At 72.0% G+C, this 57281-nt stretch carries 45 protein-coding genes, 1 other RNA gene and 2 pseudogenes; 22 read left to right on the forward strand and 26 right to left on the reverse strand.

Annotated elements, in window-relative coordinates; translation table 11 throughout:
* Positions 1-746: 746 nt before the first annotated feature.
* Entirely contained in the window at positions 747-4658 is a 3912-nt protein-coding gene (locus tag LQ326_RS36430) for an nSTAND1 domain-containing NTPase (RefSeq protein ID WP_234543353.1), read from the reverse strand.
* A gap of 263 nt (positions 4659-4921) precedes the next feature.
* Between LQ326_RS36430 and LQ326_RS36435 the strand changes: the two genes are divergently transcribed.
* From LQ326_RS36435 to LQ326_RS36455, 5 genes and pseudogenes are all read left to right on the forward strand, one after another.
* On the forward strand, positions 4922-5983 hold the full coding sequence (locus tag LQ326_RS36435; RefSeq protein WP_234543354.1) for a macro domain-containing protein: 1062 nt from the start codon (positions 4922-4924) through the stop codon (positions 5981-5983).
* Between the two features lie 107 nt (positions 5984-6090).
* Positions 6091-7641 (forward strand): hypothetical protein, encoded by a 1551-nt coding sequence (locus LQ326_RS36440; RefSeq protein ID WP_234543355.1) that lies wholly within the window; start codon positions 6091-6093, stop codon positions 7639-7641.
* A gap of 27 nt (positions 7642-7668) precedes the next feature.
* Positions 7669-9624, forward strand: coding sequence for an SIR2 family protein (locus LQ326_RS36445; protein ID WP_234543356.1), 1956 nt, complete (start codon positions 7669-7671; stop codon positions 9622-9624).
* A 487-nt stretch (positions 9625-10111) separates the two neighbouring features.
* Positions 10112-10228, forward strand: a pseudogene (locus tag LQ326_RS36450) (IS630 family transposase); the annotation flags it as partial.
* Between the two features lie 24 nt (positions 10229-10252).
* Positions 10253-12238 (forward strand): RICIN domain-containing protein, encoded by a 1986-nt coding sequence (locus LQ326_RS36455; protein ID WP_234543357.1) that lies wholly within the window; start codon positions 10253-10255, stop codon positions 12236-12238.
* Positions 12239-12594: 356 nt separating this feature from the next.
* Here the strand turns inward: LQ326_RS36455 and LQ326_RS36460 are convergent, their stop codons facing one another.
* The 3 genes from LQ326_RS36460 to LQ326_RS36470 are packed head-to-tail and all read right to left on the reverse strand — an operon-like array spanning position 12595 to position 14338.
* Complete coding sequence (locus LQ326_RS36460) at positions 12595-13029, reverse strand: non-reducing end alpha-L-arabinofuranosidase family hydrolase (protein WP_308402086.1); 435 nt, start codon at positions 13027-13029, stop codon at positions 12595-12597.
* On the reverse strand, positions 13026-13811 hold the full coding sequence (locus tag LQ326_RS36465; protein ID WP_234543359.1) for a hypothetical protein: 786 nt from the start codon (positions 13809-13811) through the stop codon (positions 13026-13028). Before LQ326_RS36465 ends, LQ326_RS36460 begins: the two co-directional genes overlap by 4 nt.
* Complete coding sequence (locus LQ326_RS36470) at positions 13808-14338, reverse strand: SigE family RNA polymerase sigma factor (protein ID WP_234543360.1); 531 nt, start codon at positions 14336-14338, stop codon at positions 13808-13810. Before LQ326_RS36470 ends, LQ326_RS36465 begins: the two co-directional genes overlap by 4 nt.
* A gap of 597 nt (positions 14339-14935) precedes the next feature.
* Here LQ326_RS36470 and LQ326_RS36475 point away from each other — a divergent pair.
* Both LQ326_RS36475 and LQ326_RS36480 read left to right on the forward strand, forming a co-directional pair.
* Entirely contained in the window at positions 14936-16873 is a 1938-nt protein-coding gene (locus LQ326_RS36475; RefSeq protein WP_234543361.1) for an autotransporter, read from the forward strand.
* Positions 16874-17048: 175 nt separating this feature from the next.
* Positions 17049-18830: a sigma-70 family RNA polymerase sigma factor gene (locus LQ326_RS36480; RefSeq protein WP_234543362.1), complete on the forward strand. Its 1782-nt coding sequence runs from the start codon at positions 17049-17051 to the stop codon at positions 18828-18830.
* Between the two features lie 345 nt (positions 18831-19175).
* Here the strand turns inward: LQ326_RS36480 and rnpB are convergent.
* The 4 genes and pseudogenes from rnpB to LQ326_RS36505 form a co-directional block, all read right to left on the reverse strand.
* Positions 19176-19590, reverse strand: an RNA gene (gene rnpB, locus LQ326_RS36485) — RNase P RNA component class A.
* 115 nt (positions 19591-19705) lie between these two features.
* Positions 19706-20491 (reverse strand): annotated as a pseudogene (locus LQ326_RS48895) (DMT family transporter); the annotation flags it as partial.
* A gap of 16 nt (positions 20492-20507) precedes the next feature.
* Entirely contained in the window at positions 20508-21275 is a 768-nt protein-coding gene (locus LQ326_RS36500) for a helix-turn-helix domain-containing protein (RefSeq protein WP_268208016.1), read from the reverse strand.
* Positions 21276-21417: 142 nt separating this feature from the next.
* The gene (locus LQ326_RS36505) at positions 21418-22038 is read right to left on the reverse strand and encodes a TetR/AcrR family transcriptional regulator (protein ID WP_234543366.1); all 621 of its coding nucleotides are present in this window, start codon (positions 22036-22038) and stop codon (positions 21418-21420) included.
* An 83-nt stretch (positions 22039-22121) separates the two neighbouring features.
* Here LQ326_RS36505 and LQ326_RS36510 point away from each other — a divergent pair, with 83 nt between their 5' ends.
* Positions 22122-23819: an FAD-dependent monooxygenase gene (locus LQ326_RS36510; RefSeq protein WP_234543419.1), complete on the forward strand. Its 1698-nt coding sequence runs from the start codon at positions 22122-22124 to the stop codon at positions 23817-23819.
* A gap of 39 nt (positions 23820-23858) precedes the next feature.
* On the opposite strand, the gene LQ326_RS36515 is transcribed toward LQ326_RS36510, so the two are convergent.
* Positions 23859-25295: an RNB domain-containing ribonuclease gene (locus LQ326_RS36515; protein WP_234543367.1), complete on the reverse strand. Its 1437-nt coding sequence runs from the start codon at positions 25293-25295 to the stop codon at positions 23859-23861.
* Between the two features lie 89 nt (positions 25296-25384).
* On the opposite strand from LQ326_RS36515, the gene yaaA reads away from it, so the two are divergent.
* Entirely contained in the window at positions 25385-26167 is a 783-nt protein-coding gene (gene yaaA / locus LQ326_RS36520) for a peroxide stress protein YaaA (protein WP_234543368.1), read from the forward strand.
* Positions 26168-26301: 134 nt separating this feature from the next.
* Complete coding sequence (locus LQ326_RS36525; protein WP_234543369.1) at positions 26302-26940, forward strand: bifunctional 4-hydroxy-2-oxoglutarate aldolase/2-dehydro-3-deoxy-phosphogluconate aldolase; 639 nt, start codon at positions 26302-26304, stop codon at positions 26938-26940.
* Here the strand turns inward: LQ326_RS36525 and LQ326_RS36530 are convergent.
* Genes LQ326_RS36530 through LQ326_RS36540 form a run of 3 tightly spaced genes read right to left on the reverse strand, consistent with a single transcriptional unit; the run spans position 26912 to position 29863 of the window.
* Positions 26912-28264 (reverse strand): bifunctional RNase H/acid phosphatase, encoded by a 1353-nt coding sequence (locus LQ326_RS36530; RefSeq protein ID WP_234543370.1) that lies wholly within the window; start codon positions 28262-28264, stop codon positions 26912-26914. The genes LQ326_RS36525 and LQ326_RS36530 overlap by 29 nt on opposite strands.
* A 19-nt stretch (positions 28265-28283) precedes the next feature.
* Positions 28284-29027, reverse strand: a complete 744-nt coding sequence (locus LQ326_RS36535; RefSeq protein ID WP_234543420.1) for a zinc ribbon domain-containing protein — start codon at positions 29025-29027, stop codon at positions 28284-28286.
* Positions 29024-29863, reverse strand: a complete 840-nt coding sequence (locus tag LQ326_RS36540) for a Nif3-like dinuclear metal center hexameric protein (RefSeq protein WP_234543371.1) — start codon at positions 29861-29863, stop codon at positions 29024-29026. Before LQ326_RS36540 ends, LQ326_RS36535 begins: the two co-directional genes overlap by 4 nt.
* A 187-nt stretch (positions 29864-30050) precedes the next feature.
* Between LQ326_RS36540 and LQ326_RS36545 the strand changes: the two genes are divergently transcribed.
* Together LQ326_RS36545 and LQ326_RS36550 are read left to right on the forward strand one after the other, a co-directional pair.
* A complete protein-coding gene (locus tag LQ326_RS36545; protein ID WP_234543372.1) occupies positions 30051-31364 on the forward strand; it encodes a hypothetical protein in 1314 nt (437 codons plus the stop codon).
* Between the two features lie 104 nt (positions 31365-31468).
* Complete coding sequence (locus tag LQ326_RS36550; RefSeq protein ID WP_234543373.1) at positions 31469-31621, forward strand: hypothetical protein; 153 nt, start codon at positions 31469-31471, stop codon at positions 31619-31621.
* Positions 31622-31681: 60 nt separating this feature from the next.
* Here the strand turns inward: LQ326_RS36550 and LQ326_RS36555 are convergent, their stop codons facing one another.
* The 3 genes from LQ326_RS36555 to LQ326_RS36565 are packed head-to-tail and all read right to left on the reverse strand — an operon-like array spanning position 31682 to position 34610.
* Positions 31682-32632, reverse strand: a complete 951-nt coding sequence (locus LQ326_RS36555; protein WP_234543374.1) for a 3-oxoacyl-ACP reductase — start codon at positions 32630-32632, stop codon at positions 31682-31684.
* Positions 32633-32646: 14 nt separating this feature from the next.
* On the reverse strand, positions 32647-33723 hold the full coding sequence (locus LQ326_RS36560; RefSeq protein WP_234543375.1) for a Zn-dependent alcohol dehydrogenase: 1077 nt from the start codon (positions 33721-33723) through the stop codon (positions 32647-32649).
* A 29-nt stretch (positions 33724-33752) separates the two neighbouring features.
* A complete protein-coding gene (locus LQ326_RS36565) occupies positions 33753-34610 on the reverse strand; it encodes a MaoC/PaaZ C-terminal domain-containing protein (protein ID WP_234543376.1) in 858 nt (285 codons plus the stop codon).
* Positions 34611-35057: 447 nt separating this feature from the next.
* On the opposite strand from LQ326_RS36565, the gene LQ326_RS36570 reads away from it, so the two are divergent.
* The gene (locus LQ326_RS36570; RefSeq protein ID WP_234543377.1) at positions 35058-36326 is read left to right on the forward strand and encodes a sensor histidine kinase; all 1269 of its coding nucleotides are present in this window, start codon (positions 35058-35060) and stop codon (positions 36324-36326) included.
* On the opposite strand, the gene LQ326_RS36575 is transcribed toward LQ326_RS36570, so the two are convergent.
* On the reverse strand, positions 36304-37875 hold the full coding sequence (locus tag LQ326_RS36575) for an alpha-L-arabinofuranosidase B (protein WP_234543378.1): 1572 nt from the start codon (positions 37873-37875) through the stop codon (positions 36304-36306). The genes LQ326_RS36570 and LQ326_RS36575 overlap by 23 nt on opposite strands.
* Positions 37876-38116: 241 nt before the next feature.
* On the opposite strand from LQ326_RS36575, the gene LQ326_RS36580 reads away from it, so the two are divergent.
* Positions 38117-38770, forward strand: a complete 654-nt coding sequence (locus LQ326_RS36580; RefSeq protein ID WP_308402088.1) for a response regulator transcription factor — start codon at positions 38117-38119, stop codon at positions 38768-38770.
* A gap of 21 nt (positions 38771-38791) precedes the next feature.
* On the opposite strand, the gene LQ326_RS36585 is transcribed toward LQ326_RS36580, so the two are convergent.
* The 3 genes from LQ326_RS36585 to LQ326_RS36595 all read right to left on the reverse strand — a co-directional run bounded on the left by LQ326_RS36585 (position 38792) and on the right by LQ326_RS36595 (position 41605).
* Positions 38792-39550, reverse strand: a complete 759-nt coding sequence (locus LQ326_RS36585; protein WP_234543379.1) for a hypothetical protein — start codon at positions 39548-39550, stop codon at positions 38792-38794.
* Positions 39547-40089 carry a SigE family RNA polymerase sigma factor gene (locus LQ326_RS36590; protein ID WP_234543380.1) on the reverse strand — a complete coding sequence of 181 codons (543 nt, stop codon included), beginning with the start codon at positions 40087-40089 and terminating at the stop codon, positions 39547-39549. The genes LQ326_RS36585 and LQ326_RS36590 overlap by 4 nt, the downstream gene beginning before the upstream one ends.
* Before the next feature lie 307 nt (positions 40090-40396).
* A complete protein-coding gene (locus tag LQ326_RS36595; protein ID WP_234543381.1) occupies positions 40397-41605 on the reverse strand; it encodes a lipid-transfer protein in 1209 nt (402 codons plus the stop codon).
* A gap of 216 nt (positions 41606-41821) precedes the next feature.
* Here LQ326_RS36595 and LQ326_RS36600 point away from each other — a divergent pair, with 216 nt between their 5' ends.
* Entirely contained in the window at positions 41822-43564 is a 1743-nt protein-coding gene (locus LQ326_RS36600) for an MFS transporter (protein WP_234543382.1), read from the forward strand.
* Between the two features lie 71 nt (positions 43565-43635).
* On the opposite strand, the gene LQ326_RS36605 is transcribed toward LQ326_RS36600, so the two are convergent.
* A complete protein-coding gene (locus LQ326_RS36605) occupies positions 43636-44688 on the reverse strand; it encodes an aldo/keto reductase (protein WP_234543383.1) in 1053 nt (350 codons plus the stop codon).
* A 610-nt stretch (positions 44689-45298) separates the two neighbouring features.
* Between LQ326_RS36605 and LQ326_RS36610 the strand changes: the two genes are divergently transcribed.
* The 4 genes from LQ326_RS36610 to LQ326_RS36625 all read left to right on the forward strand — a co-directional run bounded on the left by LQ326_RS36610 (position 45299) and on the right by LQ326_RS36625 (position 48966).
* Positions 45299-45958 carry a class I SAM-dependent methyltransferase gene (locus LQ326_RS36610; protein ID WP_234543384.1) on the forward strand — a complete coding sequence of 220 codons (660 nt, stop codon included), beginning with the start codon at positions 45299-45301 and terminating at the stop codon, positions 45956-45958.
* Between the two features lie 22 nt (positions 45959-45980).
* Complete coding sequence (locus tag LQ326_RS36615; protein WP_234543385.1) at positions 45981-46907, forward strand: N-acetylmuramoyl-L-alanine amidase; 927 nt, start codon at positions 45981-45983, stop codon at positions 46905-46907.
* Between the two features lie 142 nt (positions 46908-47049).
* Positions 47050-47859, forward strand: a complete 810-nt coding sequence (locus LQ326_RS36620) for a hypothetical protein (RefSeq protein WP_234543386.1) — start codon at positions 47050-47052, stop codon at positions 47857-47859.
* Positions 47860-47955: 96 nt separating this feature from the next.
* A complete protein-coding gene (locus tag LQ326_RS36625; protein WP_234543387.1) occupies positions 47956-48966 on the forward strand; it encodes an LLM class F420-dependent oxidoreductase in 1011 nt (336 codons plus the stop codon).
* Here LQ326_RS36625 and LQ326_RS36630 read toward each other — a convergent pair.
* On the reverse strand, positions 48963-49529 hold the full coding sequence (locus LQ326_RS36630; RefSeq protein WP_234543388.1) for a hypothetical protein: 567 nt from the start codon (positions 49527-49529) through the stop codon (positions 48963-48965). The two genes, LQ326_RS36625 and LQ326_RS36630, sit on opposite strands and share 4 nt — an antisense overlap.
* A gap of 138 nt (positions 49530-49667) precedes the next feature.
* Between LQ326_RS36630 and LQ326_RS36635 the strand changes: the two genes are divergently transcribed.
* The gene (locus LQ326_RS36635) at positions 49668-49955 is read left to right on the forward strand and encodes a hypothetical protein (protein WP_234543389.1); all 288 of its coding nucleotides are present in this window, start codon (positions 49668-49670) and stop codon (positions 49953-49955) included.
* A 121-nt stretch (positions 49956-50076) separates the two neighbouring features.
* Here LQ326_RS36635 and LQ326_RS36640 read toward each other — a convergent pair whose 3' ends face one another.
* From LQ326_RS36640 to LQ326_RS36650, 3 genes are read right to left on the reverse strand one after another with little or no spacing between them, the layout of a single operon-like run.
* Entirely contained in the window at positions 50077-51147 is a 1071-nt protein-coding gene (locus tag LQ326_RS36640; protein WP_234543390.1) for a prenyltransferase/squalene oxidase repeat-containing protein, read from the reverse strand.
* On the reverse strand, positions 51144-51914 hold the full coding sequence (locus LQ326_RS36645; RefSeq protein ID WP_234543391.1) for a class I SAM-dependent methyltransferase: 771 nt from the start codon (positions 51912-51914) through the stop codon (positions 51144-51146). Before LQ326_RS36645 ends, LQ326_RS36640 begins: the two co-directional genes overlap by 4 nt.
* Entirely contained in the window at positions 51908-53308 is a 1401-nt protein-coding gene (locus LQ326_RS36650; RefSeq protein WP_234543392.1) for a glycosyltransferase family 4 protein, read from the reverse strand. The genes LQ326_RS36645 and LQ326_RS36650 overlap by 7 nt, the downstream gene beginning before the upstream one ends.
* A 220-nt stretch (positions 53309-53528) precedes the next feature.
* Here LQ326_RS36650 and LQ326_RS36655 point away from each other — a divergent pair, with 220 nt between their 5' ends.
* Entirely contained in the window at positions 53529-54158 is a 630-nt protein-coding gene (locus tag LQ326_RS36655; RefSeq protein WP_234543393.1) for a TetR family transcriptional regulator, read from the forward strand.
* Between the two features lie 399 nt (positions 54159-54557).
* Positions 54558-55211 (forward strand): maltokinase N-terminal cap-like domain-containing protein, encoded by a 654-nt coding sequence (locus LQ326_RS36660; RefSeq protein WP_234543394.1) that lies wholly within the window; start codon positions 54558-54560, stop codon positions 55209-55211.
* Between the two features lie 241 nt (positions 55212-55452).
* Here the strand turns inward: LQ326_RS36660 and LQ326_RS36665 are convergent, their stop codons facing one another.
* Entirely contained in the window at positions 55453-55686 is a 234-nt protein-coding gene (locus LQ326_RS36665; RefSeq protein WP_181805771.1) for a ferredoxin, read from the reverse strand.
* Positions 55687-55695: 9 nt separating this feature from the next.
* Entirely contained in the window at positions 55696-57153 is a 1458-nt protein-coding gene (locus tag LQ326_RS36670) for an aldehyde dehydrogenase (protein ID WP_234543395.1), read from the reverse strand.
* Positions 57154-57281: the final 128 nt, after the last annotated feature.

The raw sequence follows: 57281 nt of genomic DNA on the forward strand, positions 1-57281 counted from the left end.
GACCGTAGCCCGCCGAGAACCCGCCTCACGCAGGCGGGTTCGGGCCCGGCTGCTCACCGCCCGTCGGCACGACCGGCGGACATTCCCGCACGCCGTGGCCAGAGACAGCAGCCCTCCACGGGGCTCTCGCGGAACCGCCCACTCACGAATCAGGAGCCCCCGTCGAGCGACTCGGCCCCCGCCGCGGAGCCGGGAGAGGAGAACTCCTCCGGCGTCGCTGCGCCGGCGCGGCTGTCGCTGCCGGTATGCGAGTGTCGCGAGCCTGCTGGGCGTCCTTGAGCTCGCGGACCTCGAGCCGGTAGCTGAGCGGCTCGCGCCAGAACTCCAGCCGCGCCGGGGCGGTCTGGGGCAGGGTACGGACGACGGCGCGCGCCACCCCTGGTGCGTCCCCGTTGACCCGTGCCCTCCCCGGGGCGGAGGTCCTTGCACAGCCGTGAGGCCGGAAAGTCCCGCGACCGGCCCACCACGGTGACATGGCTCCGGCTGCCCCGTCGCCCCCTGTCCTCGTCGCGTCGGTGTGCTCGGCACCGTCATCGACTCGGTGCGGGAGCCCGACGCCCTGCCAGGGCCTCGCCATTGCCTCTGCGGTCACTAGAGGTGGATCGCGCGTGCCCTCTTCGAAGCCGCAGCCTGAGCACCTGGCGCGAGCCGCCGCGGCCTCTGATTCCTGTGCGGTGCCAACGGAGCCGCCGCAGAACGCCTCTGCCGCCGCCGGCCGTCGGTGTGTTCTTGTGGAAGTCCTTCGTTCAGGCGGCGCAGGGTGGGGCGTAGGAGCGGTCCGGCAGGTACTGCCGCCATTCGGTCCGGGTGATGGCCGCGCCCGCGACGGCGCAGATGCGGGCGGCGACGGCCCTGGGGTCGGTGTCCCACAGCCGTACGGTGTGGTCCGCGCTGCCGGCGGCGAGGGTGTGGCCCCTGGGGCTGAAGGAGACCACGTAGACGTGGTCGGTGGGGCCGGTCAGTGTCGCCGCGACGGTGGGTGACGCCGGTCGCGAGACGTCCCACAGCCAGACCGTGTGGTCGGTACTGCCGGCGGCCAGCGTGCGGCCGTCCGGGCTGAAGGCCACCGAGTAGACGTAGTTGGTCGGGCCGGTCAGCGGCCGGCCGAGGAGGCGCGGGGCCGCCGGCCGGCTCATGTCCCACAGCCGGACCGTGTGGTCCGCGCTGCCAGCGGCCAGCGTGCGCCCGTCAGGGCTGAACGCGACCGAGTAGACGGTGTCACCGCTCTCCGTCAGCGGGCGGCCGAGCGGCCGGGGCGTCTTCGGCCGGGTCATGTCCCAGAGCCGGACCGTGTGGTCCGCGCTGCCGGCGGCCAGCGTGTGCCCGTCGGGGCTGAACGCGACCGAGAAGACGTAGCTCCTGAATCCGGACAGCTTCGGCAGCGGGGCCGGGTGGGCTGGGCTCGTGACGTCCCACAGCCGGAGGGTCTGGTCGTCGTTGCCGGTGACCAGGGTGTGCCCGTCGGGGCTGAACGCGACCACCTCGGCGTACCCGGTCGTCGACCCGGTGAATGCAGGCCCGAGCGGAACGGGGTGGGCCGCGTCGGCGATGTCCCACAGCCGCACGGTGCCGGTGGTGCCGGCGATCGCGAGGGTCCGGCCGTCGGGGCTGAAGGCCACCGCCGTGACTGCGCCGCCGGGAACGACGAGTCCCTGGCCCAGCGGTTCACCGGTGGCGACCGTCCACAGTTGGAGCCGGTCGGTACCGATCGCGAGGAGCCGGCCGTCCGGGCTGAAGGCGATGCCGTTGACCACGTCATCGGTGATCAGCACCGGGCTGGGCAGGTGCCACAGCCGGGTCACCCGGTCGGCGTCACCGCTGACCAGCGTCGACCGGTCGCGCCAGAGCAGCGCGGTGACCGGCCCGGTGTGCCGGAATCCGGCCGTGACCCGGCGCGTGCGCAGGTCCCACACCCGGACCAGGTCGTCGCTGCCCCCGACCGCCAGCGTCCTGCCGTCGGGGCTGTACGCCAGCGCGTTGATCCAGCTGGTCGCGCCCGTGAGGGGCTTTCCTTCCTGCCGGGGAGCGGCCGGGTCGGCGACGTTCCACAGCTCGACCTGCTGATCCCGGCCGCCGACGGCGAGGCTCCCGCCGTCCGGACTGAACGCCAGTGCGTAGACGTCCTTGTGCGAGGCGGCGAATCCCGCCCCCGCCGCCGCGGGCCTGCCGGAGGCACCGACCCGCCAGAGGCGGACCTTCCCGTCGCCGCTGCCCGCGGCCAGGACCCGGCCGTCCGGGCTGAAGGCCACCTCGTGCACATATCCCGCGGGCCCGGTGAGTGCGGGCCCCGACGTCTTCGCGTGACCAGGAACCGTGACGTCCCAGAGACGGACGGAGTTGTCCGCGCCACCTGCCGCGAGCGTGTGCCCGTCGGGGCTGAACGCGACGCTGTAGACGGTGTCGGACGGGCCGGTGAGCGGTCTGCCGAGCGGGCGGGGCCGACTGGGCGCGCTGACATCCCACAGCCGTACGGTCCGGTGTGCGCCGGCCACCGCGAGCACCTTCTCGTCCGGGCTGAGAGCGACGGTGTACACCGCGTCGGGGAACGCGGCCAGTGGGTGCCCTAACGCCACCGGGTGGCGGGTGTCGGTGGTGTTCCAGAGCCGTACCGTGCCGTCGGCACCGCCCTGGGCCAGCAGGTGGCTGCGGCTGCCGAGGGCGAGGGCCTGCACCGCGCCGCCCGGGGCGAGCAGGCGGGTGACCGCGGGCGAGGCGGAGGAGTTCAGCAGGCTGGAGACGGCCTCGGGGGTGTCGGCGATCCGGTAGGCGGTCAGCGACAGCTGGGCGCCCAGGCCCACTTCGTCGGTACGGACCCGGTCCGCTGCGACGGCGGTCAGGCGCGAGGCGGCAGCGGTCTCCTGTTTCTCGGCCGTTCTGCTGCGCTGGATGCCGTACCAGGCACCGGCGACGACCAGGACGAAGACCACGCCCAGTGCGGTGCTCAGTTGGTACGACCGACGGGTGCGGCGGCGGGCGGCCAGTCGCTCCAGGCGCTCGTTCTCGATACCGGCGTCCAGGAACTCCCGTTCGAGCGGCGTGGGATCGAGGCGGTGTGCGGCGTCCTCCGCCCAGCCACGGGCGAGCGCGAGACCGGTCCCCCTCAGGAGCATCTGGTGATCGCGTCCGCTGTCGTGCCATGCCTCAGCCGCCTCGGTGAGCCGGTGATGAGTGCGGATCCCGTCGCGGTCGGACTCGATCCACTCCTGGAGGCGCGGCCAGGCGGACAGCAGCGCCTCATGGGTGATCGTCAGCGTCTCCGCGTCGGCGGTGATCAGCCGCTGCTCGATGAACAGGTCCGCCACCAGGCTCAGTTCGCCGGCTCCCGCGCTGCTCCCGGCACGCAGGAGTTCGCTGTGCCAGATGCGGCGCCGGACATCGGCCGTCGTGCTCGACAGCCGGACCAGCCGCAGGAAGAGCGTGCGGGCCAGGACCTGCTGCTCCGGGGTGAGCCCGTTGTAGACGTTGTCGGCGGTGTGCGCCACGGCGCCGGCGATGCCCCCGCTGGCCTGGTAGTCGGCCACGGTGAGCTGCCGGTTCTGGCCGCGCTCGGCGGTGGCGAACAGCGCGTGGGACAGCAGCGGAAGCGCGCCGTCCTCGTGCCCCTGGTCCGTGTCGCCCCTGGCCGCGGGCGCGAGGTCCCGCAGCAGCAACTCGACCAGCCCGTCGTCGAGTCTGAGGCCCGCGCTGCGGGCGGGCTCGACGATCGCCCGGCGCAGCTGCGCCGAGTTCATCGGGCGGACGATCTCCTGGGCCTCCTCCAGCGCGGTCGCCAGCAGCGGCCTGCGCAGCGCCGCCGGGTAGAAGTCGGCCCGCAGTCCCAGCACGGCCGAGACGACGGGGCCGGGTGCGGATCCGGGGGTGCCCTCGGCCGCGGCGCCCGGGCCGGTGCCCGTGCCCGTGCCCGTGAGCGCACCCAGCACCTCAATGAACGCCTGCCGCTCCGCCTCGTCCCGGCACGTCGTGAACGTCTCCTCGAACTGGTCCACCACCAGCACCAGCGGCTCGGGAACGAAGCGCGCACAGCCGGCCGGATCCGACCGCAGCGCCTCCACGATCTCGGGGACCGGCCGTCCCGCCCCCGGGGCGAGGTGTGCGGCGAGCTCGGTCAGCGGATGGGCCCGCGGGGTGAAGAGCGCCACCCGGGCACCTCCCTCGGCCCTCAGCAGGGGCACCAGTCCCGCCCGTAACAAAGAGGACTTGCCGGAGCCCGACGGGCCCACCACGAAGACCAGCGGCCGTCCGGCCGCGTGCCGCTCGGCCAGCCGGCGGCGCAGGCGCGCGGTCGGCTCCTCACGGCCGAAGAACAGATCAGCCTGCTCGGGCTCGAAGCTGGCCAGCCCGCGGTACGGGGAGACGGCGCTGCTCCGCCCGTATGACATCTGCCGGAGACGGATGAGGTCGTCCGTCAGCTCCTCGACGGTCGTCGCGTCGGTGATGCCGCAGGCGTTCAGCAGCGCAGGCAGCAGACGGATGGGCGGCAGGTGACGGCCCCCGAAGTACCCGCCGAGCGTGCTGGACCTCTGGTCGAGGATCTTCGCGATCTCCCGGACGGACAGTCCCGCGTGTTCCCTGAACGACGTCAGCTCCTGGGCGAACTCGGCCCGGTCGGCAATGGGTCTGCGTGCCCTGCCGGCCGGACGTGCTGGGTCCTGAGACACCGATCCCCCACTCCCCGCCGCCCCCGGTGTCCCGACCTGCGGCGCTCCCCTTTTTTTCGGCACGAATCCTCGGCCGAACTGCCTGTACGGACCTGTACGGACCTGTACGGACCCCCCTACGGGTTCGTACGACTTCGTACGGAGACTGTCCGGCCTTGTACGGGCTTGCGGCAACCGCTTCACGAATATTCACGATGCCGATTGGCTAACGGCATGTCCCGTTTTATATAGGCGCTTCCGCCCCGGCTCCCGGAGACGACACCATGACCAACGTCCCCGCCCTGTCCGCCGCAGCACTCCTTCTCACGCTGGGCATCGGCATGGTGCTGCGCCGTGTGGCGAGCGCCCCCGAGCAGCGTCCCGTGGTTCTGGTCGTGGCGTGGCTGTGCGTCGCCCTCGGTGTCGACCTGGTCCTCTTCGGCTTCTTCCCCGGGGAGACGATCAGCGGTAAGGCCCTCGGCTTCCGGGTGGGCGGTGCGGCCGCGCTCTTCCTCGTCGTGTGGCAGGGCTGCTTCCGGGTGCACAAGCAGGCACTGGCGCTGGACCGGCCGGGCGAACTGCTGCGGCAGAGCAGAGCCGAGACGGTACGGCTGCGCGATCAGCTCGCCGCCGCGACGGCCGTGCGGCAGCCCGAGCAGCTGAGGACGACCCGGGTGCACCGCCACCCTGTGGCCGGGCGTCCCGGCCGCGAACTGGGCATCATCACCGGCGATCTGAAGAACGTCGATTTCGTCGACGTCTGGGTCAACTCGGAGAACACCGACATGCAGATGTCGCGTTTCCACGAGCGTTCGGTGTCCGGCCTCATCCGCTACGAGGGCGCCCGGCACGATGCCTCCGGCCGCGTCGTGGAGGACTGCGTCGCCGACGAGCTGACCCACCGGGTGGCGGGGCAGACCCCCGTCATGCCGGGTACGGCGATCAGCACCGGGCCCGGGAAACTGGCCACCCGCAACAAGGTGCGCCGGATCGTGCACGTCGCCTCGGTGATCGGCGAGCCCGGCAACGGCTACCGGCAGGCACGCGCGCTGGCCCGGTGCGTGACCAACGCGCTGCGGGAGGCGGAGCGCCCGGGGCTGCCCGACGCCGGATCGCTGTGCGAACCGCCCGTCTCGATCGTGTTCCCGCTGCTGGGGGCGGGGGAGGCCGGCGCCGATCCGGTCGAGACCGCCGGAGCACTCCTGACGGCGGCCTACGAGTACCTCTCCTCCGACCGTCCCATGTCGCTCCGCGCCGTCTACGTCCTCGCCTACACCGACGCCGAACTGGCCGCCTGCCGGAGCGCGCTGGAGCGGTTGTCCGGCGGCGGCCGCACCGGGCGCTGAGCCACCGAACAGTCGCCGCCCGCCTCCTGCGCAGCAGGTGCCGGGAGGTCCGTCCGCGCTGCCCGCCGGAAGCACCGGCCGCAACGCCCGCCAGGAAGGGAAACACCGTGCAATCCATCTACTCGACCGAACCCCTGGCCCCCGACCGGGCCTACGTCCGTGCCCCCGATCGCCGTCCCTGGTACCTCCGGCTCGGCGAGGAGCAGCCGATCGTGGCCTCCGGTTGCCCCGAGAGCGACTGCGCACCCGGGGCGATCGAGGCCCACGACGTGTACTGCCGTACCCACGAGCGCTTGCTGCCGTTCTCGACGTCCGCGCCGACCCGGGCCCGGTGGCTGGTGGTCAATCTGCTGCGCGCACTGGTGTGCGGGGTGTTCTCCGTGTCCGCGCAGACCGCGAGCCCGGCGCCGGTGACGGTGCTGGCCGTGCTGACGGGGGCGGCGGCGCTCGGACTGCCCCTGCGGCACTACACGGTCGGCCGGACGGCCGCCATCGTCCTGTGGGCGCTGGCCTGCACGGTGAGCGTGCTGACCGCCGTGACGGGGACGCACGGCCACCGGATCATCGGCACGGTGTCGCTGGCGCTGGTCGCACTGGCCTGGCTGGGCTGGACCGGCGCCAAGCTCACCGACCGGGCGGACAACGGCCGGGCCCGGGCCCGTCGGGCCCGTCGGCCGAACCCGGGCGACCACTCCGGCGGCCGGGCGGTGGGAATGATCGGCTCGGGCATGGCCGCCGTGCCGGCCGCGCTCCTGCTGAGCCTGCTGCTTGCCCGGGGGCCCTCGGGCTGGCTGCTTCGGCTGCCCGCGGTGCGCGGCTGGCTGCTGGTGACCGCGGTCGGCGGCCTCGCCGGCGCGCTGCTGGCCGCGCTGCTGGTGGGCACGCTGGACGGCTGGGGGCTGGTCGACCTCCGGACCCGCCAGGCCAGGCTCCCGGCCAGGCCCGCCCTGCTGCGGTGGACAACGGTCGACAGGCGCTGGCACGGGGCACCACCGCGATCCTTCGCCGGCCGCGTCCAGGTCCTGGTGCTCGAACTGCGCCGCCAGTTGGTCACGGCGGCCCTGCGCTGCGCCGCCTTCGCCGCCAACGTCCTGCGGCTGACCGGCCACCACGCCGCCAAGGCCGTCGTCCGGCTGGCGAACTTCCTGTTCCGGCAGTCCGTGATCCTGCTGCGCCGGGCCCGCATGTCGATGTTCTGCGCGGGACATGTCCTGGGCAGGGCGGTACGGGTGCTGGTCACCACGGTCCCGCGCAGCCTCCGCATCGTCCTGCTGCCGCCCGCCGTACTGGTCCTCGCGGCGGCCCTCGTACCGGTGGTGGCCGGGGAGACCACGACGTACCTGACCCACGGCGGCCCCGGCCGGCTCGGCCTGGCACTCCTCGGCGCCCTGGCGTGCGTGCTGCTGTGGACGGTGGCGTGGGCGGCGTTCACGGGCGAACCGCTCGCCCGCACGCGGGACTCGGCGCTGCGTACCGCCGGACTCGCCCTGCCCCACGTGGTGCTGCTGACCACCGTCGGCGGATGGGTGCTGGGGCTGCCCGGCACCTTCGGCCACGGACGCATCCACGTGGGCTGGCTGACGCTCACCCTCACCGCCCTGGTCCTGGTCTTCCTGGTGCGCGCCAGGCCGGACCGCAAGCTCGCATCGGGCCAGTGACATGGCATGCCGCACCGGAGGGACGACATGACCATCCGAACCCGGGACCTGTTCCTGTTCGTCGGGGCCGGTGCCTCCCGGTCCGTGCCCGCCGGGCTACCGATGTTCGACGGACTGCGCCGAAGGATCCTCCTGGAGTTGGGACTGGTCGGCGACCGTCCGGACGACCCGCGGGCGAGCGCCTACGCGGAGCTCGCCCCCGAGGTCTTCATGCTCGCCCTGTCACGCGGCGGCGTGGCGGTCGTGCCGTGGCTGAACGACGTGCTCGGGGCGGGGGAGCCCAACGCGGCCCACTACGCGGTCGCCCGGCTGGCGGCTGCCGGGGCCACGGTGTGGACCGTCAACTTCGACCACCTGATAGAAAGGGCGGGCGGCCCCGGCCTCGTTCCGTGCGCCTGGCCCGCCGCCCCCGTCGACGGCGTGAAGCTGTTCAAGCCGCACGGCACCCTCGGCGGCGAACTCATCGTCGACGCCGAGGCGGTGCTCCGTGGCCTGCCTCCCGCCTGGGAGGAACGGCTGCGGGCCGACGTGGCGGGCCGCACGGTGGTCTTCCTCGGCTATCGCGGCTTCGACCTGGACTTCCAGCCGATCTGGGACGACGTGCTCGCGGCGGCGGAGGACGTGCTCTGGTTCGACCTGCCGGACCCGGCCGCGGACCGGCACAAGAGGCAGTTGCTGACCGGTAGGGAGACGGCCGGCCGTCTGTACCTGCGACCGCCGGTGCCCAGACCTGCCGAGGCGCCGCCCGGCGGGCCCAACCCGTCCTGGGACTTCGTCCATTGGTGCCGGACCGAAGGGCTCACCGATGTCGACCAGGCCCTGGTGCTACGGCTGTTCGAGCAGCCCGAACCGGCGTTTCCCCCGCTGCCGGGAAAGCCCTACGAGCGGGCGAAACCCGTGTTGCAGGGGCTGCTGGGCGAGATCGGAGCGGCCCGCAAAAGCTACCGGGCCCTCCTCGGACGTCCCGCCCATGTCCGGCACGCCGTCCGCGGGCTGCTCGAACTCCGGCTCAACCACGGTGGCCGTTCGGTCGCGTGGGTGCTGAGCGGCGCCCGGCTGCTGCCTCCGGTGGGACGGCTGGCCACGGTACGGCGACTGGCCGCTGTCAAGCGGCTCACCGTGCTGTCCAAGACCGGCAGCTACCGGGCGGTGCTGAACGGCACCGGAAACCTGACCGCCGACAGCCTCTCCACCCTGTGGATCCTGCGGTCCGCCGCGCTGCGCAGCTCCGCGTCGCTCGATGCCGCGGCGGAAGCGGCGGCCACCGCCTGGGACAGTGCGCGTGCCGAGCACCACCCCGTCCGGATCGCCCACGCCGCCTTCCAACGGACCCTCGCCCTGATGTGGGCGGACCGTCTGGACGAAGCCCGCACCTGCCTGGAGCAGCAGCTGGATCCCTACGCCGCTCTCGCAGCCAACAGATGGGTCGCCTGGGCGGACTTCATACGGGGCGGGCTGGCCGTCCGTGACGGGGACGGCCAGGCCGCGACCGCCCACTTCCAGCGCAGCGAGGACCGCTTCCAGGCCGAAGCACTCGACGACGGGGTGGCCAGCGTCCTCATCGCGCGGCTGGCCGTACTGCGGTTGCAGGGTCTGGACGGCGGCTTTGAGGAGTCGCTGGCAGAGGTCGAACGCTTCCAGCGCACCAAGGGCAGGCAGCGCCTGCGCTACGCACGGAATCACCGTTTCATGCGCCATGCGGTACTGCTCGAACGCGCCGAGTTCGCCCGCGTGCACACACGGGACACCGACGCGGCCCTGCGCCTGTACCGGAAGGTGGCCGGCTCTCCCTACCCGCTGCACGCCGCGCAGGCCCATCTCGGCCTCGCGATGCTGGAGGCCGAACGCCACCACCCGCCCGACCACGCTCGCGTGGCGCTGGCCACTGCGACGCGGATAGGCGCCCGCCGACACGCCCGCCACGCACAAGCCCTCCTGGCGGCGCCAGGCCCGGCCCGGGCACCCGAGTTCTTCTTCTGCTGAGCCCAGTGGCCCATAAACGATCCGACGCACCCCATGGGGTGCCTGTCCGGAAACTTCGTGGCCCCTCACTCCCGTGAAGGTGGAGGAGAGCGCTGACGGGCTCGCTGAACGAAGAGTTGGACGCACGAGGCGACCGCCTGGGTACGGGTCAGCGGGTACAGCCGCAGAGGGCGGCAGACGAGTCGGGCTGTACGCCGGGTATTCCTGGAGCACCCTTCTGACCTGCGCCTTTGCGAGCCGTATCCGTTGTGACCTGCTAGGACGGGTTGCAGAGGCGATCGGAGGCAGTCAGAGGAAATCGCTCTGATTCGACCCCGGTTCGCCCCGGGTCGCTCAGTGGCAGTCGGAGGCGGTCATCTCCGAAAGTGCCGTCTGGGCGGCCCGGGTGGGCCGGGCTGGATCGAGAGTGATGCCTTTGGCGGGCCTCTGGTTCGTCTCTGGTCGAGCCGTGATGGGGACGCCTGCCTCCGTCCGGTGTCAGAAACGCGACCGGCTCGAAGCACTCGTACGCAACCGTCTCAAGCGCCTTCAGTACCGGCCCGGCACCCTCGACGGCTTCATAACCGGCACCGGCCTGACCCTCGACGAACCAGCATCACCTTGACGAGCCGAAGTCAGTAGCCGTGCCGTGGTCCGCGGCGGGCGGGAAGCGGTCAAGGCGAAAAAGACTCTGTGGCTCTTCGCGGCAACCTTTTCGGCCTCTGGGACCACTCAGTGTTGTCCGGCCAAGTGGTCCGGTCAGATTCAACAGTTGAAAGAGAGCACAGGCGTGTCCCTGGAACGAGAGCACAGACATGTCCCCGGCCCACCCACGTCATCGGTGGCGTCCCGCGGCGGCCACCGTGCCGACGACGGCGCGCGCGGTGGCCGCCCGAAGCATCGTGGCCGTCGGTTGCTCGCGCGTCGGGGTCTCTGGGCGGGTCTCGCCATGGTGGTCGTGGCCGGCTCGGCTGTCGTGGTCAGCCAGGCTTCAGCGCAGCAAACCCTGGATCTGAAGAAGTGGTACGTGCTGGTCAACCGCAACAGCGGCAAGGTGCTGGACGACCGCGGCTTCGCCAGGAACGACGGCGCAGCGGTGGTGCAGTGGGCGCGCCACGGCGGGGCCAACCAGCAGTGGCGGTTCATCGACGCGGGTGACGGTTACTACCGGCTGCAGAACCGGAACTCCGGCAAGGTGCTGGACGACCACGGCTGGTCGAAGACCGCCGGCTCCGCCATCGTGCAGTGGAAAGACCTGAACGGCACCAACCAGCAGTTCAAACTGGCCAAGTCGCCGGACGGCTACGTGCGTTTGGTCAATCGCTTCAGTGGCATGGCTGTCGATGTCCACAACGCCGCCAAGGCCGACGGGAGCGGTGTTGTCCAGAACCGCGACCGGGGCGGTGCCGATCAGCAGTGGCAACTCGTCCCGGCCGGGAGTGTCGGCGGCTCCGGTACGCCCACCGCGCCGAGCGGCAGCGTTCCCACCAGCCAGGCTCCGAGCGGCGGCTCGCAGCCGTCGTCGGCGCCGTCTCCCGTGGCCGGTGGCGGCAGCTCGACGACACGTTTCATGGGCAGCAGCACGGTGCTCATCGGCGGCTCGATGTCCGACGCCTCGGCGGCCGCCGCTCCGTTCGACGTGCGGTACGCCTATGTGCACAGCCAGCCCGCGCCCTCGTCGGACTACTACTCGGCAGCGCGCTGCCACGACGGTTGGTCGGGTTGGTGGGGCTGCTGGAACGGCAGCACCACGGCGCCCGGCACTTACGTGACCTGGCGGGACAGCGTGGCGGCCCAGGCGACGTACAAGGGCAGCCCGCGTCCGCAGAAGATGCTCTGGACCTGGTACTCGTTGCGCGACCTCGGTGATGCGGCAGGCCAGGGCGACGGTCCGGGCGAGGTCAAGGCCATCAACCGGCTTGACCTGCTCACCCGGTACCTGAACGACTACCGTTTCTTCCTCCAGAAGATCGGCACGTCGCACGACGCGATCGACCTTGAGCCCGACTTCTGGGGCTACGTCCGGTCGCTCGGCGATCCGCACCAGGTTCCCGCACAGGTCTCGGGCGCGAATCCGACGGATTGCGGATCGCAGGAGAACAGCGCCGCCGGACTCTCCCGCTGCCTGATCTCGATGGCGCACAAGTACGCGCCGAACACCGCCGTGGGCCTGCACCTTTCCTGCTTCGACTGGCAGAACAACACCCAGGCATGCGTCAAGGACTACGCGAACCTCGGGGCGCAGAACGCCGACTTCCTGGTCACCGACGTGTCGGACCGCGACGCGGGCTGGTACGCACAGCCGGCCCACGGCGGCAGTGACCACTTCTGGACCGACCAGAAGGCCGCCGCCGCGCTGCAGTTCTACAAGACGATGGCCGAGTCCGTGGGCAAGCCGGTGGTCCTGTGGCAGATCCCCCTGGGCAACATGGCGCAGAACAACACCCTCAACCATTACAAGGACGACAAGGTGGACTGGTTCTTCGCACACATGGACCAGGTGGCAAACGCCCATGTCGCCGGGCTGCTCTTCGGTGCAGGGCAGCAGGAACAGACCACGGTCGAGTCCGACGGCGGAAACCTGATCCGCAAGACGATCGCCTATCACAACTCGGGCGCTACAGCGCTCAAGTAGGTGAGGCTGACGAATGCGCCCCCATCGCTTCGATGGGGGCGCATTCGTCATCTCCGTCGGGCTGAGGACTTCTCCGGGCGGCGCCGGCCATGCCGCCGTCGGTGCGGGCGCCGATCGAGGCGTCCTCGGCGAAGGGGATGATCGTGCTGACGCAGAACCAGGAGCCCACCCATCAGCCCGACAAGCCTCGCCGAGCCCCCGTCTGGTCTCCAAACGACGGGAACCCCAGCCGGCTCACGGCTGGGGTTCCTCGATGTGGTGAGTAGCGGAAAGCGGGTGAAGGTGCCCACGCCGTAGACCGCTCGTCTACGCGCCGGCGGACCGCACCCGATCGCGATCACTGTGGATCAGGCGGGTCAGCGCTGCAGGGTGAGGACGCCCGGCCGCCACGGCAGCTGGTCGTGGGGGCCGCTCGCGGAGGGGGACTTGCCCTGGTAGAGGAACTGCAGGTTGCAGGGGTCGACGGTCATGGTCTGGTCGGGGTTGGTGCGGACCAGGTCGCCGTGGCTGATGTCGTTGGTCCAGGTGGCACCGCTGTTGGCCTTGCCGGCGAAGGGGTTGTCCTCGCTGGCGGCCTGCCGGGTCCACGCTCCGTTCAGGCTGGTGGCGGTGAAGGAGCGGAAGTAGCGCTGCTCGTTCGCGCCCCGAGCTTCGACGATCATGAGGTACTGGTTCTGGCCCTGGACCTTGTAGACCTGTGGCGCCTCGAACAGGTTCTTCGTGGCGTCGCTCATGACCGTCGTGTACGTGCGGCAAGGAGGCTCGTCCCCTTGCCGCACAGCGGCGTTCACCGGGTCGGGACGAACCCTCCCCGGACCGACGCGGAGCCGCCCGAACCCTGCCCGTCGACGCGGTAGCCGTCGCCCGCGGCACTGCGGACACTGGTGCCGTTGTTGAACTGCGCGGCGAACTCATGGCTCCCGGCCGGCACGGTCAGGCCCGGCTTGAGGACCCAGCGGTAGACCAGCGTGCCGCCGGCCTCCTGAACGGTGACGGTGAAGTCACCACTCGGCAGGGTCTGCCAGGTGCCGGTGTTCTTCACCCCGCCGGTCTGCACGATCCGCATCTCGACCGTGAGTGAGGTGAGCGGCTGGGGCGTTTTGAGGGCGAGGTTGCTCTGCGTCCAGTAGACGGTGCTGCGCGGGTCCACCGAGCCGGCCGCCCACAGCGGCCCGTGCTGGCTCTCGCCGGCGGCCGGCGATGGACTGGGGGCCGGCGGAGTCGGGCGCGCGCTGCCCGGGGTGGTGGCCGGGGCCGGCGCGACAGGGGTGGGGCGGGCCGATGTCGGGTGCGGGGAGCCGGCGGTCGGGGACGGGGTGGCAGGCACGGTCACGGTGGCCGACGGCGACGGGGTCGCGACGATGGCGGCGACGGCAAGGCCGCCGGTCGTCAGGATGCCGGCGGCGGCGAGCCCGGCGAGCGCGACCCTGGTCCCGGACCTCGCGAACGGTCGCGCGCGGTGACGGACGGCGGGGCCGGCCATGCCGCGTTGCACCCGGGCCAGCATCCTCGCGCGGTCGGGCCGGTGGGCCTCGGTGGCCTCCCGCAGCTGACGGGCGATCTCCTCGTTCACCGGTTCCTCCTCCCTGCCACCAGGTCCCCGGCCGCTCGTGCGCCCAGTGTCCTTTCCAGCTCGGCCATTCCCTTCGAGGTCTGGCTCTTCACCGTGCCGACCGAGATGCCCAGCGCCACCGCGGTGTCCTTCTCCGACAGGTCGAAGGCGTGCCGCAGCACCACGCAGGCGCGTTTGCGGAACGGCAGCCGGGCGAGCGCCGCGCGGACGTCCAGCACGGCCGCCATGTCCGGCCCCTCCACCTTCTCGGGGCTGCGGGACCAGAAGAGCGTGATCCGACGTCGCTCCCGCACCGTGCTGCGGATCCGTCCCCGCGCCAGGTTGGCCACCACACCGCGGGCGTAGGCGAGCGGGTGGTCGGCCTGCCGCAACCGGTCCCAGCGCTGCCACAGGGCGACCAGGGCATCCGCCGCGAGGTCGTCCGCCGCGTCGGTCTCGCCGGTCAGCAGGTAGGCCAGACGGGCGAGTTCGGCATAGTGGCGTTCGAAGAATTCGTGGAACTCCGCGGACGCGTCATCGAGGACCATCCCTCGGTCGCCCTCTCCTGGCAATGATGTGCGCGTTGGTTGTGCGTTCAACAACGGGGAGCGCAGCCTAACAGTGCCCAGCCCTGGATTCGAACGGCGGTCGTGCTCGGTTGCGGGGCGGTGAAGGCTGACCGGCTGGCTGCCGGGCGAACCGGACGCCGGTCGGCTGGGCGACGTCGGGCTGCACGGCGGTGCCGTCGACGGCCAGCCGCTCCCCGTGGATGTCGGTGATCCTTACACCGGTTCCGCTCCCGGTGGGACGGCACGCCGGCACGCCGACGACCAGCAGCGCCGAGGGAACGCCCGTGACCAGTCCGCGCCTGCGCCACGGTTGCGGCGCGGCCTGCTTCGTTTCCCTCATGCCCGTCCATCCGGTAGTTCGACTCGGCCTTCCGGCTCCCGGTTGCCGCAGAGGACGAGAAGGTTGCCGCCCCGACGCTGTTTTCTCGGCGACCGGTGCACGGCACGAAAGGGAACCGTTCCCCAGAACGTAGGCGGAATGGAGAACTTCTCCGGGTTTTTTTGAGATCCCGGTGGCCGGCCACCGGTCTTCACGTCCGTAAGGATCACCAGCACTTCAGGAAGCACCCTGACTCGATGAAGCGATCTTGGCACCTTGTCCTGGCGTCAGCCCTCGTCGCGGGAGCCGTCACACCGGTGGTTGCGGTGGGCAGCGCGGTCGCCGCGGACGGCGACATCACCTCGGCCGTCCTGGCGAACCGCGATGTCGTCCTGACCGGCGACGCGGTCGTGCGCGTCCCGCAGGGAACCCACACGTACACCGGCGTGATCAGCGGTGAAGGGGCCCTTCGCGTGTCCGGCACCGGCACGCTGGTCCTCGCCAAGGACAGCACCTTCACCCTGCCGCACTCCCGGCAGCACCAGAGGGTCCGGATCCCGGGCGGCAACCACCCGTACGTGGTGGTCGGCAGTCCCGACGAGCCCGCGGTCACCGTGGACGCGGGGGCAACCCTCCAGTACGGCACCGGCGGTACGACCGGCCTGATCGGGTCCTTCCCGTACAACACGCCCGGCTACCAGCAGAACCAGGACAACATCCGGGTGGACGGCACTCTGCGTCTGTCGCTGACCCGGCTGTTCAACCTGGGCGTCATCAGCGGCTCCGGCCTGGTCACCCAGCCCCGGAACATGTGGGGAACGCTCCAGATCTGTGGCACCAACCCGTTCTCCGGCATCTTCGACAACGGCACGGGCGTCAACTTCGCGAGCACCACCTGTGCCGCCGAACTGCCCAACGCCCGCGCCGTCGTCAACCGCGGTTCATGGATCATCGACACCCCGCTCAACCACACTGTCGTACAGCGGCAGAACTTCTACAGCCACGAGTACGGCAACGACGTCAACGTGCACTCCCGCCCGGGCAGCAAGGTGATCCTCACCGGCGTCTACAGCTGGAGTGACAGCGGCGACGGGGCGGCGCCGTCGCTGAGCGACCCCGGACTGAACTGGCGGCCCGTGGCCCACAAACTGAACAAGCGCGGCACCAACATCGAGGGCGCCGACGTCCAGTGGGGCGACGGGACCACGCACCAGATCTTCATGCCCGGCACGGCGCAGACGGTCTACATCAACCTGCACGCCAGACGGCAGCGTTCCCGGCTCACCTTCGACTACAACGGACCGGTGACCCTGGGCGCGCCCGTCGGCGGCGGCATGTATCACGACACCCTCGGCGCTCCCGGCGCCGGGGACGTCGTCATCGCCGGCACCAGCGGCAACGACGTGACCTTCGCAGCAGCGCAGTACTACGACGGATCCACCACCATCGAGAGGAACGCGACCCTCCGTCTCGGCTCCGGGACCGCGGACGGCGACGGGAGCCTCCACACCGGCGGAGCCCTCGACAAAGTGATCGACAATGGTTCACTCGTGCTCCGCAACACCGGGACACCCACCGTCCTCCCGGCGGTGACCGGTGCCGGATCGGTGACGCAGAGCGGAGCCGCCGCCGCCACCGTCACCAGCGCCGCCTACACCGGCGCCACCACCGTGGCCAAAGGCAGCCTGATCGTCTCCGGGACCTCTCTGCGGACATCCAGCGCGGTCGCTCTGACCGGTTCCTCGGCCGTCCTGGATCTCAGCAAGGCACGCGACACGACCCTGCGCAGGCTGCGGGTCGTCACAGGTGCGAAGATCCTTCTTCCCCGGGACTCCCCTGAGCTGACCGTCGGTTCGACGACCGCAACAGTCTCCGGTAACGGTCTCGTCATCGGCGGGGCGCGCTTCTCCGTCAGCCGGGGCGACGCCCACACCGTGCTCACCGCTCTCCCGTCCACCACGACCGCACACCCGTCCTCCGCCGCGAGCGGACCGGCACCCTCCCCCGCCCGGACCGGCCGAGCGGCCACGTCCCTGGGCGCCTCCACCGGCACCATGGCGGACACCGGCAGCCACTTCGGTGCTCTGTGGGCCGTCACAGGACTGGCGGGCGTCGTTCTCGCCGGCGTCGCCGCAGTCTTCGTCTTCGTGCGCGGCCGCTCGCGTCCGCGCACGTCCCCGCGTCACTCCCGCTGATCCCCGGTCGCCACGGATTCCACCGGCCCGCCCATGGCTGTCGGCGCTCACCCCTTACGATGACTTCGCTGCCACGGTGTGTGACACCGACGGCGATCGCCCGAGGGCCCCCGCAACCCGGCTCGGTCGGCGCGAGCGGGGGCTTCGTACCCGCGTCAGGTCGAAGGGAGACCCGATGCCAAGGCATGCCGCGCCCGCGGCCGACGTGATAGCCGCGGCTCGGGCCGGCGATCGCGGCGCCCTGGAAGAGCTCAGCTCCCGGACGCTTCCGCTGGTCTACAGCGTCGCGGCGCGTGCACACCCGTACCGCGACGACGTCGACGACATCGTCCAGGAGACGATGATGCGCATCCTGCGCGGCATCGGGGGACTGGAGCGCCCGGAGGCGTTCCGGTCCTGGGTGATCACCATCACCGTGAACGAGGTCCGCGACCACATCCGCAGGCGCGGCAGGGGGGAGACGACGGGAGCGGCGTTCGACGCGGCTGAGCACCGGCCCGACCCGGCCGCCGACTTCGCCGAGGGGGTCATCCTCGACCTGCGGCTGTCCGGGCAGCGCGAGGAGTCCGTGCGCGCGACCCGTTGGCTCGACGAGGACGACCGGGAGCTGCTGTCGCTGTGGTGGCTGGAGACGGCCGGCCGGCTCGCCCGGGCCGAGCTCGCCTCCGCTCTGGACATGACCGGCCATCAAGCGGCTGTGCGGGTGCAACGCATGAAGGAGCGCCTGCACACCTCCCGCGTCATCGTCCGAGCCCTCGCGGCCAGGCCCGCATGCGGGGAACTGACCCGGCTCACCCTGGACTGGAACGGGGCCCCCAGCGGCCTGTGGCGCAAACGCCTCGGCCGCCATGTGCGGCAGTGCCCGCGGTGCGTGCGCCACGAGGAAGGCATGCTGGCCCCGGAAGGACTGCTGGCGCCCCTGGCCCTCCTGCCCGTGCCGGCGGCACTGCTGGCCTGGCGCCCGTGGCTGTCCGCGGGAACGCACGCGGCGGCGGCCGGCCATGCCGGCACCACGGCCACTTCAGGTAGCGGGAGTTCCACGACGGCAGGGACCGCAGGGACGAGCCTCACCGCGAAGGCCGTGGTGGCGGCGAGTGCGCTGCTCGCCGTGGGCGGTGGCGTGCTCGTGTACGCGGCCCCGTGGTTCAGCCCGTCGGCGCGTCCGGCCACCGCCCCGACGGCTTCCGGCCCGGCACCCGCGCCCTCACCCACCGCATCCGCATCCGCATCCGCATCCGCGTCACCGTCACGGCCGGCACCGGTACTGGGCTCGGCCGTCTCGCATCCCTCGCCCCGGCCCCTGCCCCGGTACGGGTCCGTGGTCGACACCGTGGACAGCGCGCCGCCACCGGACCGGCCGCCCGCCGCATTGCCCCACCGCCCGCAGACCGCGGTGACGATGACGGGGCTCAAGAGACACCTGGACGGCTACCAGCTCGTCCACCGCGGGGACACGGTGGTACTGCGCGGGAAGGGCTACTTCACCGTCCACTGGGACCTGATGTACGGGCTGCGCCCCGGGCTGCTGACCATGCCCTCGTGGACCGGATTGCAAGGAAGGCTGTTCCACGTGGCCTCGGGCGGCGGCCACCGCATGGACGACCGTCAGCCGGGCGCGACCGCCGGCGGCACCTGGATGGGCAACCGGCAGCAAGGACTGATCACCCTCCCGCCGGGAGCCCAGCAGATGTGGCAGAACGAGTACTACTACCTCGACGGCAGCGTCACACTCCACCTCAACGAAACCCAGGCCGACTACAACCTCGACGTCCTGCCCTCCTCCTGGCAGCAGACAACCGACGACATCGCCAGTCCCCCGGCCCCGCACTCCGCCGACCGCGAACGGTACGGACTCGTGCGCGACACCGGCCGCGACGACGCCCCCGTACCGCAGTACACCACCCGCTCCACGCCGACCGACGCGGGCACCGTGCCCCAGCGCTCCGTCGTGTCCTGACCCCAACGCGTGAGGCAAGCACCCCCCGAAAGCGGATCCACCAGCGAGTCACAGCAGACGGAATGACCTGCGCGCAGTCCCACCAGCAGGGAGACACACCGGACGATACTTTCGAAGACGTTCGAAGCGTCCCAACTCGCTGGCCACTGGCTTGGGGCCGCATCCTGCACCCGACAGGTGCCCCATATATCCCGCACGCCCCATATCTGCAGGACGGGGTGGACGATACGAGCCGTATATCTCCGCGTCGTCGCCCATCCGCGCGGCCCGGATTCGACCCAGATTCGACCCGGCCAGTTTGTCAACGGATAAACATGGCCCCTGACCTGCGGAAATGAAGAGCGGCAGACGAGTCGGGCTGTACGCCGGGTTCTGTTCCCCGGTTCCCTCGCGGGAGCCGGGGCGACGGCCATCCATCTAGGGCCGGCGTTGCCGCCGGCCTCGTGCGGTCTACCCGGGGGCTCGGGCGGGCAGCCCTCGAACGTCCCCGCAGGGCCGCCTTTCACAGCGGCCCCTCTTGACCTTGCTCCGGGTGGGGTTTACCTAGCTGCCCAGGTCACCCTGGGCACTGGTGGTCTCTTACACCACCGTTTCACCCTTACCGAGGGCCGTACGAGTACGATCCCCGGCGGTCTGCTTTCTGTGGCACTGTCCCGCGAGTCGCCTCGGGTGGCCGTTAGCCACCACCCTGCCCTGTGGAGCCCGGACGTTCCTCGGGAAGCCCCCTAGGGGGACTCCACGCGGCCGTCCGCCCGGCTCGTCTGCCGTGTCGACCATGTTAGCGGGCGCGCCGGCCTCTTCGGTGCCGAGGCCGTCGTCGCCAGGACCGAGCCGGTCAGGATCAACGCGAAGGACACGGCGATCGTCGCGGTGAGGCTTTCGCCCAGGAACAACGCCCCCGCCGCCACCGCCACCGCCGGGTTGACGTACGTGATCACGGTCGAGCGGGTCGGGCCTATTTCCCTGATGAGTTCCAGGAAGGCCACGAAGGCCACCGCCGTGCACAGGACGCCCAGGGCGAGGAGGGAGAGCAGCGCGTTCGTCGAGGGCAGTGAAGAGGGCCAGGTCGCCGCGGCTGCCGGGGCGTAGACCAGGGTCGCCAGGGTCAGGCAGGGGGCTATCAGCTGCAGCGTCGGGACGTCCTTCAGGCGGCGGGCCGCTATCAGCGGGGCCGTCGCGTAGCCGATCACGGTGAGCAGGACCTCGCCGAGGGAGCGGGCGTCGCCGCCGGTGAGGTGGGGGACGGTCAGGACCGCCACGCCGGCCAGGCCGATCAGAAGGCCCGCGATCCGTCGCACGCCCAGGTGCTCCCGGTCGCCGCCGAAGCAGCGTGCCGCCACCACGCCCACGATCGGTACGCCCGCGATCAGCAGGCCCGCCGTCGAGCTGGACAGGTGGCGTTCGGCGTCGGTGAGGGTGAACCAGGGGCCCATGATCTCTATGCACGCGAAGGCCAGCATCGGGCGCCAGTGGGTGCGGACGGTGGCGGGCAGGCCGCCCTGCCGGATCGCCAGGGGGAGCAGGAGCAGCGCGCCCACCGCACAGCGCGCGAAGACCACCGTCGACGGGGACACCTCGTCCACCGCCACCTTGATCATCAGATAGGGGATGCCCCAGATCACTCCCATGAGGGAGAACAGGAACCAGCCGCGTGCAGTCATGCGGGAAGCATCGGTGTCAGTACCGTGCCGCGTCTTGAACGCTGTTGCGGTACGCCGCCGGGGTCACCCCCAGCACCCGGCGGAACCAGCGTGTCAGATGGGCCTGGTCCGCGAAGCCGACGAGTGCGGCGGCTTCCGCTGGGCGCAGGCCCGCGTCCAGCAGGGCGCGGGCACGGTTCACCCGGTACTGGGCGAGCCAGGCGTACGGCGGTACGCCCATCGTCGTACGGAAGGCCCGCAGGAGCTGGTAGCGGGAGAGGCCGAGGTCGGCCGCCAGGTCGGCGAGGGAGGGCGGGCAGGTCAGTTCGTCGGCGAGGCGGTCCCGGACGAGGAGGGATATGCCGTGCGCGCCGGGGATCTCGTCCCGCGCCGGCCGGGCCGTGGAGTGGCGGCGGGACAGGGTCGTCAGCAGCCAGGGAAGGCGGGTCTCGGCCTCCAGGGGGTCCGGGCAGGCGGCCAGTTCGGTGTGGGCCCGGCGGATGGCCGCGGCCAGCTCCGGATCGTCGACGACCGGGTCGCGGAAGTGCGGTACGGCGTCCAGGGTGCCGTCCGCCAGCAGGGCCGGGTCCGCGTACAGGGCGCGGTAGGCGTAGCCCTCGGTCGGGGTGGCCGGGCCGCCGGTGTGCATCTCGCCGGGGGCCAGGACGACGATCGAGCCGGGGCCGGTGTGGATGTGGCCGCCCCGGTAGGCGATCACCTCGGAGCCGCCGACGCACACCCCGATCGAGAACTCGGCGTGCGTGTGCGGGGCGTACACGTGTTTCTCGAAACGGGCCGTCAGCATGTCGAGCGACGGGCCGCAGCGGCCCAGTCTCGCCCTCGTCCACCGTGCTTGCTCGGCCACCTTCGCACCCCCTTGCGGCACCCCGTTGCCGCCAAGGGTGCAACGCCTTCGGTTCCCGTTTCCATGCCGCGTCCAGGCCGGCTCACAGACCCATGCGCTCCAGCGCGTCGAACGCCGCCCCCATCCGCTCCCGGTGGTCCTCGACGATCTCCGCGAACGGGTCGCCCGCGAGCTGGCGGCGTACGGAGGCGACGCACACCGAGCGGTACGCGGCGACGGTCACGGCGGCGGTAAGCTCCGGGGCGGCGAGTCCCGCCTCGGCGAGCGCCCCGGCCAGCGCCCGCTCCACCTCCTCCACCGCCTCACGGGCCCGGGCCCGCAGCGCCGGGGAGTCGGCGACGACCGGCCAGAAGCCCGCGAAGTTCTCGCCCACGCCGCCCAGCGGATGCCGTGCCTCGATGAACCGGAACGCCAGGCGGCGCAGCGCCGCGAGCGGGGCCTCGCCGGGCGCCCGGTCCCGTACCGCCCCGGCGAAGGCGGCGACGGCCTCCGGGATGCGGTCGAGGAACAGGTCCTCCTTGCGCGGGAAGTAGTTGAAGACGGTCATCGCCGAGACCCCGGCCGCCCGCGCGACCTCGGCGACCGTCACCTGGTCGAAGCCGTGCTCCCGGAACATCACCGTCGCGATGTTCGAGATCCGCTGCCGGGTCTCCCGCTTCTTGCGCTCCCGCAGGGACTCCCCTGGCCTGTTCTCATCGATCACGAGGAAACTATAGCCGCTCGAAATTTTTAGTGACTACAGTTAGCGTCGTGAACGAGAGCATCCGGAAGGACAGCGGCGAGAGCATGACGAACGACAGGAACGACAGGAACGACAAGGGCGATGAGAGCGGCGGGAGCGGCAGGGGCTACGACGTGGTGGTCGTCGGTGGCGGCCCCGTCGGTCTCTTCCTCGCCGGTGAGCTGCGGCTCGGCGGGGCGGACGTGCTGGTGGTGGAGCGGCTGGCCGAGGTGGACGAGACCATCAAGGCGGGCGGGATCAACACGGCGGGCGCGGTGAGCCTCTACCGGCGCGGGCTGCTGCCCGACCTCGCGGCGGCCTGGGAGCGGAACCGGTGGCGGATGCGGGCCTTCCTCGGGGACCGCGGCGCCGGCGCTCCCCGCACTCCCCCGAAGTTCGCCGGGCACTTCGCCGGGATCATGATGCGCGGTGACCTCTTCGACGGCTCCGACCCGGCGTTCGCCGACATCGGCCCCGCCGACGGCGTCGGCCTCGGTGTCCCGCAGGTCGAGTTGGAGCGGATCCTGGGCGCCCGTGCCGAGCGGCTCGGCGTCGAGGTCCGCCGGGGCGTGGAGCTGACCGGCTTCGACGCGGACGACGACGGCGTCACCGTACGACTCGCGCCGTCCGGCCGACCCACCCCCTCCGATCGACCCGCCCCGTCCGATCGACCGACCCACTCCGATCGCCCCGCCCCCTCTGATCGGCTCATCCCCGCCGAGGGGATCCGGGCCCGGTGGCTCGTGGGGTGCGACGGCGGCCGGAGTACCGTCCGCAAGCTCGCCGGGTTCGACTTCCCGGGGACGGATCCGGAGATCACCGGCTATCAGGCGGTCGTCGAGATGAGCGGGGGCGAGCGGCTCGGGGCCGGCTGGAACACCACCGACGTGGGGACGTACGTCAACGGGCCCTTCCCCGGCCGGATCCTGACCGTCGAGTTCGACGGGCCCCCCGCCGACCGCTCGGCACCCGTCACCGCAGGCGAGTTGCAGGCCGCCCTGCGCCGGGTGTCGGGCGTGGCGGAGGTGACCGTCCACGAGGTGCACTCGGCGACCCGGTTCACCGACAACGCCCGGCAGGCGAGCGGTTACCGCAAGGGCCGGGTGCTGCTCGCCGGGGACGCGGCGCACGTGCACTCGCCGTTCGGCGGGCAGGGGCTGAACCTAGGACTCGGCGACGCCATGAACCTCGGCTGGAAGCTGGCCGCCGTGGTGCGCGGGGTCGCGCCCGAGGACCTGCTCGACAGCTACACGGCCGAGCGGCACCCGGTCGGCGCCTGGGTGCTGGACTGGACCCGCGCCCAGATCGCCGTGATGCGACCCGACCGGCACGCCCGCGCGCTGCGCCGGGTGGTCACCGATCTCGCGCTCACGGCGACCGGGACGACGTACCTCGTCAAGCAGATCTCCGGCGTCTGGCAGCACTACGATCTCCCCGGCGCGCACCCGCTGACCGGGCGGAGCGCCCCGGACCTGGAACTCTCCGACGGCACCCGGCTCGGCGACCACCTGCACGACGGCCGCGCCCTGCTCCTCGACCTCGTCGACGACCCGAAGCTGCGCGCCCGCGCACAGGGGTACGGCGACCGGGTGGACGTCGTCACCGCGGCCTGCCCCGGGCGGCCGGAGCTGACCGGTCTCCTGGTTCGGCCCGACGGGTTCGTGGCCTGGGCCGCGGCCGGGAACGACCAGGGAGACGGCCAGGGAGACGACCGGGGAGACGACCTCGACGACGCCCTGACCCGCTGGTTCGTCGCCGCCTGAGCCCTCGCCCCCGGCCGCTCCGCACCGCCGTACGGCGGCTCAGGCGGGCGCGAAGCGCACCTTCGCCGTCCCCGGGTCGGCCTCGGTGAGGCGCACCGGCAGCCGCTCACCCAGCGGGAGCGGCGCGGCGGCCTCGATCCGGCCTATGACGGCGGGCTGCTGCAACAGCACCTTCCCCACGGTCGGCCGGCGTTGCTCGACCTCCACCACGCAGCCGTCGAAGACCTCACCGACCCGGTCCTTGAGCAGGGCCGCCTCGACGATGTCGACGCACTCCCGCTCCACCGTGCCGGCCCGGCGCGCCCCTTCGGCCATCTGCTTGGGGAGCGTGTCCAGCGCCATCAGCACCCAGTCGGGCGGGGCCTCGCCGGCCGCCGCCGCCAGGCACAGCTCGGAGGCGTAGCGGTCGGCGAGGCGGCGCAGCGGCGCGGTGCAGTGGGTGTAGGGGGCGGCGACGGCCGCGTGGACGGGGTTCGGGGGGAGGACGCCGCCCCGGAAGACCGTGTAGCCGGCGCCGCGCAGGAGGGTGGTGCACTCCTGGAGGAAGGCCGCGTGGCGGGGGCGGCGCGGGTTCAGGGAGCGGATCAGCGCGGCGTACGAGACATGGTGCGGCCACTCGATGCGCAGCGCGTGCGCGGTACGGCGCAGCCGGGCCACCGCGCCGTCCGGGGCGGTCGGCAGGGTGCGCAGCACGCCGGTGCCGTAGGCCAGCATCAGGTCGGCGGCGGCCATGCCGGTGAGCAGGGAGATCTGGGCGTTCCAGGCGTCGGCGGGCAGCGGGGCGCGGTAGCTGAGCTCGTAGGTGTGGTCGTACTCGACGATCTCCTGCTCGGGCACGTTGAGGGAGATGCCGCCGCGTTCCACCTCCAGGCGTTCGCGGGCCTCGCCGATCTCCCTGAGCAGGGCGACGGGCTCCTCCGCGGTGCCGTCGTCGATCTGCTTCTGCACGCCCGCGTAGTCCAGCTTGGCCCGGCTGCGGACGAGGGCCCGGCGGACGTCGGCGGTCAGGGTCCGCCCAGCGCCGTCCAGGTCGATGGTCCACAGCACGGCCGGGCAGGTCTGGCCGGGGAGCAGGCTGGCCGCGCCCTCGCTGAGGACGGCGGGGTGCAGGGGGATTCTCTCGTCGGGGAAGTAGAGGGTGTTCACGCGGTGGTGCGCCTCGGAGTCCAGCGCGCCGCCGGGTACGACGAAGGCGGCGACGTCGGCGATGGCGTACCGGACGCGGTAGCCGCCGTCGTGCCGGGACAGGTGCATCGCCTGGTCGAGGTCGTTCGCGGTGGGCGGGTCGACCGTGAAGAAGGGGATGTCGGTGGCGTCGTGCCCCGGCACGGCCGGGAACCTGGCGACGCCCTCGGCCTCCGCGATGACCTCGGGCGGGAAGGTCTCGGGGACATGGAGGTCGGCCCGGAGCGCGGCGAGGGCGGTCCGGAGGGGGGCCTCGGGGGCACCCTTGACACGGATGTGGCGGCGGGGCATGGGAAGAGGGTAGTCACAGCAGGCCGGTGCGGCGTCTTACCCTGGCGCGAAGCGTTGATGACGAACGCCGATGACGAAGAGGAGTACCCGTGCTGGTCCTGCTGCCGCCCTCGGAAGGCAAGGCGTCCCCGGGCCGTGGGGCCCCGCTGAAGCCGGAGTCGCTGTCCCTGCCGGGGCTCGCGGCGGCGCGCGAGGCCGTGCTCGCCGAACTGGTCGATCTGTGCGCCGGTGACGAGGAGAAGGCCCGCGAGGTGCTCGGGCTGAGCGAGGGGCTGCGCGGCGAGGTCGCGAAGAACGCGGCGCTGCGGACCGCGGGCACCCGGCCGGCCGGGGAGATCTACACGGGGGTGCTGTACGACGCCCTCGGCCTGGCCTCCCTGGACGCGGCCGCGAAGCGGCGGGCCGCGCGGTCGCTGCTGGTCTTCTCGGGGCTGTGGGGTGCGGTCCGGGTGACGGACCGGATCCCGTCGTACCGCTGCTCGATGGGGGTGCGGCTGCCGGGGCTGGGCGCGCTCGGCACGCACTGGCGGGGGCCGATGGCCGAGGTGCTGCCGGAGGCGGCCGGGACGGGGCTGGTGCTGGACCTGCGGTCGGCGGCGTACGCGGCCGCGTGGAAGCCGAAGGGCGACGTGGCCGCGCGGACGGCGACCGTGCGGGTGCTGCACGCGCCGACGCGGAAGGTGGTCAGCCACTTCAACAAGGCGACGAAGGGGCGGATGGTACGGAGCCTGCTGGCCGCCGGGATCACGCCGGCCGGCCCGGGGGAGCTGGTGGAGGCGCTGCGGGAGCTGGGATACGAGGTGGAGGCGCAGGCACCCGCGAAGGCGGGGCAGGCGTGGGCGCTGGATGTGCTGGTGACCGAGGTGCACTGATGCGCTGATACATCAGAGCGCTGATACATCGGAGCGCTGATGCGTTGATGCTCTGGAGTACGGAAGCACCGAAGGCCGTTGCAGCATGCGCAACGGCCTTTGCGCGCTTTGCATCACCTCGGCAGGATGGCGCCATGCCCACCTCGCTGCTGGATCTCGCGCCCGTCGTGCCCGTCGTCGTCATCGAGGACGCCGCCGATGCGGTGCCGCTGGCGCGGGCGCTGGTGGCGGGCGGGCTGCCGGTCATCGAGGTGACCCTGCGCACGCCGGCCGCGCTCGACGCCGTCCGGGCCGTCGCCGGTGCGGTGCCGGACGCGGTGGTCGGGGCGGGGACCGTGCTGACGCCGGAGCAGGTGACGCTCTGCGTGGCGGCCGGGGCGCGGTTTCTCGTCAGCCCGGGATGGACGGACGGGCTGCTGACGGCGATGGCCGCGTCCGGCGTGCCGTTCCTGCCGGGGGTCTCGACCGCCTCGGAGGTGGTGGCGCTGCTCGAACGCGGGGTGCGGGAGATGAAGTTCTTCCCGGCGCAGGCCGCCGGCGGCACGGCGTACCTGAAGTCCCTTGCGGGTCCGCTGCCACAGGCCCGGTTCTGCCCGACCGGAGGGATCGGTCCGGACAACGCCCCCGAGTACCTCGTCCTCCCGAACGTCGGCTGCGTGGGCGGCACCTGGATGGTCCCCGCGGATGCCGTGGCCGCCCGGGACTGGGCCCGCGTCGAGTCGCTGGCCCGGGCGGCGGCGGGCCTCAGGGACGCAGGTGCGACGTGTCGTTGAAGAGCCGTACGCTCGCGTTGCCGTCCGCGTAGTACGCCACCGCCGACAGCGAGGCCGCCGACAGCTCCATGCGGAACAGGGACTGGAGCGGGGCCCCGAGGGCGAGTTGCACGAAGGTCTTGATCGGCGTGACGTGGGTGACGAGGAGGACCGTGCGGCCCGCGTGGGCCGCGATCAGCTTGTCGCGGGTGGCCGCGATGCGCGCCGCCGTCTCGGCGAAGCTCTCGCCGCCGCCGGTGGGGTGGGCCGACGGGTCGGCCAGCCAGGCGGTCAGGTCGTCGGGGTGGCGCTCGCGGACCTCGCCGAAGGTGAGGCCCTCCCAGGCGCCGAAGTCCGTCTCCTTGATCCCTTCCTCGACGGTGACGTCGAGGCCGAGCCGCTCGGCGACGGCCGCGGCGGTCTGCCGGGTGCGGGTGAGGGGAGAGGCGAGGATCGTCTCGATCGTGCCGCGGCGGGCGAGGGCGTCGGCGACGCGGCGCGCCTGCTCCTGGCCGACGTCGGAGAGGGCGGGGTCGGTGCCGCCGCTGCCGGAGAAGCGCTTCTGGGGGGTGAGGGGGGTTTCGCCGTGGCGGAGGAGGACGAAGGTGGCGGGGGCGCCCATGTCTGGCGACGCCCAGCCGGAGGTTGGCCGAGGTGCCGTCGCGACATGGCGTGCGGCACGGGTGTCGACGGCGGTTTCGTCGGCCGTCGTCACAGTGCCGCCGATCAGGGGCTGGTCGCGCCCACGCGGCGGAGCCGCACATGTCTCGGCCCCGCGCCCCTGACGGGGCGCCGCCAGTGCCGCACGTGCCTTCGCGGCGCCCGCCGCCGCGTCCCCGGTCGCGCCGGACCGCCCGGGCCCGCGCTCCGCACGGGGCGCGGAGGCCCGCGCGTCGAGCTCCGCCGTCGACGCCGCGGCCGACCACCGCTCCCCCCGCTTCCCCGCGTCCATCGCCTCGTTCGCCAGCCGGTCCGCGTGCTTGTTCTGCTCTCGCGGTATCCACTCGTACGTGACCCGGTCCGCCGGGAAGACCCGGGACGCCTCGGCCGCCAGGGGCTTCATGTCGGGGTGTTTGATCTTCCAGCGGCCGGACATCTGCTCGATGACCAGCTTGGAGTCCATGCGGACGTGGACGGTGGCGGTCGGGTCCAGGGTGTGGGCCGCGCGCAGGCCCGCCAGCAGGCCGCGGTACTCGGCGACGTTGTTGGTGACGACGCCGAGGTACTCGGCCGCCTCCGTCAGCGTCTCGCCGGTCGCCGCGTCGACGACCACCGCGCCGTAGCCGGCCGGTCCCGGGTTGCCCCGGGAGCCGCCGTCCGCCTCGACGATGAACTCCCTTGCCACGTACGCCCCTTCGGTGTTCCTACAGGCCCGACTCGGCGGTGCGCACCAGGATCCGGCGGCAGTTCTCGCAGCGGACCACGGTGTCGGGCGCGGCCGTGCGGATCTCGTTGAGCTCGGTGATGGCGAGTTCCTGGCGGCAGCCCTGGCAGGTGCGTGCGTACAGCTTGGCCGCGCCGATGCCGCCCTGCTGCTCGCGCAGTTTGTCGTACAGCTTGAGGAGGTCGGCCGGGACCGAGCCCGCGATGACCTCGCGTTCCTTGGTCACCGTCGCCGCCTCGGCGTCGATCTCGGCGGACGCGGCGTTGCGGCGCGCGGTCGCGTCGTCGATCCGGCCCTGGACCGATCCGACCCGCTCGGTCAGCTCGGCGACCCGCTCCTGCACGGACTCGCGGCGCTCCATGACCTCCAGGACGATGTCCTCCAGATCGCCCTGGCGCTTGGCGAGGGAGACGATCTCCTTCTGGAGGTTCTCCAGGTCCTTCGGGGAGGTGACCGCGCCGGAGTCCAGGCGCTGCTGGTCGCGGGCGGCGCGCTGGCGCACCTGGTCCACGTCCTGCTCGGCCTTGGTCTGCTCGCGAGCGGTGTCGCTCTCCTCGGTCTGCGCGGCCACGAGCAGGTCGCGCAGCTGGGTGAGGTCCTTGGACAGCGACTCGATCTCGGCGTGCTCGGGCAGCGACCTCCGCCGGTGCGCCAGCTGCTGGAGGCGTACGTCCAGGGCCTGGACGTCGAGGAGTCGGATCTGGTCGGCGGGCGCGGCGTTCAGTTGGGGGCTCCAAGGGACGGTGAGTGGCTGGTCCAGGGGTCGGTGACCGTCTTGGAGACGTGCACCCGCAGGTCCCAGCCGTGGCGGTCGGAGATCTCGTCGAGTTGGGTGGCGGCCAGCTCGCACCAGGGCCATTCGGTGGCCCAGTGTGCCGCGTCGAGCAGCACGAGGGGGCTTTGGGCGACCGCTTCCGACGCCGGGTGGTGGCGCAGGTCGGCGGTGAGGAAGGCGTCCACGCCGGCGGCGCGTACGACGTCGAAGAGGCTGTCGCCGGAGCCGCCGCTGACGGCGACCGTGCGCACCAGGGCCTCGGGGTCGCCGGCGACGCGGATGCCCTGTGCGGTGGCGGGGAGCCGGGCCGCGGCGCGGTCCGCCAGCTCCCGGACGGTGACGGGGTGGTCCAGTTCGCAGACCCGGCCGAGGCCCCGGCGGCCGTCCGGGTCGGTGGGGTCCGGGACGAGGGGCCGTACGACCCGCAGGTCCAGGGCGCCCGCGAGCGCGTCGGAGACGCCCGGGTCGGCGGTGTCGGCGTTGGTGTGGGCGACGTGCAGCGCGATGTCGTTCTTGATCAGGGTGTGCACGACGCGGCCCTTGAAGTGGGAGGCCGCGACCGTCGTCGTACCGCGCAGGTAGAGGGGGTGGTGGGTGACCAGCAGGTCGGCGCCGAGTTTCACCGCCTCGTCGACGATGTCCTGGACCGGGTCGACGGCGAAGAGGACACGCGTGACCTCCTGGCCGGGGTCGCCCACGACCGTACCGACCGCGTCCCAGGACTCGGCCCGCTCGGCGGGCCACAGCTTCTCCAGCGCGGCGATGACTTCTGACAGACGGGGCACGGGAAAAGGCTACCTGCCTGTTCCCCGGGGGTGTACCTGCTCGCCCCCGGGAGACGACGGACAGCACACCGGGCCCTGTTTCCTCAGGCGAATCGTCCGGCGTGCACCCGTATGTGTGAAGCCACGGGAAGCCGCATCCCCGCCTGTGCGTACGAAAACTAGCTTCGTGGCCGGAGGTGACCGAACGATGACGGCCTGTGCGATCGAACCTTCGGCTGCGGACGAGGACGACAGCGCGCCGGGGGCGGGCTGCGTGATCACGGTGGACGGCGCGTACGCGGCCCGGCTGGCTCAGCGGGGAGGTTCCTGGTACCCGGAGCGCTGGACGCTGGACGGCCCCGAGCCCTACGCCGTGGCCCTCCCCGGCAACCAGCCGGAGGAGCCGGACACGGAGGTGCAGCCGATGGGCGACGGGCGGGTGCTCATCCGGCGGCGGGTGGACGGGCGGCACCACTTCGCCCTGCTGTACCCGACCGGGCCGGGCACCGGCGAGCTGCCGCTGGGCGCGGTGGAGAGCCCGGACGAGGGTGCCTCGCTGCGGCTGCTGCCGCCGGCGCCCGGGGGTGCGCGGGCGTACGCGCTGGCCGTGGGGCCGCGTTCGTCCGCCGTCTGGCTGGTGACGGGCGGGGCCTTCGGGCCGGAGCTGCTCGCGGTGGTGCCGGGGCGGTGTTCGGGCGGGGTCTGGCTGGACCGGGCCGGGCGGTTGCTGGCCCTGGACCGGGAGCTGGGCGGCCGGACCAAGGCCGTCGTGGTCGATCTGGAGCGGGGCGGCGAGGTGTCGCCGCTGCTGCAGATCGCGGCGGACAGCGACGACCGGCTGCTGCTCGCCGACCCGGACAGCGGGCTGATCCTGGTCGGCTCGGACGCGCCCAGCCCCGGGCAGGAACGATTGGGCTGGGGTGTCCTCGGCAGCACGCTGCCGGTGCGCTTTCCGGAGAGCCTGCGGCTGCCGCGGTGTCCGGGCTGCGTGGTGACGCCGTTCGCCGTGCAGCCGGGGCAGGTGCTGACGCCGGAGAGCTGCGGGGTGGCGCTGGGCATCGCCGGTCCGCTCGGCAGCTGGGTGGGGGTCTGGCGGCCGAGAGACCGCGAGATGTGTCATCTCCCGGCGCCCGAGGGGTGGTTGACGGGGGCGGGGGTGTGGACGCGGGACGGCGTGCTGCGGCTGCCCTTCGCCACGGGGGAGGTGCCGTGCGGGGTGGCGGTGACGGCGCCCTGGGGAGAGACGGGGGGATGGGGGGAGACGAGGGAGTACTGGGCCCCCGGGGAGACGGGGGAGTTCGGGGGCCGGGAGGAGACGAGGGGGCTCGGGCGCCGGGAGGAGTCGAGGGAGCACCGGGGCCCCGGGGGTCCGGCGGGGCACTGGGGCCCGGGGGATCCGGTTCATGGCGGCGCGGCCTCTTGGGCGTCGGACACACCCGGAAAGCCGACGGAACCGGAGCCTCCACAACCGCCTGCGGCCCGGCCCGTGCCCCTGCAACAGGCGCCCCTGGCCCGCTTGTAACGAACTAGCACCGGTCGGCGTGCCCGCCTGGATCCGCCCCGCGGTGGGCCCGATAAAATCGCCGGGCTGTAGAAAAGATCATGTTGACGGGGTGAATTCTTCCGATGAGCGACGCCAGCACGTCCCAGCCGCTGTCCGCCGACCTTCAGGAAATGGGCGGCCACGGCAAGCACCGCGGTCACGTCTCGGGCCAGGACAACGAAACGGCCCCCAGCGGCCGGCACCGCAAGCCGGAGCCGGCCGAGACCGCGGCCTGACGGGACGACACGTACGACGGCGGCTCCGCCCCTTCGGGGGCGGAGCCGCCGTCGTACGTCCTACTGCCGCTTCAGCCCCAGCACCTCGGCCGCCGCGAACGTCTCCCCCGCCGGCCGGTCCGCGTAGTGCGGGGTGAGCAGGGCGTCGAGTTCGTCGTAGTTGAAGGTGTCCTGCTTGCTGTCGAACTTGGCCTGGACGCGCGGGCGTTCGACAATCGCGACCATGCCGCCGTGCACGACGAGCAGTTGCCCGTTGATCCGTGCGGCGGCCGGCGAGGCCAGGTAGCCGACGAGCGGGGCGACGTGCTCGGGGGCGAGCGGGTCGACTCCCTCGGCCGGCTGCTCGAACCCGGCGAAGACGTCCTCGGTCATCCGGGTGCGGGCGCGCGGGCAGATCACGTTGGCGGTGACGCCGTACTTGGCGAGGGCGAGGGCGGTGGAGGTGGTCAGGCCGACGATGCCGCCTTTCGCGGCCGCGTAGTTGGGCTGGCCCGCGGAGCCGGCGAGAAAGGCCTCGGAGGAGGTGTTCACGATCCGGCCGTAGACCTTCTCGCCCCCGGCCGCCTTGGAGCGGTCCCGCCAGTGCGCCGCCGCGAAGTGGGTGGTGTTGAAGTGGCCCTTGAGATGGACCCTGATCACCGAGTCCCACTCGTCCTCGGTCATGGAGAAGACCATGCGGTCGCGCAGGATCCCGGCGTTGTTGACGAGGATGTCCAGCTTTCCGTAGTGGGTCGTCGCCAGGGTGATCAGGTCGCGCGCCTGTGCGAAGTCGGCGACGTCCCCGGTGTGGGCGACCGCCCGGCCACCCGCCGCGCGGATCTCCTCGGCGACCTGCTCGGCGGGCGCCGCGGACGGCGCCCCCGAACCGTCCCGGCCCGGCCGGCCGAAGTCGTTGACGACGACGTCGGCGCCCAGCCGGGCCAGTTCGAGCGCCTCGGCCCGGCCCAGCCCCCGGCCCGCGCCGGTGACGATCGCGCTGAGCCCTTCGAGCGGCCTGTGCGGCATCGACATGCGGCGGACCCTCCTCAGATCTCTATGCAGGTACGCAGGGCGGTGCCGGTGCGCATCTGGTCCAGGGCCTCGTTGATCCCGGCCAGCGGCACCCGGTGGGTGATCAGGCCCTCCAGGTCGATCCGGCCGGCCCGCCACAGGGCGATCGTCCGTTCGTAGGAGCGCACCACGTCTCCGCCGCCGTACATCGACGGCAGGATCCGCTTCTCGTCGAAGAACAGCTCGAACATGTTGAGCTGGAGGAAGTCGTCCATGGCGCCCGCGCCGACGACCACGAGGGTGCCGCCGCGCCGGGTGTTCTCGTACGCGGTCCGGGCGGTGGCGGACTTGCCGACGACCTCGAAGACGTAGTCGAAGCCCTCGCCGGCGGTGACCTCCTGCTTGGCGCCGGGCAGTTCGTCGGGCGAGACGGCCTTCGTCGCCCCGAACCTGAGCGCCGACTCGCGCCGCGACTCGACCGGGTCGACGGCGACGATCTCGGCCGCGCCCTTGAGCCGGGCCCCCTGGATCGCCGAGATCCCGACGCCCCCGCACCCGATGACGGCGACCGACGAACCGGCCTCCAGGTCAGCCGTGTTGAGGGCCGCGCCGAGCCCGGTGGTCACCCCGCAGCCGATCAGCGCGGCGATGTCGAAGGGCACGTCGTCGGGGATCGGCACCGCGCACCCGGCGTCGACCACGACCTCCTCGGCGAAGGTGCCGGTGCCCGCGAAGCCGAAGACGTCACCGCCGGGGCGCCGGAAGTTGGGGGTGCCGGCGTTCATGAACCCGGCCAGGCAGAGCTCGGTCTGCCCGCGCCGGCAGGCGGGACAGGCGCCGCAGGCCGGCAGCCAGCAGACGACCACCCGGTCGCCGGGCTTCACCCGGGTGACGCCCTCCCCCACCTCCAGGACCTCGCCCGCGCCCTCGTGGCCCGGCACGAACGGGCCCGGCTGCGGCAGCACCCCGCTCATCGCGGACAGGTCCGAGTGGCACAGCCCCGTGGCGCGCACCCGGATCCGCACCCTGCCGGGCCCGAACCCCACCGCCTCGACGTCGTCGAGGACGTCCAGCTTCTCCTGGCCGATCTCCTGCAGTACGGCTGCGCGCATGGTGCGGCTCCCCTCAACTGCTCAACTGATCAAGAGTGTTCGACGATCGTGTCGGCGAGGACCGGCGCGTCCGCCCTCTCGGCGGCGCCGACGGCGACCCGGATCTCCCCGTCGCCCCGCCACATGCGGATCCGCAGCGTCTCCCCCGGGTACACCACCCCGGCGAACCGGGTGGTGTACGACCGCACCCGGCTCACGTCCCCGCCGAGCAGCGTGTCCACGACCGCCTTGAGGGTCATGCCGTAGGTGCACAGCCCGTGCAGGATGGGCCGGTCGAAGCCGGCGAGCTTGGCGAACTCGGGGTCGGCGTGCAGCGGGTTGTAGTCGCCGGAGAGACGGTAGAGCAGCGCCTGGTCCTCGCGGATCGCGCGCTCGACGGTCCGGTCGGGCTCGCCCGCCGGCGGTTCGAGCCGGGTGGACGGGCCCCGGTCGCCGCCCCAGCCGCCCTCCCCGCGTACGAAGATCTGCGCGTCGTTGGTCCACAGCGGGCCGTCGGCGTCCGCGACCTCGGTGCGCATCACGAGGACGGCCGCCTTGCCCTTGTCGTACACGGCGGCGATCCTGCCGGTGGCGGTGGCGGTGCCCGCGGCCGGGATGGGGCGGTGCAGGGTCAGCGACTGGCCGCCGTGCAGCACCTTGGCGAGGTCGACGTCGACGCCGGGCATGGACAGCCCGCTGATCACACCGGGAGAGCCGGCGCCCGCGACGGTGGCGAAGCTGGGCAGGACGTGCAGCCGGCTCTCCAGGGTGTAGCGCAGTTCGTCGGGATCGGTCGCGGGGCGGCCCGCGCCGATGCCGAGGTGGTAGAGCTGGACGTCCCGGCGCTCCCAGCGGATCTCCCCGGACCGGGGTTCGGCGGCGAGGGCCTTGGCTGCGTCGATGGGCATACGGCTCCTGAGGTGTCTCAAGACCTCGGCACGGCCGTCCGCACCGTCGGTCGCACCGAGGTCGTCCACGGGGCGGGCCAGGGGGCGTCCAGCGGATCATGTCGGCGTCGCGGGCCCTGGCACGTGCGTGTGACCCCGCTCGGCCCGGCCAGGAAGCGCCGTCTCTTCCAGCAGGCCTGATCCGCCGGACGCTCCCTAGAACGCGTTTCAATCCGGCGCACCTTGTATAGCCCAGCCCTCCGCACTTGTGAAGCCTCCTGACGCTGTGTCAGATCCGGCTGCGGCGGACCATGACATTTGTCCTGCCCGTCGCCGTACATCCGCCTCTGCCGGACCGGCGCCGCCTTTCGTAGGGTCGTACCGCCGGACGGCACGGCCGGACGGCACGGCCGGACGGCACAGAACGGGTCGGATCAGAACGGTCGGATCGGAACGGGGGCAGACGCGATGTCGTGGTGGCAGCAGGTGAGGTGCCAGGTGGACGCCTGGCAGCGGGCGCGGGCCGAGTGGCGGGAGGAGGCGGCCCGTTTCAGGGCCCAGCAGAAGGCCGCCCGGAAGAAGGGTGAGGTGCTCGAGCACGCGGGTCCGCCGCCCTCCGGGTTCGCCCTGCTGCCCTGGCTGCTGATGGGGCTGGGCTCGCTCTCCAACCTGCTCCAGGGCAAGACGCCCAACCCGCTGGTCGGCTCCTTCGGCCTGCTCGCCTTCAACTCCCTCTACATCTACGTGACCTTCCGCTCCTTCCGCAAAGAGGCCCGGGAGGCCGCCTCCACCCGCGTCGCGCTGCTGCTGATGGGCCTGCTGACCGTGGGCCTGGCCCTCGGCTACGGCGGCAACTGGCTGATGTTCTTCCCGCTGCTCGGCCTCGCCACGGGCGCGGCGGTGCGCGGACCCTGGCTGGCCCGGACCGGCATCCCGCTGGCCGTCTTCGCCGGCGCGGTCTCCTGGTACCGGGACGGCTCGGACGCCATCACCATCGCCTACGGCACCTTCCTGTCGACGATGATCACCGCCGCGATCCTCTCCCTCTCCGAGGCGGTACGTGAGCTGCGCGCCGCCCGCGAGGAACTGGCCCGGCGCGCGGTGGAGAAGGAGCGGCTGCGCTTCTCCCGGGATCTGCACGACCTGCTCGGGCACACCCTGTCGGTGATCGTCGTGAAGTCGGAGGCGGCCCGCCGGGTCGCGCCCCGCGACCTGGACGCGGCGCTGGCGCAGATCTCCGACATCGAGTCGGTCGGCCGGCAGGCGCTGACCGAGATCCGCGAGGCGGTGACCGGCTACCGGGAGGGCAGCCTGGCCGCCGATCTCACCCGGGCCCGCTCGGCCCTCACGGCGGCGGGCGTCGAGCCGGTGGTCCGGCAGTCGGGGGCGCCGCTCGCCCCGCAGACCGAGACGCTGCTGGGCTGGGTGGTGCGCGAGGCGGTCACCAACGTGGTCCGGCACAGCGACGCCACGCGCTGCGAGATCACCGTCGACAGCGCCGCCGGGCGGGCCCGGCTGACGGTCACCGACGACGGTCCGGGCCCGGTGGCCGCCGAGGACCGAGGGGAGGGCGGCGGCGGCACCGGTCTGAAGGGGCTGACCGAGCGCCTCGCGGCGGCGGGCGGCTCCCTTCAGGCCGGCCCGGCGCCACGCGGCGGCTTCACGGTCACCGCGGAGCTGCCGACCGAGGCGCTGGAGTTGCTGACCTCGGCGGCTACGGCGCCCAGGGCGAGCTGACGGCCCAGCTCACGTCGTCGGTCCAGGACGTGGCGCTGTCCCAGGCGTTGGAGCCGCCGTCGCTCGCGATGTAGAGGTTGTAGTTGTAGTGGCGCAGGTATTTCGTCGGATAGTTGTACGAGGCGAAGGACGTGCCCGTGCCGCTCTTGCCGGTCGTCGGACAGAAGGTGGCGTCCTGTCTGAACGTGGTGGTGCCGTCCATGGGCTGCCGGTAGATCTTGTAGTTGTAGTGGCGCAGGTAGTCGCCGGGGTAGTTGCGGGACTCGAAGGAGACGCAGGAACTGCTCGCGAGGCCGGGGCGGACGATCCAGGTGGCGTCGTTCTTGTCGAGGGTGGAGCTGCTGGAGGTGACGGCGGACAGGACCCCGGCGTCGTTCTGGTGCCGGACGTAGTCGGTGGTGCAGCAGGACGTGGTGGCCCGGAGCGAGATCTCCGAGGCGGAGCCGAGGCTGCCGGCGGAGCCGGTCGCGCCGCCGTAGCCGACGGAGACGATGTCGGACTGGACGGCGTCGTCGGCGGCGTCGGTCGGGATGCCGGAGGTCATCACGCCCTCGAAGAACGAACCGATGGAGCCGTTGCTGTTGTCGCCGCCGGTGCCGAGGACGATCGCGCCCTCCTGGTGCATCGGTGAGTAACCACTGCCGGTGCTGGGTTCACTTCCGGAATACGTGGTGGTGAGACCGCCGGATTGCGCGTTTCCCCATTTCAGTGCGAAATGGTTCTGCCCGTTGTTCTTCAGCAAAGCGGTGACGAACGGCAGCGCGCCCGTGCCCGTGTCGGACGAGTTGGTGCTGTAGCCGAGCCCGGACTGGAAGAGCCCGTTCTCCAGGTCCGCCTGGACCCAGGGGCCGGAGCCGTAGCAGGGCGCGAACCAGCACTCGGTGCCGAAGTTGATCGCGTCCATGTGGCCGTTGCCGGTGTCCTTGTTGTTGGTCTCGGCGTTGCCGTAGTCGAAGCAGCAACTGCCGTTCACATGGGTGCCGGAGGTGACCATGTACATCCCCTCGGCGGCGCCGTTGGTGGCGACTCCCGAGGTGGCGTCGTCGCGGTAGCCCATGCCGGCGGAGATCTCCAGGCCGTAGACCTGGTGCCCGCCGACGGTCACCGGCAGCGCGTCCGCCGGGGCCCCGACATCGGCCGCGCCGGCTCCGCCCGCGCCTTCGACGGTGAGGTCGTTGTGCTTGCTGGACTGGTCGTAGATCTTGGTGATGATGCAGGTCGTACCGGCGCAGAAGGAGTTCTGCGCGGCCGCGTCGGCGTAGCCCCCGGCGGTCAGCAGGCCGATGTCGGCCGTGGCGCTGTCCGAGGCGCGCCGCACCTGGTAGAGGGAGCCGCTGTACGACGAGTACAGCGCCCGCACCATGCTGTGCGCGGCGACGCACGGGGTGCCGGCGGCGGCGTAGACGTCACAGGGCAGCGAACTCGCGGCGGACGCCTCGGGGGCGCCGGCCCCGACGACGAGCGCGGCGATGGTCGCGAACGCGGCCAGCACGGACAGCACGGCTCTGCGGACGCGCGGCGGACAGGAACGCAGGGCTCGTACAGGCACTGAGAGCACGGTGCACCTCTTCTTGGTTCCTCGTAGGGCGGTGCGGGTTCTGGTTGTCCGGTATGCCGAACGTTGTTCGATCGAAATACCGAACTCGTTCAGATGTCGAAATGCCGACCATTCGCCGACCGTTCGGGGGAATTGCAGAGGCATTGTTTGAGCACGGTCAACCCGCGTCAAGCCCTGCGGCCCGGAACAATGACCATTCTTTAATTGCCGGGCCCGAGGCTAGGATTGGGCTGTGTGCGAGCCTGCGAACGAGACGCCCCGGGACCATCGGCCGGCCAGGTCCATCAGGGTGCTGCTCGCCGAGGACCAGAGGATGATGCGCGGGGCTCTCGCCCTACTGCTCGGAATGGAGCCGGACATCGAGGTCGTCGCCCAGGTCGCGGCGGGCGACGCGATCGTGGACGCCGCCCTCGCCCACCGGCCCGACGTGGCGCTCCTCGACATCGAACTGCCGGGCGTGAGCGGCCTGGACGCGGCGGCGCAGCTGCGCGAGCAGGCGCCGGACTGCCGGGTGCTGATCCTCACCACCTTCGGCCGGCCCGGCTATCTGCGCCGGGCGATGGAGGCCGGGGCGGCCGGGTTCCTCGTCAAGGACGGCCCGGTGGAGGAACTGGCGCGGGCGATCCGGCGGGTGCTCACCGGGCAGACCGTGGTCGACCCGGCGCTCGCCGCGGCCGCGCTCAGCGCCGGGCCGAACCCGCTCACCGCGCGCGAGTGCGACGTGCTGAAGGCGTCGGCGGACGGCGCGACCGTCGCCGACATCGCGGCGAAGCTGCATCTGTCGGAGTCGACCGTCCGCAACTACCTCTCCGCCGCGATCGGCAAGACCGGCACCCGCAACCGGGCGGAGGCGGTACGGGAGGCGCGGCAGCAGGGGTGGCTGTGAGCCGCGCCGGACGTCACCGGATCAGCCCGAGGTGATCGCCTTCGCGTCCGCGTAACCCGTCCCGTCCGGGGCCACGCACACGAACCAGTCCACCGGGGAGCCGGCGGCCGCGCGGGGCACGGCCACCGTGGCGGCACCGCTCTTCCAGGTGCACCGGACCTGCCGGACGGTGGTGGCGACCATGCCCACCACGAGCCGGCCCTCGGCGTCCTCCTCGGCCAGGTGGGACGCTCCCGACTCCAGGTCGGCTACGGCGAACTTCTCCCACTTGTCGACCGTGTTGAAGATGACCGGCCGGAGAGGGGCGTCGCCGTAGTACAGGCTCGCGTAGAACGACGTCCTGCCGACCAGGCGCGTGAGCCCGGGCAGTGCGCTGCCGTCGATGCCGTAGCTCTGCATCGCCTCCCGCTGCCGGGCCGCCTCCGTCCTGTCGCGCGGCGCCTGCCACACGGAGACCACCACCCGCCAGCGCTTGCCGTGGTCGGTGCCGTGGGCCAGCTCCGTGACCTGGGGCCGCGCCACGTCCCGTACCTGGGTGGCCACCTGGGTGCGATGTTCTCCGGGGCGGCCGGCGAAGGCCAGCGTCGCCCCCGCCGAACCCGCCAGGACCACCACCGCCGTGGCCGCCGCCACCGCCCAGCGGCGGGCGCGGCGCCGGCGGCCGCCGCGCACGACCGCCTGTACGGGGGCCGTACCGATCTCGACCTCGTCCGTGGCGTCCGCCAGGAGGAGGGCGATGTCCGTCTGTGTCATGTCGTGGTTCTCCCGGTCCGCGCTCATCGGTTACGCCCTCCCTGGGTCACCATGTCGGCCAGTCCCGGTATGGCACGCAGCTTCGCGATCCCCTTGGCCGCGTTGCTCTTGACCGTGCCGGCCGAGCAGCCCATCGCCCGCGCCGCCTGGGTCTCCGTCAGGTCCTCCCAGTAGCGCAGCACCACCGCCTCCCGCTGCCGCGGCGGCAGTTGGGAGAGCGCCTTGAGCAGGGCGCTGCGGTCGTCGGCCTGGGCGATCCGGTCCCCCGCGTCCGGCACCTCGCGCACCAGGCCCGAGTCGTCCTTCGGCGCGAGGAACTCCTTGAGTCTCCTTCTGTGCCTGCGTGCGTGCGCGTTGATCATCACGCGCCGTACGTACGCCTCCGGGTCGTCGGCCGCGCCCACCTTCCGCCAGGCCACGAAGACCTTTTCGAGCGTCGTCTGGACCAGGTCCTCGGCGGCGTGCTGCTCCCCCGTGAGAAGAAACGCCGTACGCATCAGCCGCGGCCAGCGGCCGATCACGAAGCTCTGGAACTGCTCGTCGCGAGCGTCCTTCCGCTCCCCCATGGACACCTCCTAGATATGAAGAGGAGTCCACGAGCAGCCCGAACCGTTGCCTGCCGCACCAGGATCTTCCGGCCGGCTCCGCCAAGGTCTTCCGGCGCGGCGGCGGTCAGTCGTCCGGAAGGCCCTCACTCATGTCAAGACCCGGTCAGCCGTGAACGCTGTCCCCGTCCACATCCTCCCCGTCCACATCCTCCCCGCCCCACACGCCCGGACCATCCGCCGGACCGCACACCCGGACCACCCGCCGGACCGCACACCCGGACCACCCACCGGGCCGCACATCTGGACCACCCACCGGACAGAACGCCTAGACCACCCGCCGCAAGAGCGTCACCACCGCGGCCCCGCCCAGCCCGATGTTGTGCGCGAGGCCGACCCGGGCGCCGGGAACCTGCCGGTCGCCGGCCGTGCCGCGCAGCTGCCACACCAGTTCGGCGGTCTGCGCGAGTCCGGTCGCGCCCAGCGGGTGCCCCTTGGAGATGAGCCCGCCGGAGGGGTTCACCACCCAGCGGCCGCCGTACGTGGTCGCGCCGGACTCGACGAGCTTGCCCGACTCGCCGACCGCGCACATGCCGAGCGCCTCGTACGTCAGCAGTTCGTTGACGGAGAAGCAGTCGTGCAGTTCGACGACGTCGACGTCCTCGATGCCGAGGCCGGCGCGGTCGTACACCTGCCGGGCCGCCGCCCGGGACATGGGCTGTCCCACGACGTCGATGCAGGAGCCCGACGCGAAGGACTCCTCGGTGTCGGTCGTCATCGCCTGCGCGACGATCTCGACGAGGCCGGTGAGCCCGCGCCGTTCGGCGAACCGCTCGGAGACGACCACGGCCGCCGCCGCGCCGTCGGAGGTGGGCGAGCACTGGAGTTTGGTGAGCGGACGGTGGACGGTGCGGGCGGCGAGGACGCCGGCGACGTCGTACACGTCCTGGAACTGGGCGTACGGGTTGTCCGCGGAGTGCCGGTGGTTCTTGGCGGCCACGGCGGCGAGCTGTGCCTCGGTGGTGCCGTACCGCTCCATGTGCTCGCGGGCCGCGTCGCCGAAGATCTGCGCGGTGGGCGGGGTCATCTCGAAGCCGTGCCGGGCGGCCATGATGCCGTAGTGCCGGGCGACGGGGGAGGTGGAGAAGTCTCCCCCGTCGGCGCCCGTGCCGAGCGCGCCCTTCTTCATCTTCTCGAAGCCGAGGGCCAGGACGCAGTCGGCCGCCCCGCCCTCGACGAGCTGGCGGGCCAGCATCAGGGCGGTCGCGCCGGTGGCGCAGTTGTTGTTGACGTTGTAGACGGGGATGCCGGTGAGGCCCAGCTCGTAGGCGGCCCGCTGACCGGCGGTGGAGGGCTGGAAGCAGTAGCCGACGGGAACCTGTTCCACCTCGGTATAGGCGATCCCGGCGTCGGCGAGCGCGGAACCGCCGGCCTCCCGGACCATGTCCCAGTACTGCCAGTCACGGGTCTCGGGCTTCTCGGGTTTCTGGAACTTGGTCATACCGACACCGGCGACATACGCCTTCACAGCAGCCATGACGCGTGAGACTAGAACACGTTTCATCAACAGGCCAGACCCTGACGACGGATCAGAAACCCATGGGACGGTCAAGAATTCGTTAGCAGCTCGAAGCAACGGAATAGTTGCCTGTGCATACGAGGTTTACCCCTCGCTTATCCGATGCGGATGCATGAGTCCCGATCCCCGCCCGTCACGCTGCCCGCCACTCTCTCGGCCCGGAGGCCCCACTCAATGACGCACACGACGACCGACCAGCCCGCCCGGGGCGCGAGCGGGGCCGTGGTCCCGGTCCTCGCCTTCGCGGGCATCGTGGTCGCGGTGATGCAGACCCTGCTCGTTCCGGTCATCAAGGACCTGCCACAGCTGCTGGGCACCGAGCCGAGCAACGCCACCTGGGTCCTGACCTCGACCCTGCTGTCGGGCGCCGTGGCCACCCCGATCATGGGCCGCCTCGGCGACCTCTACGGCAAGCGGCGGATGCTGATCCTGAGCCTCGCCGTGATGGTGGTCGGCGCGCTGGTCAGCGCGCTCACCAGCGACCTGCTCACGATGATCGCGGGCCGCACCCTCCAGGGCTTCGCCATGGGCGCGATCCCGCTCGGCATCGGCCTGATGCGCGACATGCTGCCGCGCGAGAAGCTCGGCTCGGCGATGGCCCTGATGAGCTCCTCGATCGGCGTCGGCGGCGGTCTCGCGCTGCCCGCCGCGGCCCTGGTCGCGCAGCACACGGACTGGCACGCCCTGTTCTACGGCGCCGCCGGCCTCGGCGTGGTCTCCATAGCCCTGACCCTGCTGGTCGTACCGGAGTCCCGGATGCGCGCGGCGGGCTCCTTCGACGTGCTCGGCGCGCTGGGCCTGACCGCCGGCCTGGTGCTGCTCCTGCTGCCCATCACCAAGGGCAGCGACTGGGGCTGGTCGTCAGGCACCACGCTCGGCCTGTTCGCCGCCTCGGTCGCCGTCCTGCTCCTGTGGGGCGTGTTCGAGCTGCGCCACCCGGCCCCGCTGGTCGACCTGCGCACCACCGCCCGCCGCGAGGTGCTCCTCACCAACCTCGCCTCGATCATGGTCGGCGTCAGTTTCTACGTCGTCTCGCTGGTCCTGCCGCAGCTGCTCCAGCTGCCGAAGGCCACCGGCTACGGCCTCGGCCAGTCGATGGTCAGCGCCGGTCTGCTGGTCGCCCCGCTGGGCCTGACCATGATGTTCACGGCCCCGGTGTACGCCCGCCTGTCCGCCAGGTACGGCCCCAAGACGACGCTCATCCTGGGCATGCTGATCATCGCCATCGGCTACGGGGCGGGCCTCGGCCTGATGAGCGCGGCCTGGCAGAGCCTGGTCATCGCGGTGGTCCTCGGCGCGGGCATCGGCCTCGCCTACTCCTCGCTGCCGGCGCTGATCGTCGGCGCGGTCCCGGCGTCCGAGACGGGCGCGGCCAACGGCCTCAACACGCTGATGCGGTCCATCGGTACGTCGGTCTCCAGCGCCGTCATCGGCATGGTGCTGGCGAACACCGCGAACCACGTGGGCGGCGTCGCCGTCCCGACGATGCACGGTTTCCGGGTCTCGTTCCTGATCGCGACCGCCGCGGTGGCGGTGGGTCTGCTCTTCGCGGTGTGCCTGCCGAAGCGGAGCCTGCCGGCGTCCCACACCCAGCTGCGGGCCAGCAGCGAGGAGGAGGCCGCGCTCGCCCACGCCGAGGAGGTCCTGCGGGGCTTCCGCGGCCGTGTCCTGGACGCCGCGGGCGTGCCGGTGGCCCGCGCCAAGGTGACCCTGATCGACCGGCGCGGACGGCAGGCGGGGGCGGCCCTCTCGGCAGCGGACGGCACGTACGCGCTCGCGGTCCCCGCCGGGGGAGCCTACGTCCTGGCCGCGAAGGCGCCGGGCCACGCTCCGCTCGCCTCGTCGGCGACCCACGCCGGCGACGACCGCGCCATCGACCTGGACCTGGCGCTGCCCGGGGAGACGGTCGACGCGTGACACCCGGCGGGCGGGCGGCCGCGAGCATGTCGCGGCCGCCCGCCGCGTCCTTCCCTGCCCTGCCCCGCCGCTTACGCCGCGGCCGCGCGCTCCCCGGCCGGGCGCCTGCGGACGGCGGGGTCGGTGAGGGACGGTGGCTGCCAGACGCCGTCGGCCCGGTAGAGGTCGGTGCCGGGGGCCACGATCTCGTCGATGCGGTCGAGCACCGCGTCGTCGAGGACCAGTTCGGCCCCCTTGAGCGTCGCGGTGAGCTGGTCCATCGTGCGCGGGCCGATGATCACCGACGTCACGGCCGGGTGCACCAGCGGAAAGGCGACGGCCAGCTCCGGCAGGGTGCAGCCCACCTCCTCGGTGAGCGCGACGAGCCGCTCGACGGCCGCGTACTTCGCGGCGTTGCCGGGGACGGCGGGGTCGAACCGGTGCGGATAGTGCCTGGCCCGGCCGGTGGTGAAGTCGACGGGCCGCCCCTCCCGGTGGGAGCCGGAGAGGAATCCGGAGGCCAGCGGCGACCAGGTCAGTACGCCCAGACCCAGGCGCTGCGCGGTGGGCAGCACCGCTCGTTCGATGCCACGGGCGAGAATCGAGTACGGCGGCTGCTCCGTGCGCATCCGCATCAGCCCGCGCCGCTCCGCCACGTGGTGCGCCTCGACGAGATCCTCGGCGGGGAACGTCGAGCAGCCGAACGCCCGGATCTTGCCCGCCCTCACCAGGTCGCTGAGGACGGACAGCGTCTCCTCGATGTCGGTGGTGTGGTCCGGGCGGTGCACCTGGTAGAGGTCGATCCGGTCGGTGTCCAGCCGCCGCAGGCTGTCCTCGACGGCCTTGAGGATCCAGCGGCGCGAGTTGCCGCTGCGGTTGCGGCCCTCCCCCAGCGGAAAGTGCACCTTCGTGGCGAGCACCACGTCGTCGCGTCTGCCCTTGAGCGCCTTGCCGACGATCTCCTCGCACTCACCGGCCGAGTACATGTCGGCGGTGTCCACGAAGTTGATGCCGGCGTCGAGCGCGGCATGGATGATGCGGGCACCGTCCTCGTGGTCGGGGTTGCCGACGGCCCCGAGCATCATCGTGCCGAGGCAGTGGGTGCTGACTTCGATGCCGGTCTTGCCGAGGACGCGATAGCGCATACCGGGGCTCCGTCACAGGTGGGGAGGGTTGGCGGCGTCAGTGTAGGTCTTGGAGCGCACTTGAAATCCGTTTCCCGGCCGCCGGGTTGACCGGCCGGCGACCGTCATCCTCGGGGCGGGCCGGGCCCCCGCGGCCGATCGCCCCGGTGAGCTGTGCCCCGGATGGCGACACCGCTTCCCCGGTGCGTGCCGGTCTCACCCGAGGACGGGCGGACGGGCGGACGGGCCGCATACGCTTCCGCGGCCTCCCCGGATCGCGGCCCGTTCGGGGATCGCCGCGGAATGCCCGACGCCGGCCGGGCAGCGCCGGGCCGACGACGGGTGGGCGGCAGCCGGGGAGACCGGGGTTTCGGCGCCGGGAGCGTGGCGGAACGGGGTCCGCGGGGCGGCGGAGCGGCCGACGGCCGATCCGAGCACTTTGGCCGATACCCACCGGGTCACGGGTGCGTCCCCCCACGTGCCCGGGGTGCCGTCCGCACCCCTGTCGAACAGCCGAGGGAGGTGTGCGGCAGCATGGCTGTCCGGACGGTCGGACGAGTACGGCGACGACCGCAGTGACGAGCGCAGTGAACAAGCACAGCGACGAGCGCAGTGAAGTGAAAGGACGCCCATGACCGCGGCAGCCCCCGCCCCCAAGCCCGAGATTCTGGCCGCGTTCGAGGCGGCGAAGGGGTTCATGCCCGTCGGTGAGGGGCTCGCGCTGTACGCGGCCGCCGTCGAGGCCGGGCGGCTCGGCCTCCCGTTGCTGGAGGTCGGGACGTACTGCGGGCGCTCGACGATCCTGCTCGCCGACGCGGCCCGCGCCGCCGGGGTCACCGCGCTCACCGTCGACCACCACCGGGGCAGCGAGGAGCAGCAGCCGGGCTGGGACTACCACGACCCGGAGACGGTCGACCCGGAGATCGGGCTGATGGACACGCTGCCGGCCTTCCGGCGCACCCTGCACCGGGCGGGTCTGGAGGACCACGTGGTCGCTGTCGTCGGCCGTTCCCCGCAGGTCGCCGCGTTCTGGAACTCCCCGCTCGGCCTCGTCTTCATCGACGGCGGCCACACCGACGAGCACGCCACCGCCGACTACGAGGGCTGGGCCCCCCATGTGGCCCAGGGCGGACTCCTCCTGATCCACGACGTCTTCCCGGACCCGGAGGACGAGTTCACCGGCCAGGCCCCCTACCGCGTCTACCTCCGCGCCCTGGAGTCGGGCGCCTTCACAGAGATCTCGGCCCACGACTCGCTGCGTGTCCTGCGGCGAACGGGCGCAGGGAACTGAGAGCGCGGTTAGAGTCGCAGACGTGTCGTACACAGGCCCGGAATTCGATCCCCCGCGGCAGCCCCGGTTCCGGCGGGCGCCGCTCGCTGTCGGTCTCGCCGCGCTGGTGCCCGGTGCGCTGCTCGGATGGGTGGCCTACGAAGGGGTGGGCAGGCCCGGCGGGAGCCCCGGCGCAGGCGCAGGCGCTGCCGGGCAGGCGGACCCGGCGACGCCCAAGTCGGCGCCCGTGTCACCGACGGACGACGCCAAGGCGGCCGGCCCGAGCGCGGCCCTCCCGCTGCGGGGCAAGGTCGTCGTCATCGACCCGGGGCACAACCCGGGGAACTTCCAGCACGCGTCCGAGATCAACCAGAAGGTGAACATCGGGACGAACTGGAAGGAGTGCGACACGACGGGTACGTCCACCAACGCCGGTTACAGCGAGGCCCGCTTCACCCTCGATGTCGCGCACCGGCTGCGGACCCTGCTGGAGCGGCAGGGCGCCACGGTGAAGCTGACCCATGACGCGGACCAGCCGGCCTGGGGGCCGTGTGTGACCAGGCGCGCGGAGATCGGCAACAGCGCGCACGCCGACGCGGCCATCTCCGTCCACGCCGACGGAGCGCCCGAGGGCGACCGCGGCTTCCACGTCATCCTGCCCGCGTCCGTGCACTCGGGCGCCGCCGACACCCGCCCGATCGTCGCCTCCTCGCGCACCCTCGGCGAGTACGTCGAGAGCGACTTCGCGAAGGTCACGGGCTCCGCGCCGTCCAACTACGTCGGCAACGGCACCGGCCTCGACGTACGCGGGGATCTCGGCGGTCTCAATCTGTCAACGGTTCCCAAGGTGTTCATCGAGTGCGGCAACATGCGCGACAGCAAGGACGCGGCACTGTTGACCAGCGGCGCCTGGCGGCAGAAGGCGGCACAGGGGATCTCTGAGGGAATCGTGAGTTTCCTGCGCGGTTAGGCATCGGCGGGCCCCTCGGGGCGGACACCTCGATCGTTCGGACGATAGTGTCCGTCCTACGATTCCTACGATCGGTTTCCAACGATGAGGGGCACACCCCCGCGACGCCTCCTCCGCCGAGACGACCTACGAAGGACCTGAAGTGAATATCCGCTCCCTCACTAGAGGCGACGGCGTGGTGATCGGTGCAGCGGTATTGCTGTTCATCGCGTCGTTCCTCGACACGTTCGACAAGTCCGGCAACGGGGCCCCGAACGCCTGGGACAACCTCGGCCTGGTGATGAGCATGTACATCGGCGGAATCGCCGGCGCGGTCCTGATCGTCCTCGCCCGCGCACTGCCGCAGCCGCTGAGGTTCGTAGGCCTCGACCTGGGCCAGATCGGCGTCGGCCTCACGGTGTTCTCCGTGTGGACCGCGTTCTGGTCGACCATCGACCCGCTGGGCCCGTTCACCGACGAGTTCCAGAGCCTCGACGTGGGCGCGGGCTCCGGTCTGATCCTCGGTCTGATCGCGGCCCTGGTCCTGGCCGCGGGCGCCGTCGCCACCCCGCTGGTCCCCGCCCTCCAGGCGGCCCTGGTCCCGGCCCCCAAGCCGCCGGCCCCGCAGCCCTACGGCGCCCAGCCCCCCGGCGGCTACGGCTACCCCGGTGCCGGCGCCCCGCAGCCCGGCCAGCCCTACGGCGCCCAGCCGCAGCCCGGTCAGCCGTTCGGCCAGCAGCAGCCCCCGGCCGCCGCGCAGCAGCCGCCGGCCCCGGACTTCTCGCCGTTCTGGTTCGCCGTCCCGGTGCCGCGGCCGCTGTTCGCGGAGGACGGCTCGACCGCGCCGATCGCCGAACTGGCGCCCGGCACCTGGTACTTGGCGGTGGAGCAGCGGGGCGTCGCCCTGGTGGCCCAGACCCAGGACGGCCGCCGTGGCGTGCTGCAGGACACCTCCGGGATCCAGCGCGGCTGAACACCCCCGCGCCTACGGCCCCTTGCCCTTCCGGGTGAGGGGCCGTTGTCGTACAGTCGCCCAGCGATGTGGCTGACGATCAGTCAGGAGGTGGCCATGCGGCTCGGGTTGGCTCTCGGTTACTGGGGGCGCGGGCCCTCCGCGGACCATGTGCCGCTGGCGCGGGAGGCGGAGCGGCTCGGATACGACTCGGTGTGGACGGCGGAGTCCTGGGGCTCGGACGCCTTCACCCCGCTCACCTGGATCGCCGCGCAGACCTCGACGATCAAGCTGGGTACGGCCGTTGCCCAGATGGCGGCCCGGTCGCCGACCACCACCGCGATGCACGCGCTGACCCTGGACCATCTGTCCGGGGGCCGGATGCTGCTCGGGCTCGGGCTGTCCGGACCACAGGTCGTCGAGGGCTGGTACGGCCGCCCGTTCCCGAAGTCGCCGCTGACCGCGACCAGGGAGTACGTGGACGTCGTACGGCAGGTGCTGCGCCGCGAGGGGCCGGTGACGGTGGACGGGCGCTTTCACGCGCTGCCTTACCGGGGGCCGGACGCGACCGGTCTCGGCAAGCCGCTGAAGCCGATCACCCACCCGCTCCGGGCCGGCCTGCCGGTCCTGCTCGGCGCCGAGGGGCCGAAGAACGTCGCCCAGACGCTCCGGATCGCCGACGGCTGGCTGCCGCTGTACTGGGCGCCGAGCCGGCCCGAGGTGTACGGCCCGGCGGTCGCCGACATCCCCGAGAACTTCCTGGTCGCGCCCATGGCCCAGGTCAGGGTCTGCGACGACGTCGCGGCCGGGCTGCTGCCCGTGAAGGCCATGCTCGGCTTCTACATCGGCGGGATGGGCCACGCGGCCCGCAACTTCCACGCCGACCTGATGGCCCGCATGGGGTACGAGGAGGAGGCCCGGCGGATCCAGGAGCTCTTCCTGTCCGGGCGCCGGGAGGAGGCGGTGCTGGCGGTGCCGGACGCGTTCGCCGACGAGATCTCCCTGGTGGGCCCGCGTGAACGCATCGCCGAACGGCTGGAGTTGTGGCGCAAGGGCCCGGTGACCGACCTGCTGGCCCTGGCCCCGGACCCTCACACGCTGCGGGTGCTCGCCGAGCTGAACTCCTAACGTCCGGCCAGCTGGCCGGCCGAGGGCACCTGGTTCTTCACCGGGGCGCCGGCGCCGCGCCCGGCGTCCTTGACCTTGTTGATGACGTCGTCGAAGGCGCTGGCCGCGTTCCCGTCGCCCTTGCGGAGCTTGGCGGGCAGGTCCTTCAGCCCGTCGATGGCGGCGGAGAGCGGTGCGACGGCCTTGGAGAGCAACGGGTCGCCCTCGGCGTTCCGCTTGGCCGCCTTGAGCCGGTTGTAGGCGAAGGCGCCCGCGGCGGCGGCCTTGATCAGGGTGTACGTGCGGCCGTGGGCGCCCTTCTTGAACTTGCCCGCCTTCCACGGTTTCACGATCCACTGGTAGGTCGCGCCGGCGGCGAGACCCGCGTTGGCGACGAACCGCGTCTTGGCGAACTTCTGCTTCTGCGCGGACGTGCTCGGACTGGGCGTGCCGGCCAACGGGGCCGCCACCAGGCCGGTGTCCACGGCCTTGCTCCGGGTGCTGCCGGCGCAGGCGGTGGCGCCGGCGACCAGGGCGCAGCAGACGGTGAGCGCGACGACGAGGCGCCGTATCGGTACGGGCACGGGGTCCTCCCGTGTGTGTCTCGGTGTCGTCCCCGAGCGGGTGCTTCCTTTGGCAGCGTCACCCGGATGGCGGCACGTCGCCACTCGGGGAGAACGCGGTTCAGGTTTCAAGGACCGTTCGGCGGCAAGGCGCAGGGTATGTCCTCTGAACGCGGTGCCAATCAGGCCGGTAGGGTCGTCGCGATCGTCGCCGACATCATGGCCCTCATCCTGGGCCTGTGGATCCTGATGTATCTGCTGGACGCGAACCGGGCGAACAGCCTGGTCCAGTTCGTCCACGACGCGGCCAGCTGGCTCGCCGGCTGGTCACACGACCTGTTCACGTTCGACAAGGCATGGGCGAGGGTGGTGGCAGGGTACGGCCTGGCAGCGGTCGTCTACCTGTTCGTCGGCCACGCGATAGCCAATCGCATGCACCGCCACTGAAAACCCCGGTCAGTGCAACGCCCCCGAAGGGGCGCGGGGCTCTGTCGACATGCGGCTCCGCCGCGTGGGCGCGATCAACCACGACGGCCGCACCCGCCGTAGCACAGCTCCCCCCGCCCCACTAGGCGCAACAATCCACCTCAAGCCCAGAAGGAAGCTGCCCGCCCCCGAAAACGGCGCAGGTCGCGTCATGCCCTCCGAGCGCGGCCACGGCCAGCACCAACGAACCCGCCGTCCACGTCGTGAGCTCCCGCGGCCACACCGCGTCGTCCTCGTAGACGTACCCCGTCCAGTACAGCCCCGACTCCGCGTCCCGCAGATGCCGGATGGACTGGAGGATCTCCAGTGCCCGGTCGGACTCCCCCACCGCCCAGAGCGCCAGCGCCAGTTCGGCGGACTCCCCGCCCGTCACCCACGGATTGGGCACGACGCACCGCACCCCCAACCCCGGCACGACGAACCGCTCCCAGTCCTTCGCGATCCGCACGCCCGCCTCCGCACCGGTCAGCACCCCGCCCAGCACCGGGTAGTACCAGTCCATCGAGTACCGGTCCTTGTCCAGGAACCGCTCCGGGTGCCGCCGTATCGCGTGCCGCAGCGCGCCCACCGCCAACTCCCAGTCCGGCTGCGGCTCTTCCCGCTGCTCGGCAATGGCGAGCGCACAGCGCAGCGCATGGTGGATCGACGAACTCCCGGTCAGCAGCGCGTCGTCGGTAGCCGTGCCGTCGTCCTCGCGCCGCCAGCCGATCTCGCCGCCCGGCCGCTGCAGCCGCAGCACCCACTCGACGGCCGCGTAGACGGCGGGCCACATCCGGTCGAGGAACGTGTCGTCGCCGGTGGACAGGTAGTGGTGCCAGACGCCGACGGCGATGTACGCGACGAAGTTGGACTCACGGGCGTGGTCGGTGACCTCGTCGTGCGCGCCGTCGGCGTACGCCGCGTACCAGGAGCCGTCATCGTTCTGGTGCCGGGCGAGCCAGTTGTACGCCCGCTCGGCGGCCTCGTGCTCCCCGGCCGCGTCCAGCGCCATCGCGGCCTCGGTGTGGTCCCAGGGGTCGAGGTGGTGCCCTCTGAACCACGGGATCGCGCCGTCCTCCCGCTGCACGGCGAGGATGCCGCGGACGGTCGCGGCGGCCTGCTCGGCGGTGAGGACCCCGGGCAGGACGAGGTGTTCTGTCCGGGGGGTGGTCACTTGGCGGCCGCCTCGGCGTCGGACGCGGTCCTGGCGCCGGCCTCGGTCCGGGGCAGGTGCGGCTTGGTGGCGTACACCACGAGGCTCTTGCCCATGACCGGGTTCAGCGCCTGCTCGGCGACCCGTGTGGCCAGCGGCTTCTTCATGATGTCCCAGACCAGCAGCTTGTGGTACGCCCGCACCGGCAGCGCCTTGTCGTTGTCGACGCCGAACGCGCACTTCAGCCACCAGTACGGCGAGTGCAGCGCGTGGGCGTGGTGGGAGCCGTAGGGCCGCAGACCGGCCTCCTTGATCTTCCCGACCAGTTCGTCGGCCTTGTAGATGCGGATGTGGCCGCCCTCGACCTCGTGGTAGGCGTCGGAGAGCGCCCAGCAGACCTTCTCCGGGCCGTAGCGGGGCACGGTGACGGCGATCCGGCCGCCGGGCTTCAGCACCCGGACCATCTCGGCGAGCACCCCCTTGTCGTCGGGTATGTGCTCCATCACCTCGGAGATGATGACGACGTCGAACGACTCGTCGGGGAAGGGGAGGGCCAGCGCGTCGCCCTCCATGGCGGTCGCGGTCGCGCCCGCCGGGGCCTCGCCGGCCTCCCTCATCGCCGCGAACCACTTGGCGACCTCGCGGATCTCCTCGCCGTTCTGGTCGAGGGCCACGACCCGGGCGCCGCGCCGGTAGCACTCGAAGGCGTGCCGGCCGGCCCCGCAGCCGAGGTCCAGGACGCGGTCGCCCGGCGCGAGCGGGAACCGGGAGAAGTCGACGGTCAGCACGTGGCCCTGCTTTCACTCTCGTGACGAACACCAGCTGAGGCCGCGGTACGGCCGGGGTCGCGGGGCGCGGGGCGGGCTGGTACGGCCTCGCCCGCAGAGCGGGCGATCGCCTCGCGGTAGTGGGCCACGGTGCCCTCCGCGGCGCGCGCCCAGGTGTAGTGGCGCAGCACCCGCTCACGGCCCGCCCGGCCGAGCCGCAGCCTGAGGCCGGCGTCGCCCAGCAGGCGGCCGAGTCCGGCGGCCAGCGCGCCCGCGTCGCCGGGCGGTACGGCCAGGCAGGTCTCGCCGTCGCGCCCGGCGACCTCGGGGATCGCGCCGCCGGTCGTCGCGACCAGCGGGGTGCCGGTCGCCATGGCCTCGGCGGCGGGCAGCGAGAAGCCCTCGTAGAGCGACGGCACGCAGGCGACCTCGGCGGACCGGACCAGGTCGACGAGTTCGGCGTCGGAGATGCCCTTGACGAACTCGACGGCGCCGTGGAGGCCGTAGCGCTCCACGGCCTGCGCGACGGGCCCCTCGGTGGGCCGCTTGCCGACGACGACGAGGTGGGCGGCCGGGTGCTCGGTCCGTACCTTGGCGAGGGCCTCGACGAGGAAGACGAGCCCCTTGAGCGGGACGTCCGCGCTGGAGGTGGTGACGATCCGGCCGGGCACCTGGGGGACGGCGGGATTCGGCGCGAAGAGGTCGGTGTCGGCGCCGATGTGGACGACGTGGACGCGGTCCTCGCGTACGCCGAGGTGGTCGACGATCTCCTGGCGTGAGGTGCCGGAGACGGTGAGCACCGAGGGCAGCCGGCGGGCGACCCGCTTCTGCATCCGGGTGAAGGCGTACCAGCGCCGCACGGAGTACCGCCGTTTCCATCCCTCGGCGGCGTCCAGCTCCAACTGCCGGTCGACGGTGATGGGATGGTGGATGGTGGTGACGAGGGGGGCGCCGATGTCCCCCAACAGGCCGTATCCCAGAGTCTGGTTGTCGTGGACGACGTCGAACTCCCCGGCGCGGGCGCGCAGATGGCGGCGGGCGCGCAGGGAGAAGGTCAGCGGTTCGGGGAAGCCGCCGGTCCACATGGTGGCCACTTCGAGGGCGTCGACCCAGTCCCGGTACTCGTCCCGCCCGGGCGTCCGGAAGGGGTCCGGGGAGCGGTACAGATCGAGGCTGGGCAGCTCGGTGAGGGTGAGGCCCGGGTATCCCTCGTCGAGGACGGGGTACGGCTGCGAGCCGACGACCTCGACCCGGTGCCCGAGCCGGGCCAGCTCGCGCGACAGGTGGCGTACGTAGACACCCTGGCCGCCGCAGAACGGGTTCCCTTTATAGGTGAGGAGCGCGATGTCGAGCGGTCGCTCGCCGTCGGCGGCGGGTTCCTCGTCGGCACCCGCCCGACTGGCCTCAGCGGTCACTCCGGGCCCCCTTCTCCCTGCACTTTCCCGTGAGGTTACGCCGGGACGCTAATCTAGAACAAGTTTCAGACTTGATCGTCCAAGAGGCTCTGAATCTACCGGCAGGTAGGGGCCGAGTGAGCAGTGCATCGGGTGATTCGCGCCACGGCGCGAACCCCTGCCATGCTGTCTGATCACTCGCCCTGAGCACTGCCCTCACCGACTGTCACGGACGGGACCCATGCCTGCGGAAGCAAAGGTGGACATCGGCGCCAGATCGGCCACCCCGCCGCTCACCGAGCGGCAGGAAGCCCGGCGCCGCCGGATCCTGCACGCGAGCGCCCAGCTGGCCAGCCGGGGCGGTTTCGACGCGGTGCAGATGCGCGAGGTGGCCGAGTCCTCCCAGGTGGCCCTGGGCACCCTGTACCGGTACTTCCCGTCCAAGGTGCATCTGCTGGTGGCGACCATGCAGGACCAGCTGCAGCACATGCACGGCACACTCCGCAAGAAGCCGCCGGCGGGCGAGACGGCCTCCGAGCGGGTCGCCGAGACGCTCATGCGGGCCTTCCGCGCGCTCCAGCGGGAGCCGCACCTGGCCGACGCGATGGTCAGGGCCCTCACCTTCGCCGACCGCAGCGTCTCCCCCGAGGTGGACCAGGTCTCCCGGCAGACGACGGCGATCATCCTGGACGCGATGGGCCTGACCGACCCCACCCCCGCCCAGCTGTCGGCCGTCCGGGTGATCGAGCACACCTGGCACTCGGCCCTGATCACCTGGCTCTCGGGCCGCGCCTCCATCGCCCAGGTGAAGATCGACATCGAGACGGTGTGCCGTCTGATCGACCTGACGGAGCCGGACGGGAAGCCGTAGCGGCCCGGAACACGCGAGGAACCCCCGGAACACGCAAAGGACCTACGAGACGGGTTCCCTTCGCCGGTATTACCCGGATCAGGTGGTGGAGGTCGCCGTCCGGCCCAACTGCTGCCTTCCGGCCTCTCAGCCCGACCGTCGACGTCGGCACTGGCGGATGCATCTGCGTCACGCCTGAGTCGGCTACTCCGCTCGGACTCCCTCACTCGCCCCGTAGGCCAATTCCAGGATAGAACGGGCAGAGCATATGGGAACCCCCCAATCAATGATTTTTTTGACTTTTCCCGGCACGGCCGCCTGGACCGCGGGAGGGCACCCCGGCCACCTGGCAGGACTCCGTGGCCGCCGGGGCGGAAACCGCCTGGCGAGGCACCCTTGCCCGAACGCAGAATCCACCCCATGGCACTCATCCACCGCACCACCCTCAAGCCCACCAAGCTCGAACTCCTCGCCGGCTGGCTGCCCACCCGCCCCTGGTACCACGGCCCCGCCGCACCGGAGTTGGTGAAGGCCGGCGGGTTCCGGCTCGACGACCCGGCGGACGAGGTCGGGATCGAGTTCATGATCGTCACCGCGGCCGCCGACGGCACGGAGGGCACCCGGGGCCCGGTGGCGTACCTCGTACCGCTCACCTATCGCGGCGCCCCGCTCGACGGCGCCGAACACGCGCTCGTGGGCACCGCGGAGCACGGCGTCCTCGGTACCCGCTGGGTCTACGACGGCTGCCACGACCCGGTCCTGACCGCCGGGCTGCTCGCCCTGATCGAGGGCCGTACGCGGGCACAGGCGCAGAGCATCACCGACACCCCCGACCGGGAGGTCGCCCGCTCCTACGCCGGCGGGGGCCCCGTGCCCGGCCTCGGCGCCCCCGCCGACACCGACGAGAGCACCGAGTTCGCCGTACCGGACAGCGACCTGGTACTGCGGCTGCGGCGCGTACTGACCCCCGGCCCGACCCCGCCCGAGGGCACGGTCGGGCACGTCACCGGAGCCTGGGACCAGCCGGACGGCACCCGCCCCCGCGCCGTCTTCGCGACCCTTCAGGCCCGGTAGGGCCTGAAGGGACCTGGTGCGAAAGTGCCGTCTGCCGCGCGGCCCGGCACGCCCTCTAGGGGCTGTCCGGCGGATCATGCCGCAGACGCGGGGGCCGGCACGCCCACCTGCGGCGTTGTCGTCGGTCGCCGACGCTCCGCGTCGACTCCCTCCTCCGCCTTGCAGTTGGACGCACCAGCCCCCGCTCACCTCGGCCGACAGTCACCGTTGCTTTCCTGCGACTTGATCCGCCGGACAGCCCCTAGTCCTCCGGCGGGAACACCGGCTCCCCGCTGCCCAGCAGCGTGATCGTGATCGCCTCCACCGGGCAGCTCTCCGCCGCGTCGAGGATCTTTCCGTTGGCGTCCGTCTCCGGGTCCACGGGATGGGACTGCATGGCGGAGTCGAGGCGGAAGGAGCCGGTGGCCCGGTGGACGCACTGGGCCGAGCCGATGCAGAGGGCACGGTCGACCTCGACGTGCCAGCGGTCACCCATGGCGGACTCTCATCCTTCCCAGCCGGCCGGCAGGTGGATCATCTTGTGCTCGAGGAACTCGCCGTACCCCTCCGGACCGAACTCCCGCCCCAGACCGGAGTTCTTGTAGCCGCCGAAGGGACCCAGCATGTCGAGGCTGAAGGTGTTCACCGAGTACGTCCCCGTACGGACCTGCCGCGCGATCTCGATGCCGTGTGCCACGTCCGCCGTCCACACGCTTCCGCTCAGCCCGTAGTCCGAGTCGTTCGCGATCTTCAGGGCCTCGGACTCGTCCCCGTAGGGAAGCAGGCAGATCACCGGGCCGAAGATCTCCTCGCGGGCGATCCGCATGGAGTTGTCGACGTCGCCGAAGAGGGTGGGTTCGACGTACCAGCCCTTGTCCAGACCCGCCGGCCGCCCGCCACCGGTGAGAATCTTGGCGCCCTCCTCCTGGCCGATGCGGATGTAGTCCAGGTTCCGCTGCTGCTGGCGGCGTGCGACCAGCGGGCCCACCTGGGTGGCCGGGTCCAGCGGGTCGCCGACCTTCAGGGCGCTCGCCGCGCCCGCGAAGGCGTCGGCGAACTCGTCGTAGCGGGAGCGCGGGACGAGGATGCGGGTCTGGGCGACGCACGCCTGCCCGTTGTTCATCCAGGCCGCCGGCACGATGCCCGCGACGGCGGCGGCCACGTCCGCGTCCGGGAGCACGACGGCCGCCGACTTGCCGCCGAGTTCCAGGGTCACCCGGGTGAGGTTCTTCGCGGCGACCTCCATCACGCGCTTGCCGGCCGCGACCGAGCCGGTGAAGGAGACCTTGTCGACGCCCGGGTGGGCGACCAGGTACTCACTCACCTCACGGTCCGCGGGAAGGATGGAGAGCACCCCGTCCGGCAGCCCGGCCTCCTTCGTGATCTCCCCGAGGATGTACGCGTCCAGCGGCGACTCCGGGGACGGCTTCAGCACCACCGTGCAGCCGGTGAGCAGCGCCGGGGCCAGCTTGGCGGCGGCCACGAACTGGGGCACGTTCCAGGGCACCACGGCCGCCACGACCCCGACCGGCTCCCGCCGTACCAGGATCTTCCCGAGCACCCCGTCGCGCGTCTGCTCGTACGTGAAGTCACGCGCGACCCTGATCGCCGCGTCCCAGACCATCATCGCGCCGAGCGCCTGCGCGAGGACGCTCCAGGAGTACGGCGAACCGTTCTCGGAGGAGATCACCCGGGCGATCTCCTCGTGCCGGACCGCGATCGCGTCCTTGATACGGGTGACGACCTCGATCCGCTCGTCGAGCGTCATTCGTGGCCAGGGCCCCTCGTCGAAGGCCCGCCGCGCCACCGCCACCGCCCGGTCCACGTCCTCCCGCGAGGCATGCGGCACCCGCCCGAAGACCTCCTCGGTGTGCGGAGAGACCACCTCGATGACGTCCTTGCCCAGGGGGTCGGTCAACTCCCCGCCGATGAACAGCTGTCCGTGTTCCAGGAACTCGGTCATGGCGCCCCGCCACCCTTCCTGACGATGTTTCAGAACTGATACCAGTTCTAGTTGAACTAAGCCAGGCATGGGACCGAATAGGCTCTCACCAGCATTTTTGGCGTCGCCGAGGGGACGCGCCCTCCGCC

The organism is Streptomyces shenzhenensis (assembly GCF_021462265.1).
Classification (GTDB): Bacteria; Actinomycetota; Actinomycetes; order Streptomycetales; family Streptomycetaceae; genus Streptomyces; species Streptomyces shenzhenensis.

Excerpts from the sequence above, each read along its gene's own strand:
- LQ326_RS36435 (WP_234543354.1), top strand. The coding sequence starts at position 4,922 with ATGACCAACGTCCCCGCCCTGTCCGCCGCAGCACTCCTTCTCACGCTG.
- LQ326_RS36445 (WP_234543356.1), top strand. The coding sequence starts at position 7,669 with ATGACCATCCGAACCCGGGACCTGTTCCTGTTCGTCGGGGCCGGTGCC.
- LQ326_RS36470 (WP_234543360.1), bottom strand. The coding sequence starts at position 14,338 with ATGGTCCTCGATGACGCGTCCGCGGAGTTCCACGAATTCTTCGAACGC.
- LQ326_RS36475 (WP_234543361.1), top strand. The coding sequence starts at position 14,936 with ATGAAGCGATCTTGGCACCTTGTCCTGGCGTCAGCCCTCGTCGCGGGA.
- LQ326_RS36480 (WP_234543362.1), top strand. The coding sequence starts at position 17,049 with ATGCCAAGGCATGCCGCGCCCGCGGCCGACGTGATAGCCGCGGCTCGG.
- LQ326_RS36500 (WP_268208016.1), bottom strand. The coding sequence starts at position 21,275 with ATGCTGACGGCCCGTTTCGAGAAACACGTGTACGCCCCGCACACGCAC.
- LQ326_RS36510 (WP_234543419.1), top strand. The coding sequence starts at position 22,122 with ATGACGAACGACAGGAACGACAGGAACGACAAGGGCGATGAGAGCGGC.
- LQ326_RS36515 (WP_234543367.1), bottom strand. The coding sequence starts at position 25,295 with ATGCCCCGCCGCCACATCCGTGTCAAGGGTGCCCCCGAGGCCCCCCTC.
- LQ326_RS36525 (WP_234543369.1), top strand. The coding sequence starts at position 26,302 with ATGCCCACCTCGCTGCTGGATCTCGCGCCCGTCGTGCCCGTCGTCGTC.
- LQ326_RS36545 (WP_234543372.1), top strand. The coding sequence starts at position 30,051 with ATGACGGCCTGTGCGATCGAACCTTCGGCTGCGGACGAGGACGACAGC.
- LQ326_RS36550 (WP_234543373.1), top strand. The coding sequence starts at position 31,469 with ATGAGCGACGCCAGCACGTCCCAGCCGCTGTCCGCCGACCTTCAGGAA.
- LQ326_RS36555 (WP_234543374.1), bottom strand. The coding sequence starts at position 32,632 with ATGTCGATGCCGCACAGGCCGCTCGAAGGGCTCAGCGCGATCGTCACC.
- LQ326_RS36560 (WP_234543375.1), bottom strand. The coding sequence starts at position 33,723 with ATGCGCGCAGCCGTACTGCAGGAGATCGGCCAGGAGAAGCTGGACGTC.
- LQ326_RS36565 (WP_234543376.1), bottom strand. The coding sequence starts at position 34,610 with ATGCCCATCGACGCAGCCAAGGCCCTCGCCGCCGAACCCCGGTCCGGG.
- LQ326_RS36570 (WP_234543377.1), top strand. The coding sequence starts at position 35,058 with ATGTCGTGGTGGCAGCAGGTGAGGTGCCAGGTGGACGCCTGGCAGCGG.
- LQ326_RS36585 (WP_234543379.1), bottom strand. The coding sequence starts at position 39,550 with ATGAGCGCGGACCGGGAGAACCACGACATGACACAGACGGACATCGCC.
- LQ326_RS36590 (WP_234543380.1), bottom strand. The coding sequence starts at position 40,089 with ATGGGGGAGCGGAAGGACGCTCGCGACGAGCAGTTCCAGAGCTTCGTG.
- LQ326_RS36595 (WP_234543381.1), bottom strand. The coding sequence starts at position 41,605 with ATGGCTGCTGTGAAGGCGTATGTCGCCGGTGTCGGTATGACCAAGTTC.
- LQ326_RS36600 (WP_234543382.1), top strand. The coding sequence starts at position 41,822 with ATGACGCACACGACGACCGACCAGCCCGCCCGGGGCGCGAGCGGGGCC.
- LQ326_RS36605 (WP_234543383.1), bottom strand. The coding sequence starts at position 44,688 with ATGCGCTATCGCGTCCTCGGCAAGACCGGCATCGAAGTCAGCACCCAC.
- LQ326_RS36610 (WP_234543384.1), top strand. The coding sequence starts at position 45,299 with ATGACCGCGGCAGCCCCCGCCCCCAAGCCCGAGATTCTGGCCGCGTTC.
- LQ326_RS36625 (WP_234543387.1), top strand. The coding sequence starts at position 47,956 with ATGCGGCTCGGGTTGGCTCTCGGTTACTGGGGGCGCGGGCCCTCCGCG.
- LQ326_RS36635 (WP_234543389.1), top strand. The coding sequence starts at position 49,668 with ATGTCCTCTGAACGCGGTGCCAATCAGGCCGGTAGGGTCGTCGCGATC.
- LQ326_RS36655 (WP_234543393.1), top strand. The coding sequence starts at position 53,529 with ATGCCTGCGGAAGCAAAGGTGGACATCGGCGCCAGATCGGCCACCCCG.
- LQ326_RS36660 (WP_234543394.1), top strand. The coding sequence starts at position 54,558 with ATGGCACTCATCCACCGCACCACCCTCAAGCCCACCAAGCTCGAACTC.
- LQ326_RS36665 (WP_181805771.1), bottom strand. The coding sequence starts at position 55,686 with ATGGGTGACCGCTGGCACGTCGAGGTCGACCGTGCCCTCTGCATCGGC.
- LQ326_RS36670 (WP_234543395.1), bottom strand. The coding sequence starts at position 57,153 with ATGACCGAGTTCCTGGAACACGGACAGCTGTTCATCGGCGGGGAGTTG.